General features: G+C 75.2%; 42 protein-coding genes. 27 read left to right on the forward strand and 15 right to left on the reverse strand.

The annotated features are described in order from the left end of the window. Nucleotides 1-372: 372 nt before the first annotated feature. The 4 genes from queC to LG943_RS23895 all read right to left on the reverse strand — a co-directional run bounded on the left by queC (nt 373) and on the right by LG943_RS23895 (nt 3,761). Nucleotides 373-1,062, reverse strand: a complete 690-nt coding sequence (gene queC / locus LG943_RS23880; RefSeq protein ID WP_270074608.1) for a 7-cyano-7-deazaguanine synthase QueC — start codon at nt 1,060-1,062, stop codon at nt 373-375. Between the two features lie 78 nt (nt 1,063-1,140). Further along, complete coding sequence (locus LG943_RS23885) at nt 1,141-2,337, reverse strand: cytochrome P450 (RefSeq protein WP_270074609.1); 1,197 nt, start codon at nt 2,335-2,337, stop codon at nt 1,141-1,143. A gap of 453 nt (nt 2,338-2,790) precedes the next feature. After that, nucleotides 2,791-2,964 (reverse strand): DUF397 domain-containing protein, encoded by a 174-nt coding sequence (locus tag LG943_RS23890; RefSeq protein WP_270074610.1) that lies wholly within the window; start codon nt 2,962-2,964, stop codon nt 2,791-2,793. Further along, on the reverse strand, nt 2,961-3,761 hold the full coding sequence (locus LG943_RS23895; RefSeq protein WP_270074611.1) for a helix-turn-helix domain-containing protein: 801 nt from the start codon (nt 3,759-3,761) through the stop codon (nt 2,961-2,963). Before LG943_RS23895 ends, LG943_RS23890 begins: the two co-directional genes overlap by 4 nt. Nucleotides 3,762-3,889: 128 nt before the next feature. On the opposite strand from LG943_RS23895, the gene LG943_RS23900 reads away from it, so the two are divergent. Both LG943_RS23900 and LG943_RS23905 read left to right on the forward strand, forming a co-directional pair. Then, a complete protein-coding gene (locus tag LG943_RS23900) occupies nt 3,890-4,147 on the forward strand; it encodes a hypothetical protein (protein WP_270074612.1) in 258 nt (85 codons plus the stop codon). Between the two features lie 525 nt (nt 4,148-4,672). Then, entirely contained in the window at nt 4,673-5,119 is a 447-nt protein-coding gene (locus LG943_RS23905; protein WP_270074613.1) for an NUDIX hydrolase, read from the forward strand. 22 nt (nt 5,120-5,141) lie between these two features. Here LG943_RS23905 and LG943_RS23910 read toward each other — a convergent pair whose 3' ends face one another. Together LG943_RS23910 and LG943_RS23915 are read right to left on the reverse strand one after the other, a co-directional pair. Beyond that, nucleotides 5,142-5,564: a hypothetical protein gene (locus tag LG943_RS23910; protein WP_270074614.1), complete on the reverse strand. Its 423-nt coding sequence runs from the start codon at nt 5,562-5,564 to the stop codon at nt 5,142-5,144. 64 nt (nt 5,565-5,628) lie between these two features. After that, nucleotides 5,629-6,723: a hypothetical protein gene (locus LG943_RS23915; RefSeq protein WP_270074615.1), complete on the reverse strand. Its 1,095-nt coding sequence runs from the start codon at nt 6,721-6,723 to the stop codon at nt 5,629-5,631. A 248-nt stretch (nt 6,724-6,971) separates the two neighbouring features. Here LG943_RS23915 and LG943_RS23920 point away from each other — a divergent pair, with 248 nt between their 5' ends. The 4 genes from LG943_RS23920 (at nt 6,972) to LG943_RS23935 (ending at nt 12,975) form a co-directional block, all read left to right on the forward strand. Further along, nucleotides 6,972-7,445, forward strand: coding sequence for a VOC family protein (locus tag LG943_RS23920; RefSeq protein ID WP_270074616.1), 474 nt, complete (start codon nt 6,972-6,974; stop codon nt 7,443-7,445). Nucleotides 7,446-7,616: 171 nt separating this feature from the next. Then, entirely contained in the window at nt 7,617-10,460 is a 2,844-nt protein-coding gene (locus LG943_RS23925; protein ID WP_270074617.1) for a tetratricopeptide repeat protein, read from the forward strand. A gap of 99 nt (nt 10,461-10,559) precedes the next feature. After that, a complete protein-coding gene (locus LG943_RS23930) occupies nt 10,560-11,525 on the forward strand; it encodes an enoyl-CoA hydratase (protein WP_270074618.1) in 966 nt (321 codons plus the stop codon). A gap of 49 nt (nt 11,526-11,574) precedes the next feature. Continuing rightward, nucleotides 11,575-12,975 carry an amidase gene (locus tag LG943_RS23935; RefSeq protein WP_408648643.1) on the forward strand — a complete coding sequence of 467 codons (1,401 nt, stop codon included), beginning with the start codon at nt 11,575-11,577 and terminating at the stop codon, nt 12,973-12,975. On the opposite strand, the gene LG943_RS23940 is transcribed toward LG943_RS23935, so the two are convergent. Further along, nucleotides 12,924-13,970 carry a hypothetical protein gene (locus tag LG943_RS23940; RefSeq protein ID WP_270074619.1) on the reverse strand — a complete coding sequence of 349 codons (1,047 nt, stop codon included), beginning with the start codon at nt 13,968-13,970 and terminating at the stop codon, nt 12,924-12,926. The genes LG943_RS23935 and LG943_RS23940 overlap by 52 nt on opposite strands. A gap of 518 nt (nt 13,971-14,488) precedes the next feature. On the opposite strand from LG943_RS23940, the gene LG943_RS23945 reads away from it, so the two are divergent. The 5 genes from LG943_RS23945 (at nt 14,489) to LG943_RS23965 (ending at nt 19,101) form a co-directional block, all read left to right on the forward strand. Beyond that, complete coding sequence (locus LG943_RS23945) at nt 14,489-15,214, forward strand: GAF and ANTAR domain-containing protein (RefSeq protein WP_270074620.1); 726 nt, start codon at nt 14,489-14,491, stop codon at nt 15,212-15,214. Between the two features lie 69 nt (nt 15,215-15,283). Beyond that, nucleotides 15,284-16,045, forward strand: a complete 762-nt coding sequence (locus LG943_RS23950; RefSeq protein WP_270074621.1) for a GAF and ANTAR domain-containing protein — start codon at nt 15,284-15,286, stop codon at nt 16,043-16,045. Between the two features lie 68 nt (nt 16,046-16,113). Continuing rightward, nucleotides 16,114-16,809, forward strand: coding sequence for a GAF and ANTAR domain-containing protein (locus LG943_RS23955; protein ID WP_270074622.1), 696 nt, complete (start codon nt 16,114-16,116; stop codon nt 16,807-16,809). A gap of 280 nt (nt 16,810-17,089) precedes the next feature. Continuing rightward, nucleotides 17,090-17,605, forward strand: coding sequence for a DUF3592 domain-containing protein (locus LG943_RS23960; RefSeq protein WP_270074623.1), 516 nt, complete (start codon nt 17,090-17,092; stop codon nt 17,603-17,605). A 455-nt stretch (nt 17,606-18,060) separates the two neighbouring features. After that, entirely contained in the window at nt 18,061-19,101 is a 1,041-nt protein-coding gene (locus LG943_RS23965; protein WP_270074624.1) for a hypothetical protein, read from the forward strand. Nucleotides 19,102-19,353: 252 nt separating this feature from the next. On the opposite strand, the gene LG943_RS23970 is transcribed toward LG943_RS23965, so the two are convergent. The 3 genes from LG943_RS23970 to LG943_RS23980 all read right to left on the reverse strand — a co-directional run bounded on the left by LG943_RS23970 (nt 19,354) and on the right by LG943_RS23980 (nt 22,367). Beyond that, the gene (locus tag LG943_RS23970) at nt 19,354-20,205 is read right to left on the reverse strand and encodes a fumarylacetoacetate hydrolase family protein (RefSeq protein WP_270074625.1); all 852 of its coding nucleotides are present in this window, start codon (nt 20,203-20,205) and stop codon (nt 19,354-19,356) included. A 179-nt stretch (nt 20,206-20,384) separates the two neighbouring features. Beyond that, nucleotides 20,385-21,173 (reverse strand): SDR family oxidoreductase, encoded by a 789-nt coding sequence (locus tag LG943_RS23975; protein WP_270074626.1) that lies wholly within the window; start codon nt 21,171-21,173, stop codon nt 20,385-20,387. 45 nt (nt 21,174-21,218) lie between these two features. Continuing rightward, a complete protein-coding gene (locus LG943_RS23980) occupies nt 21,219-22,367 on the reverse strand; it encodes a mandelate racemase/muconate lactonizing enzyme family protein (protein ID WP_270074627.1) in 1,149 nt (382 codons plus the stop codon). 194 nt (nt 22,368-22,561) lie between these two features. Here LG943_RS23980 and LG943_RS23985 point away from each other — a divergent pair, with 194 nt between their 5' ends. The 9 genes from LG943_RS23985 (at nt 22,562) to larC (ending at nt 33,167) form a co-directional block, all read left to right on the forward strand. Beyond that, complete coding sequence (locus LG943_RS23985) at nt 22,562-23,209, forward strand: GntR family transcriptional regulator (protein WP_270074628.1); 648 nt, start codon at nt 22,562-22,564, stop codon at nt 23,207-23,209. A 112-nt stretch (nt 23,210-23,321) separates the two neighbouring features. Continuing rightward, entirely contained in the window at nt 23,322-24,380 is a 1,059-nt protein-coding gene (locus tag LG943_RS23990; protein WP_270074629.1) for a tripartite tricarboxylate transporter substrate binding protein, read from the forward strand. A 135-nt stretch (nt 24,381-24,515) separates the two neighbouring features. Beyond that, entirely contained in the window at nt 24,516-25,109 is a 594-nt protein-coding gene (locus LG943_RS23995) for a tripartite tricarboxylate transporter TctB family protein (RefSeq protein WP_270074630.1), read from the forward strand. Between the two features lie 9 nt (nt 25,110-25,118). Beyond that, the gene (locus LG943_RS24000; RefSeq protein WP_270074631.1) at nt 25,119-26,639 is read left to right on the forward strand and encodes a tripartite tricarboxylate transporter permease; all 1,521 of its coding nucleotides are present in this window, start codon (nt 25,119-25,121) and stop codon (nt 26,637-26,639) included. Further along, nucleotides 26,636-27,892: a nickel pincer cofactor-dependent isomerase, group 22 gene (locus tag LG943_RS24005; RefSeq protein WP_270074632.1), complete on the forward strand. Its 1,257-nt coding sequence runs from the start codon at nt 26,636-26,638 to the stop codon at nt 27,890-27,892. The genes LG943_RS24000 and LG943_RS24005 overlap by 4 nt, the downstream gene beginning before the upstream one ends. Nucleotides 27,893-27,953: 61 nt before the next feature. Further along, on the forward strand, nt 27,954-29,078 hold the full coding sequence (locus LG943_RS24010; protein WP_270074633.1) for an Ldh family oxidoreductase: 1,125 nt from the start codon (nt 27,954-27,956) through the stop codon (nt 29,076-29,078). Next, a complete protein-coding gene (larE, locus tag LG943_RS24015) occupies nt 29,075-30,001 on the forward strand; it encodes an ATP-dependent sacrificial sulfur transferase LarE (protein WP_270074634.1) in 927 nt (308 codons plus the stop codon). Before LG943_RS24010 ends, larE begins: the two co-directional genes overlap by 4 nt. After that, nucleotides 29,998-30,780 (forward strand): nickel pincer cofactor biosynthesis protein LarB, encoded by a 783-nt coding sequence (larB, locus tag LG943_RS24020; RefSeq protein ID WP_270074635.1) that lies wholly within the window; start codon nt 29,998-30,000, stop codon nt 30,778-30,780. Before larE ends, larB begins: the two co-directional genes overlap by 4 nt. After that, nucleotides 30,777-33,167: a nickel pincer cofactor biosynthesis protein LarC gene (larC, locus tag LG943_RS24025; RefSeq protein WP_270074636.1), complete on the forward strand. Its 2,391-nt coding sequence runs from the start codon at nt 30,777-30,779 to the stop codon at nt 33,165-33,167. The genes larB and larC overlap by 4 nt, the downstream gene beginning before the upstream one ends. 151 nt (nt 33,168-33,318) lie before the next feature. Here the strand turns inward: larC and LG943_RS24030 are convergent, their stop codons facing one another. Both LG943_RS24030 and LG943_RS24035 read right to left on the reverse strand, forming a co-directional pair. Continuing rightward, nucleotides 33,319-34,167, reverse strand: coding sequence for an SDR family oxidoreductase (locus LG943_RS24030; protein WP_270074637.1), 849 nt, complete (start codon nt 34,165-34,167; stop codon nt 33,319-33,321). 157 nt (nt 34,168-34,324) lie between these two features. Beyond that, a complete protein-coding gene (locus LG943_RS24035) occupies nt 34,325-34,726 on the reverse strand; it encodes a winged helix-turn-helix transcriptional regulator (RefSeq protein ID WP_270074638.1) in 402 nt (133 codons plus the stop codon). A gap of 145 nt (nt 34,727-34,871) precedes the next feature. Between LG943_RS24035 and LG943_RS24040 the strand changes: the two genes are divergently transcribed. After that, nucleotides 34,872-35,363 carry a hemerythrin domain-containing protein gene (locus LG943_RS24040; protein WP_270074639.1) on the forward strand — a complete coding sequence of 164 codons (492 nt, stop codon included), beginning with the start codon at nt 34,872-34,874 and terminating at the stop codon, nt 35,361-35,363. 46 nt (nt 35,364-35,409) lie between these two features. On the opposite strand, the gene LG943_RS24045 is transcribed toward LG943_RS24040, so the two are convergent. Together LG943_RS24045 and LG943_RS24050 are read right to left on the reverse strand one after the other, a co-directional pair. Beyond that, nucleotides 35,410-36,660, reverse strand: coding sequence for a styrene monooxygenase/indole monooxygenase family protein (locus tag LG943_RS24045; protein ID WP_270074640.1), 1,251 nt, complete (start codon nt 36,658-36,660; stop codon nt 35,410-35,412). Nucleotides 36,661-37,305: 645 nt separating this feature from the next. After that, entirely contained in the window at nt 37,306-39,009 is a 1,704-nt protein-coding gene (locus LG943_RS24050; protein ID WP_270074641.1) for a DEAD/DEAH box helicase, read from the reverse strand. An 812-nt stretch (nt 39,010-39,821) separates the two neighbouring features. Here LG943_RS24050 and LG943_RS24055 point away from each other — a divergent pair. From LG943_RS24055 to LG943_RS24080, 6 genes are all read left to right on the forward strand, one after another. Beyond that, the gene (locus LG943_RS24055; protein WP_270074642.1) at nt 39,822-41,222 is read left to right on the forward strand and encodes a sensor histidine kinase; all 1,401 of its coding nucleotides are present in this window, start codon (nt 39,822-39,824) and stop codon (nt 41,220-41,222) included. 63 nt (nt 41,223-41,285) lie between these two features. Further along, nucleotides 41,286-41,717, forward strand: coding sequence for a roadblock/LC7 domain-containing protein (locus LG943_RS24060; RefSeq protein ID WP_179770047.1), 432 nt, complete (start codon nt 41,286-41,288; stop codon nt 41,715-41,717). 67 nt (nt 41,718-41,784) lie between these two features. After that, nucleotides 41,785-42,144 carry a DUF742 domain-containing protein gene (locus tag LG943_RS24065; protein WP_270074643.1) on the forward strand — a complete coding sequence of 120 codons (360 nt, stop codon included), beginning with the start codon at nt 41,785-41,787 and terminating at the stop codon, nt 42,142-42,144. Further along, a complete protein-coding gene (locus LG943_RS24070) occupies nt 42,119-42,718 on the forward strand; it encodes a GTP-binding protein (protein WP_408648644.1) in 600 nt (199 codons plus the stop codon). Before LG943_RS24065 ends, LG943_RS24070 begins: the two co-directional genes overlap by 26 nt. 195 nt (nt 42,719-42,913) lie before the next feature. Then, nucleotides 42,914-43,834, forward strand: coding sequence for a gamma-glutamyl-gamma-aminobutyrate hydrolase family protein (locus tag LG943_RS24075; RefSeq protein WP_270074644.1), 921 nt, complete (start codon nt 42,914-42,916; stop codon nt 43,832-43,834). 217 nt (nt 43,835-44,051) lie between these two features. Continuing rightward, the gene (locus LG943_RS24080) at nt 44,052-45,815 is read left to right on the forward strand and encodes a hypothetical protein (protein WP_270074645.1); all 1,764 of its coding nucleotides are present in this window, start codon (nt 44,052-44,054) and stop codon (nt 45,813-45,815) included. Nucleotides 45,816-45,819: 4 nt separating this feature from the next. On the opposite strand, the gene LG943_RS24085 is transcribed toward LG943_RS24080, so the two are convergent. Continuing rightward, nucleotides 45,820-47,025: an MFS transporter gene (locus LG943_RS24085; protein WP_270074646.1), complete on the reverse strand. Its 1,206-nt coding sequence runs from the start codon at nt 47,023-47,025 to the stop codon at nt 45,820-45,822. Nucleotides 47,026-47,255 lie beyond the last annotated feature (230 nt).

Raw genomic sequence — 47,255 nt, forward strand, 5'->3', positions numbered from 1 at the left:
CGGCGCCGGCGGCCGGGCGGCGCACCCGGCGGCGCGTCGCCTCCCCGCCCGGCGGGGGCCCCGAACGGGCGCGGGGCCACCGCCGGGGGGTCCCCGCCCCCCGCCCCCGCCCCTCCCCCTCGTCCTCCCTCGTGCCCTCCCTCGGGCGGCGACGCGAGCCGTGTCAGCACTGACCCGCGCCGCCGGTCTCTGTGCCTGCCGCTCAGCACTCGCCGCTGTGTGCCCGCCGGTCAGTGCGCGCCGCTCTGCGCGCGCCGGTCACGGACGCGGGTGGGCCGGGTGGGCTGGCCCGGTGCGGGGGCGGCGGCTGCCCCCGCACCGGGGTCGGTGGGTCCTGTCAGTCCATCCTCAGGTGATCGCGGGTGAGCGGCGTCAGGCCGCGCTCCGGTAGGCGACCGGGTCGGGCACCCCGGCCTCGGCGAATCCCTTGAGCCGCAGTCGGCAGGTGTCGCAGCGCCCGCAGGCCCGGCCGTGAGGGTCGGGGTCGTGGCAACTGGAGGTCAGGGAGTAGTCCACGCCCAGTTCCAGGCCGCGCTTGACGATCTCGCCCTTGGTCAGGCGCACCAGCGGTGAGCGCAGCCGCAGCCGTCGGCCCTCGACCCCGGCGCGGGTGGCGAGGTTGGCCATGGTCTCGAACGCCTCCAGGTACTCTGGGCGGCAGTCGGGGGAGCCGCTGTGGTCGACCGTGTTGACGCCGGTGAAGACGTCGTATGCGCCGACGGTCTCGGCGTAGGCCAGCGCGAGGGACAGGAACACCGTGTTGCGCGCGGGGATGTGGGGCACCGGGGTCCCCGCCGTCGCCTCGGAGGTGCCGTTTCTGGGCACGGGGGTGTCCTCGGTGAGCGCGGAGCCGCCGAACACCCGCAGGTCGATGTCGGCGATCACGTGGCGGGCGACGCCCCGGTGCGCGGCCACCCGCTTGGCGGCCTCCAGTTCGGCGCTGTGGCCTCGGCCGTGGCGGAAGCTCAGCGCGTGGGTCTCGAAGCCCTCGTGCTGGGCGATGGCCAGGGCCGTCGCGGAGTCCAGGCCGCCGCTGAGGAGGACGATCGCGCGTGGTTTCATCGTGCCTGCTTTCGGGTGGACGGGACGGGCGGCTCGGGCGGGGAGGGGCGGGACGGGCTGCTCGGTCGGCTCGCGCGGTCAGGCGGACCAGGTGACGGGTAACCGCAGCGGGGCGCGCAGCTCGGAGTCGTCCCAGGCCAGGGTGTGGGCGGGCACGGCCAGCCGAGCCCCGGGCAGGCGCTCGGCGAGCACGGCCAGGCCGATGCGCAGTTCCATGCGGGCCAGGTGGGCGCCGAGGCAGTGGTGGGGGCCGCGCCCGAAGGCGAGGTGGGGGTTGGGGCGGCGGCGGGGCAGGAGGTCGTCGGGGTCGGCGAACACGGCGCGGTCGCGGTTGGCCGAGGCGAGCACCGGTATCACGGCCTCGCCGCGCGCGATGCGCCGGTCGCCCAGCTCGATGTCCTCGGTGGCCACCAGCAGTACGGACGTGTTCATGAGCGGTACGTGGCGCAGCAGCTCCTCGACGGCGGTGTCGAGGGTGTGCGGGGAGGCGCAGACCTCGGCCAGGCCGTGGGGGCGCTGGAGCAGGGCGGCCAAGGCGCCGCCGAGGTGCTGGGCCACGGTGTGGTAGCCCGCCACCAGCAGGCTCTGGATCACCAGCGTGCGGTCGGCGCGGTCGAGGGTGCCCTCGGCGGCCAGCACCGCCGGGAGGGGTGGGGTGAGGCCGGAGCCGGTGCCGCGCGGTGTCCGGTCGGCGAGAAGGGCGGCGTAGTCCTCCAGTTCCGCCACCGACGCCAGGTACGCCTCGCGCGGGGCGGCGGCGGGGTCGAGCACGGTGCGCACGTGGGGGCCGAACCGCGCCTCCTCTGCGGGGTCCGCGCCCAGCAGGGCGCACAGCACGCGCAGAGGGAACGGGGCGGCGAACCCGGCGCGCAGGTCGGCGGGCGGCCCCTGGCGCACGAGGTCGTCAACGCACTCCTCGGCCAGGGCGCGGATGCGGTCGGACTGGGGCTCCAGGCGGCGCGCCGAGAAGAAGGGGGAGATCGCGCTGCGGATGCGGGTGTGTTCGGCCTCGGGGAGTTCGGCGAGGGTGGGCCGGGGCGGGCGCGCGGGCGGCGGGCCGGGCGGCCAGGTGCCCGCGCGGGGGCGCACCAGGCGGGGGTCGGTCAGCGCGGCGCGGACCTCGGCGTGGCGGGTGACCAGCCAGGCTCCCTCGCCCCGGGGGATCGCGGCCCGGCACACGGGGTCGTGTGCGCGCAGGTGGGCGTAGGCGCACGGGGCGCCGGGGGAGCCGGGCTCGGCCTGGGGGATCGGCCGCGCGGCGGCCTCGGGGGTCACCGGAGGGACCCTTCGCGGGCCGGGGTCTGCTCGGGGGCGTGGGGTGGTGACATCGTCGTCACGGGGGGTCCTTTCTTGGGCGCGGGGGAGGCACTTCTTCTGTTCGTCAGGGGGGCATGGCCGGTTGCATGGTGGTCTCCCTGGGGTGAGTTCTTCACATGACGGCGTGTCGCTGATTGCGGTCGCCTTACGCACTCGGTCTCATTGTTCCCTTCCGTTCCGGGAGCGGAAACAGTGAAAACGAATCTCGCGGCAAACGTCAGCTAATTCGGGTTTGCTGGAGAGCGGTGAGTGGGGTGGGGTTTGGTGCGTCCGTTTCCCGGTTGCGCCGTAACGGGGGATTCCCTGGTGGGCGGGGGTTCGGGGTGCGGGGTTCGGAACGCACAAAAAGAGCCCGACCGGTGTTTCCGGTCGGGCTTGGGGAGAAGCGGTTTCGGGCCTTAACGCAGGTGGCTACAGTTCGTCGTCCTTGACCGCCTGGAGGAAGGCGTCCCACTCGGTGGCGGGGAAGGGGAGTGCACCGAGGTGGCGGTGCTGAGTGTCGCGGACGAGGGTGAGGGACCCTTCGGCGACTTCGACGCAGTTGGGCTCGTTGTTGCCGCTGTAGCTGCTCTTGTGCCAACTCATTGGAATTCGTCCCTCAACTTTCTGATGCAGGTAACCGACTCGGACGGTGGCAGGGCTTCCGCTTGGTAATCCCCGAATCGACTCGCGAATTCGTTGACTTCCGTCGGCAGGGCCTTGACCACGTATCCGCCCTCGTAAGAGGCGTGCACTATCTGCCTTCCATCGGTCAACGTCATGATTCGGAAGGACCCGGTGCTGACAGGGCGCCAGGGCGCATGCATGGGCAAGACCATGAGCAGGACCCTCCCGGTCTCGGCCAGGGCAAGCAAGTGGTCGAGTTGGGACGGCATCACCTCATGTGTGCCGCACACGCGACGGAGTACCACCTCGTCGACCACAGCACGCACCATAGCGCCTGGCCTCAGTTGCGCCAACCGTCCGACGCGGTCGGCCACCGCCCGCTCGGGGTCGTCAACGACGGCGCCCAGTCGTGTGAAGATCCACCGAGCGTACGACTCGCACTGGAGGAGTCCTGGAATCAGCAGTGGCTGCCACTCCCTGATTTCCGTGGCCTCGCGCTCGACCGCTAGGAAGTCTCGCCACTCGGGCGGCCCTTCCACTGTTCCCCGAGTTTCGCGCCATAGTTGGTAGAGCACACCTCCGGTGGACAGAGCCTCATCGAGTATGGTTGCTGAGTTCCGGGTGGGCTTTCGTGTCGCTTTTTCGTACTTACTGATGGCTTGTCGGCTGATTTTGGTTTGCCTGGCGAGTTGCGCCTGGGTCATACCAGACATATCGCGCAGTCGTCGTAGTTCACCGGCCCATCGAAGCCATTGCTTGTGTACCTGTTCTGCCATGACTCCATAGTGCTCCTTCCGAATACCAGGATCCCGACGTTCTCCAGAAGGTTCCAAGAATGTAGCCCTTATGGCAGGTCGCCGAGGGTGCGTGCATGCTGGGTTCCAGGCCAGCGAAGGAGCCCGGCATGATCCTCTGCACGCTCTCCGTCCGTGGTACGCATGCGCACCTCGAACTCCTGAGAGCCCACACGATCGACTACGACCACACTCTGCCTGCGGAAACGCGGTACTCGGCCGCGCGCCTGCGCGATCCCGCTCACCGGATCCAGCGTGTAGACGCCGATGCGTTGTTCGCGTGGCTGGTATCCGAGGGCGTCACGGAGGAATGGGCGCGCCGGGCCGTGCTGTCCGTCCGCGAGAGTCGATTGGGTTATGTCCGATGAACGATCCAAATCCACCGCAACAGTCCAAATGGGACTGTCGCCTCTGCGAGACCGTCAACGACCCCGGAAAGGAGATCTGCGGGTACTGCGGAAACCCGGTAAGCGCCAACGAGACGCTGCCGCCGCTCCCGCGTAAAAGAGTCCTCCGCCGAACCACCCCGAGGGTCCGACCCTACGCGCGGCGGCTAGCTCCCAGCCCGCCGAACCTCCCGCGCGTTCTGGACACGCCCGAAAACTCCCCTCCTACGGTGCCAGCTAAAGGAGGGTTGAGGGAGGGGTCTGCCGGATTCTCCATCCGGCCCCCTCGCACGGGCGGCGACCACGCCTTCTCCCGCGTGGCCGCCGCCCTGGACGGGGTCTGTGCGTACCCCGTCCGGTGGAGCATGCCAGCGCTCCACCTCTAAAGGAAAGGGGCGGCGGCCCCCCATCCACACAAAACCCGCCGCCCCTTTCCCATTATCCATATCAACCGCCGCTCGTGGGGGGATGATGATTCATTCGCCCTCCGCCTTCTAAGGAATTGGCATGCCCGAGCGCTACCGCAGCATTGTCGATGTCCATGTGATCCTGTTTCGCCATGGAAAGATCCTGCTGCTGGAGCGTCAGGGCACGGGCTACTGCGACGGGATGCCGCACCTGCCCTCAGGGCATCTCGAAGAGGGCGAACCGGCGGACCGCGCCGCCGTGCGCGAAGTGCGCGAGGAGACCGGGGTGGAGGTCCACCCCGGTCTGCTGCGTCTGGTCGCCACGGTGCACCACCGCCAGGGGGCCGACCTCGCCCGGCTGGGGCTGTTCTTCCTCGCCGAGGAGTGGTCGGGCGAACCGGTCAACGCCGAGCCGCACAAGTGCGGCAAGCTGCTGTGGGCCGACCCCGACCTGCTGCCCAGCACGACCATCCCCTACCCGGCCGCCGGAATCAGGGCCTGGCGCACCGGCCGAGCCTTCACCGCCCACGCCTGGCCCGATTCCTGACCGCCCCGGCCCCGCCGCCGGTCTACGCTGACCGCGCGATCCCGTGCTTGCGTATGTGCAGGAGGCGGGTGCCGACCATCAGGGGGCAGAACACCCCGGGCAGAAAGCCCTGCGCGATCTCCAGGCCGACGTCCTCTGTGAAGACGAGCCAGGCGGCCAGCAGCGGAAAGAGCGCACTCGTCGCTACCAGGGCGTATCCGACTCCGGCTATGGCTCGTCTCTTGGTATGGCTCGCCTCGGCAGGGGGCGGACGCCGATGCAGGTGCAGGCTGATTCCGTAGTACACCGCCAGCGACAAGCCTCCGACCACGCACGCCGCGAACGATGCCACGACCCCGGGCGAATGGCCGACGCTGTTCCCGTAATAGGCGAGGGCTGCGGTTGCCAGAGCCGCCCCGAGTCCGAAAAGGGCGGCAAGGGCCCGTAGCGGCTGTAAAGAGTCCACTTCATTCCTTATTCCGTTGGCGGCGGGCCGGTGGCGGACGCGCAGAGCGACAGGCCAGGCGTCGTCACTCGATCGGGAAGTACCAGGCGGTGACCACCGACCCCGCGAAGGCCAGGCTCGCGGCCGACGCCATCAGCAGGGCCCACAGCCAGCGCAGGCGGCGGCGGGCGAACGGCCCCGGGGCGACCAGGCCGACCGCCAGGAAAATCCAGGTGAGGAAGCTCAGGCCGAACAGGCGCAGGTCGTGGCCCATCGCGCAGAAGTCGTCCGCGCAGGCGTTCCACCAGGCGTTGGAGCGGGTCGCCCAGCCGTTGAACAGCCACCAGCCCACTCCGCCCGACGCGGCCACCAGCACGGCCGCCGCCATGTCGAGGACCGCCGCCCACGGGATGGGGCCGGGCGGGCGGCGCCGGGGGTGGCCCAGGGGGGTGCCGTCCTCGATCGGGTAGACCTCGGCGGTGCGCAGCGGGTCGGCGCCGGGCTCGGGGGCCTCGTCGGGGAGGACCAGCCGCCACCCCGGAAGAGGGCCGTCGTCGCGGGCGAGGAAACCCCCCGCCGCCTCCGGGCCGAAGATCCGATCCGTCGCGTGCACGCCGAGGGACCGCAGCCGCTCCCCGGCGGCCCGGTCCGCCGCCTCGTCCGCCTCCAGCCGCGCCACCCACGCGGCCACGGCCCCCCGGAGGCGGCCCGCCTGCTCCGCCCCCATCCGGACGTCGACGTAGAGGGCCACGTCGGCGTGGCCGTCCCCGGCGGGAACCCGGTAACCGGTGGGGAACGCGTCGCAGACGACCCCGTTGCGCAGCGCCTGCTCGTACACGTTGCGCCGCACCCGCCGGTGCGCCCGGCGGCCGACCAGCGCCAGCACCGGCGCCCCCGCGGCGCAGACCCCGGCCGCACCCCACGCGACCGCCCCCACCACCTCCGAAGGCAGCACCAGCGGGTCCGGCGAACTCAGCGCGACGGCCGCCATCACCACCGCTGCGACGGTCAGGAGCAGCGCGAAGACGAGGTGCACGCGGACGATGACGACATGCCGCAGGAAGCCCTCATACCGGGCGATGTCCGGAGGCGCGGGCCGGTCCTCGGGCGGACGCGGCGGCGTGCGCGACTCCGCCCACGCGGTCGCGGGCGCCGCCGGCCAGGTGTCGGTCCCCTCCATGCAGGCCATTGTGCGGGGCGCGGGTCGCGTTGCGGTCGCGCGGCGGGGTGGTTCTGCTGCCCGCCCCGGCCGCGCCGCTCCCGCCCTCCCGGCCGGCACCGCCCGTGAGCGGCCGGTCCGCGCCGGGGCACGCAGGCCGAAAGATCTTGGAAATCCGTACCGGGGAGCGATGAGTTCCGGGCAGCGGACCGGTCTACCCGTCGACGGCTCCGCGAGCGCGGCGCCGCGTCCGAACGAGGGAGCGCGTGATGCCGAAGATCAAGACCCACCTGTGGTACGACCAGCAGGCCGAGGAGGCCGCGAACTTCTACACCTCGGTCTTCGATGACGCGCGGGTCACCGACGTCATCACCTACGACAACGCCGGACCCGACGGCCAGACCGTCAAGATCGTCACCTTCGAGATGCTGGGCCACGAGTACATCGCGCTGGACGGCGGCCCGGAGTTCAAGTTCAACGAGTCGTTCTCCCTCTACGTCGAGTGCGACTCGGCCGAGGAGGTCGACCACTACTGGAACAAGCTCATGGAGGGCGGCGGCGAGGAGTCCTACTGCGGGTGGCTCAAGGACCGCTTCGGAATGTCCTGGCAGGTCGTGCCGCGCGTTCTGGACGAACTCCTCCAGGACCCCGACCCCGCCAAGGCCGACCGGGTCATGCAGGCCATGCTCAAGATGCGCAAGATCGAGGTGCAGGACCTGCTCGACGCCGCCAACGCGGCCTGACCGCCCCGGCGCACCCGGCCCGGCGCACCCGGCCCGACGCACCAGCCCGTACGCGCCCGCCCTTGTCCCCGGGCCGCGACCGCCCGCCCGGGGGCGGGGACAAGGGCGGGCGCGGGCGGCGCCGCGATGGGATAATGCCGGTCCCACCGGCACCCTCCCGCTGCGAGCGCCATGGCCCCCTCACTCCAGGACATCATCCGCCAACGCCAAAGCGCCGCCTTCTACGGGCGCGAGGCGCCCCGCGCGGACTTCCGCGCCAACCTCGCCCGCCCGCCCGAGGATCCGCAGCGCCGGTTCGTCTACGTCGTCCACGGCAGCGCGGGCGTGGGCAAGTCGCTGCTGCTGCGGGAGTTCGAGGGCATCGCCCGCGACCACGGCGCCCTCACCGCGCGGCTGGACGAGGACGCCACCACCGACGTCCCCGACGCCCTGAACGCCATCGCGGCGGAGCTGGCCGAGCAGGGCGTGCCCGTCCGGGAGTTCACCCGCCGCCACACCGACTACCAGCGCGCCCGCTCCGACCTCCTCGCGGCGGGCGACGCGCCTGCGGACATCGCCACCTCCCTCACCCACGGCCTGGTGCAGACGGGCGCCATCGGCGCCGGGCTGATCGCCCCCGACCTCGCCGGGGCGCTCCACGACCCCGCCGCCACGGCGCCGGTGGCCACGGCGGTCAACGACGTCCGCGCCTGGATCGCCCGCCGGATCAAGGAGCCGCGCACGCTGCGGCTGCTCACCGACCCCGTGGGCGAGCTGACCGGCGCGCTCACCGTCGAACTGGCGGCGGGCGCGCGCGGCCGGGCGTTCGCCCTGTTCGTGGACACCTTCGAGAACGCCGCCCCGCCGGTGCGCGCCTGGCTGCTCACCCTCCTGAGCGGCGACGACTACGGCGCCCTGCCCGCCGACACCGTGGTCGCCGTCGCCGGGCAGCACCGGCCCGACCCCAACACGTGGTCGCCGCTGTGGCCGGTGACCGCCGACATCGCCCTGGAGCCCTTCACCCGGCAGGAGGCGGCCGGGCTGCTGGCCCGCCACAGCGTCACCAACCCGGCGGTGGTGGAGTCGATCTGGGCGGCCACCCAAGGGCTGCCCGTGCTGGTGGACGCGCTGGCGCGGGCCGCGCCCGCAGGCCCCGAGGCGGTCGCCGACCTCAGCGGCGACGCCGTCGAGCGGTTTCTGCGGCAGGTCACCGACCCCCTCCTGCGCCGGGTCGCCGAGGCGGCGGCGCTGCCCCGCGAGCTGAACCGCGACGTGCTGGAGGCCGTGCTGCCCGAGGAGGAGCGCGCCCGCTCCGCTGAGCTGTACGCGTGGCTGCGCACCCTCCCCTTCGTCCGCGACCAGGCGGGCGGCGCCCACTACCACCAGGTGGTGCGCACCCTGCTGGTGCGGCTGGCCCGCACCACCTCGCCCAGCGCGTTCGCCGCGCGCCAGACCGCGCTGGCCGACCACCGGGCCGCCGCCGGCGAGGGCGACCTGCCGCTGGAGGAGGTCTACCACCGGCTGTGCGCCGACCCCGCCGGGGAGCTGCCGCGCGCCCTGGCCCACGCGCTGTCGGCCGTGCACCAGGGCACGGCGGCGGCGCACCGCTGGGCGGTCATGCTGCACGACGCCGGGCGCGACGGCGCCGACGAGCGCGTCGGCGCGTGGGGCGCGCGGCTGTCGGCGGCGCTGGCGGGCGAGCGGCCGGTGCTGGCCTACCTCACCGAGTTGATCACGGGCGCCGACCTGCCGCCCGCCACGCTCGCCCGCGCGCTGGCCGGGCGGTGGCGCGAGCACTTCCTGGAGCAGGGCGAGACCGAGGCGGCGCTGGCCGACATCACCCGCGCCGTCGAACTGGACCCCGGGTTCGTGCGGGCGGTCGCCACCCGGGGGCTCACCCGCAAGGTGCGCGGCGACCTCGCCGGAGCCCTGGCCGACTACGACCGCGCGCTGGAATTGGACCCCGACTACGGGTGGGCGCTGGGGCAGCGCGGGCAGGTCCGCGCCCTGCTCGGCGACCGCGCGGGCGCGCTGGCCGACTTGGATCGGGCGCTGGCGCTGGACCCGGGGTGGGTGTGGGCGCTGGGCGAGCGCGGACTGGTGCGCGCCGGGGACGGCGACCACGCGGGGGCGCTGGCCGACCTGGGCCGCGCGATCGAGCTGAGCCCCGACCACGCGTGGGCGCTGCTGGAGCGCGGCCGGGTGCACTGCGCGCGGGGCGACTACGGCGCGGCGCTGGCCGACCTCACCCGGGCCGTGGAGCTGGACGGCGGCAGCGCGGCGGCGCTGGACGCGCGTGGGCAGGTCCACCGCAGGCGCGGCGACTACGCGGCGGCGCTGGCCGACTTCGACCGCGCCGCCGCCCTCGACCCCGCGTTCGCCCCCGCCCGCGCCCACCGGGGGCTGACGCGGTACTTCCAGGGCGACGCCGCCGGAGCCGTCGCCGACCTGGAGGCGGCCGTGGCCCTGGCGCCCGAGGACGCCGCCGCCCGCCGCGACCTGGGCGCGGCACTGGTCGCGGCGGGCGACGTCGACCGGGCGGTGCGGGTACTGCTGGACACCGGGGACGGTGACGGGACCCGGGGAAGCGCGGGCGGGGACGGGAGCGGGGGCGGATCCGGGAGCGGATCCGGGAGCGGAAACGCGGGCCGACCGGCGGAGCGCGACCCGTGGATCCTCCTGCTGAGGGGCCTGGCCGGCCTGCGGGCGGGCCGGGGCGAGACCGCCGTCCGCGACCTGCGCGCGGCGGTGGTCGCGGGCGCCCACACCCGGCGGCACGCCCCGCACGAGGAGGACGGCTACCTCGCCCCGGCCGCCGCCCTGGCCGCCCTGGGCAAGCCGGACCGGGCACTGTCCCTGGTCCGCGAGATGCTGCGCACCCCGCCCCCGCCGTCAGCCGTCGCCGAGTGCCTGACCGACCTGTCCACCGCGAGCCGCCTCGCCCCCGAGCCCACCCCGCCCCTGCCCGAGATCACCCGCCTGCTGGCAAGCCACCTGAAGCGCGACGACGGTACCAAGGCTCCGTATCCGCCCTAGGGCACGACAGGCCGCCCCCGTGGGGAAGTGGTGGGGGCGGGGGAAACGGGAACGACCCTCGGGGCAGCGGAGGTACGGGAGACGGGAGAAGGGAGTCCCATGAGTGAGGAGCGGGCGGAGAACGCGGGCAGGGGAGCGGCCGGGGGGCGGGAGCATCCGGTGGTGCCTGCCGAGGAGGCGCCGGAGGGGGTGGCGGCGCTGGCCGCCGACCAGCCCGACGGCGGCACCGGCGCACCGCCGCCCGCCGAGGGTGCTCCCGGCGGCCCGGCTTTCGCCGGTGCGGGCGGCAGCGGCACCGACCAGTTGCACACCGTGCAGGAGGGCCCGGTGCTGACCGTGACGTTCAACCGGCCCGCGCAGCGCAACGCCATGACCTGGGCGATGTACGACGGCCTGGTCGCGGCGTGCGAGCGCGTCGACGGCGACGACTCGGTGCGCGCCATGGTCCTCACCGGCGCCGGGGACGCCGCGTTCGTCGCGGGCACCGACATCGCCCAGTTCGCCGACTTCGCTGACGGCGCCGACGGCGTGGCCTATGAGGAGCGGCTGAGCGGGATCATCGGCAGGCTGGCCGAGGTGCGGGTGCCCACGGTCGCCGCCGTGCGCGGCTACTGCGTGGGCGGCGGGCTGGCCATCGCCGCCGCCTGCGACCTGCGCGTGGCCACCCCCTCGGCGCGGTTCGGCGTGCCGATCGCCCGCACCCTGGGCAACTGCCTGTCGATGGGCACGCACGCGCTGCTGGTCAGCCACTTCGGCGCGGCCCGCACCCTGGACCTGCTGCTGACCGCCCGCCTCCTCGACGCCGAGGAGGCGCGCGCCGCCGGGTTCGTCACCCGCCTGGTCGCCGAGGACGCCCTGGAGGCCGAGGTCGCCGACCTCACCGGCCGCCTGGCCGCCCACGCCCCGCTGAGCATGTGGGCGGCCAAGGAGTCCGTGCGCCGCCTGCGGGCGGCCGACCTCCCCGACGACCGCGACATCGTGGAACGCGTCTACGGCAGCGCGGACTTCCGCAACGCCGTGCGCTCGTTCGCGGCCAAGACCACCGCCACCTGGGAGGGGCGCTGAACCACCGGTACCAGGAGCCCGAGCGGTCCGAGGAGGCTGAGGGGAGATCGTGACGGAGGTGAACGCGGAGGCGAAGGCCGAACCGGAGCCGCATCCGGCGGCGGGGGCCGCCGAGATCGCCGCGCGGGTGCGGGGCGGGGCGAGCAGCGCCGTCGCCGAGGTCCGGGCGGCGCTGCGTGCCGTCGCGCGCGGCGACACCGGGCTCAACGCCTTCGCGGAGGTGTGGCCGCGCGCCGCGCAGGAGCGGGCGGCCCACGTGGACGCGGCGCTGGCGCGCGGCGCGGACCTGCCCCTGGCCGGGGTCCCGATCGGCGTGAAGGCGTGGGAGGGCACCGCGTCCCTCCAGGCGCGGCGGCTGGTGGCGGCGGGCGCGGTGCCGGTGGGCGCCACCTCGGTGCCCGGTCCGGGCACCCCGTGGCGCACCTGGGGGACCACCGACCGGGGGCGCACCGCCAACCCGTGGCGGGCCGACGCCACCCCCGGCGGCTCCTCGGCCGGGTCGGGCGCGGCGGTGGGCGCGGGCCTGGTGCCGCTGGCCACCGCCGGTGACGGCGCGGGATCCACGCGGATCCCCGCCGCCTGGTGCGGGGCGGTGGGCTACAAGCCGACCACCGGCCTGCTGCCCGCCCGCGACCCGGCGGGCCTGGCCGTCGGCGGCCCCATCGCCCGCACGGTGGCCGACGTGCGGCTGTACGCGCGGGTGGTTCTGGGCGCGGCGACGGACGGCCCCGGAGCGGCCGGTGCCCGGACGGGGGCGGGCACCGTGCGGCCGGGGCGGCTGCGCGTGGTGTGGTCTTCCGACCTGGGGTTCGCCGAGGTCGATCCGGAGATCGAGCACGTCGCGCACACCGCCCTGCTGGCGTGGGCGCGCGGCTCGTCCGCCCGGCCCGTCCCCGTTAACCCCGCTGACGCGTCCGCCCGCCCGGGGACCTCCGCGCCGGACGGACGGGACCGCGAGGGTGCGCAGGCGGCTGCGGCGGGTGGCGGTGCCGGTGGGCGGGGCGGCCGATGGGGCGTGGTCGACGTGGTGGCGGCCGGGCTGGACTGCGTGGACCCCGCGGGGGAGTGGTTCGCCCGGCGGGAGGCCCCCGGCCGGGCCGGCGCCGCCGAGGGCGACCCGGATCGGGGCGCCGGATCGGTCGCGGGACACAACCGCGCCCGCCTCGACGCCCTGTTCTCCGGCGCCGACCTGCTCGCCACCCCCACCACGCCGAACCGGCCGCACGGCCACGACGGCCCCGGCGAGGTGATGTCGGTGGCCCTCACCTGGCTGTTCAACATCACCGGCCACCCGGCCATCAGCCTGCCCGCCGGTTTCACCGCCGACGGCCTGCCCGTGGGCCTGCACCTGGTGGCCCCCCACCACCGCGACGGCCTGCTGCTGCGCGCCGCCGCCGACTACCAGGCCGTCTGCCCCTGGCCGCCGACGCCGTGGCCGTCGACGTCCTGACCGGCGTCGCCCCAGCCGATCCAGCCGTCCCAGACACCGGCGTAGCCGGGCACGTTCATCTCCCAGACGTCCTCGACGACCAGTTCGCGCAGTTCGGCGCGCTGGTGCCCGGTGGGCCGGGCCAGCGCGTCGGCGGCGGCGAGCAGCTCGGACTCCCGAGCCGGGGGATCGCTCACCGGCGCCTCGACCACCGCGTAGTCGCCGTCGAACCGGGTGATCAGTTCGACGCCGGTGCCGACGCGGCGCAGGACGTGCCCGTCGCGCTCCACGCAGGCGCTCTCCAACCCCTCCAATCCGCACGGGTCGTCGTAGCCGCCGTAGTCCGGATCCCCGTAGCCGCTGACCTCCAAGCGGCGGGCGGGGTCGGTGCCGCTGCGGTACACCGTGGTCAGCGCGTCCGGCGACGCGTGCGCGGCGACCGGCGTCCACCCCTCCCGGTCCAGCACCACGGCATGCCCGATCACGGCGGCGACGTCGGCGCGGGCCTCGGCGCGCAGCCCGGCGGCGTACTGGGCCGCGCCCGTGCCGGCCAGCGCAATCAGCAGCGCCGCGCTCGCCGCCGCCACCCCGCGCGCCCAGGCCGTGCGCCGCGCCAGCCGCACCACCAGGACGGCCACCCCCGCGCACATCGGCGGGAACCCGAGCCAGGCCAGCGGCCACGGCGCCGTCGCCCACGAGGCGAAGACCACGGCGGAGGTGCCCGCCAGCGGCAGCGCGGTGATGGCGGTCGCCCAGGGCCGGGGGACCGCCGCCCGCCGCAGCAGCGCGCCGAGCACCGCGACCGGCGGTACCGTCGCGACCAGGACGAGCACGGCGGCCAGCGCCACCTCGTCCCGGCCGTAGGCGTAGGGCCGGTAGGAGAGGAAGGTCCACCCCGTCTGCGGCACGGCCAGCACGATCGGCCACAGGGCGCCCGCGACCCCGGCGGCGATCCGTCCGCTCGGGCGGCCCGGCCTGTTCGCCGCCGGATCCCCGCCGTGCTCCCGCTGCGGCATGTGTGCTCCCGCCTGTCGTGCCCTGCCGTGTGCTGGCCCGCTGTCCCGCTGTCTTGCTGTCTCGTCCTGTTCGGCCGCTCCGGCGGCCTCACGTGCGGCGCCTCCGCGCTCCCCGTCGGCCGCGAAGGCGGGCCGGGGCGGGGGCTGCGAGGGGTCGAGGGTAGGACGCGCGCCCCCGCGATCCGGTTCTGTCCCCCTTCGTCCGCACCCGTCCCCGCCGCCCGGGTGGCCCCGGCCCGCCGTGCAGCCCCCGGGCGCGGCAGCCCCGGCGGCGCCGGGGATCCGGTGCGCCCCCCGCGATGTGCGCAGTTGCCGCACAGGCCCGATAATGGGCCGAAGTTCAAGTCGCGCGGCGCAAGGGAAAGGTAGGCGTATGGTGCGGGGGCCCCAACGGCCTGGTCACGCACCCCGAGCCCACCGGCCCTTGTCGCGAGCGGGTGGACCGCCGACCGTCTGGCAGTGGGCGTCGGCGGCGCGGAGCAGGAAACCGGTAGGGCGGGAAGGAGTGTCCTCCACCGGTGGAATCTGAACGCCAGGATCGGATCTGGAACCTCCTTGCCGACGAGGCCCGTCACCTCGGCGGCGGGATATCCATCGACCTGGTTTGCAGCACCACCCGCCGAGTCCTCGCGGTCGACGGGGTCGCAGTGACCCTGATCGGCGCAGACACCGCGCGCGAAGTCGCCTGCGCTACGGATCAGCGGAGCCGGAGGCTGGAGGAATTGCAGTTCATGCTCGGTGAAGGACCATGTCTGGAGTCGTTCGCCCTGGGCGCTCCGGTCCTGGCCTCTGACCTCGCCGCGGAGTCCGCACGGTGGCCGGTCTTCGCGCCGGCCGCCGTCGATGCGGGCGCGCGGTCGGTGTTCTCCTTTCCCCTCCAGTTCGGAGCGGTCGCCATCGGCACCTTCGAGGTGCACCGGCGCGCGGCCGGTCCGCTCAGCGGCGAGGAACTGGGGAACGCGCTGGTGCTGGCCGACACCGTGGCCCTTCTGCTGCTGGACTCCCACGGACGGGACGAGGGCACCGGGCACCTGGCGGACGCGCAGCCATGGCTGGCGCCGGACTACCACACCGAGGTCTACCAGGCGACCGGCATGTTGTCGGTCCAACTGGGGATCGGTCTGGACGACGCCCTGGCGCGGCTCCGCGCCCACGCGTTCGCCAATGAACTGACCGTCTCCGCGGTGGCGCGCGAGATCCTGGCCGGGCGGCTGCGACTCGATGAGGGAGACGCTGATGGATAAGGCGCGAAGCCGTGGCCGCGTCACGACGGCCGTGACCCGGATCACCCCGCCTCCCGCTGGGAGCGCCCGGTGAGGGCCCCCGCCGCGGATCGCGGTATCAGCCTTCTCGCCGAACTGCTGGAGGCCATCGTGGCGGGTGACGGCGCCGCCGACACCCTCGCGATGCTGATGTCCCGGACCGTGGAGCTGATCGACGTCTCCTCGGCCGGGATCATCGTCGCCGACCCCCGCTGGGGGCTGCGGATACTCGCCGCCTCCGACGAACGCGCCGACATGGCCGACCTCTTCCAGGCCCACCACGGCGAAGGCCCCGCGGCCGAGGCCGTGGCGCGGGGCGGCCCGCTGGCGGCCGACCTGCGCGGCGCCGACGACCGCTGGCCGCGCTTCGGCCCGGCCGCCCGCGCCCTGGGCTATACCCACGTGCTGGCCCTGCCGATCCGCCTCGACGGCGAGGCCGTGGGCGCCCTCAGCCTCTTCCGGGGCGCCGGCGGGCGCCCCTGGGGCGAGGCCGAGGAGGTCGCGGGCCAGGTGATGGCCGACCTCGCCGCCATCACCCTGGCCCAGGAGCGGCCCGGCCGCCGGGCCGAGCGGCTGGCCGAGCGCCTGGCCGGCATGCTCAACGACCGGGGCACGATCGAGCAGGCCAAAGGGGCGCTGGCCGCTCACCTGCACTGCTCACCGGAGGACGCCTACATCCTCCTGGCCGAGGTCGCGCGCGAGACGCACTGCTCCGTGGCGGACGTCGCCGTGCGCGTCCTGGCCGGCGAGGACGGCGCCATAGCGGCGGCGCGGCGGTGGCTGGCCGACCGGCGCCGGGCCGCGGAGGGGTGATGGGGCTCCGAAGGACGCACGAGGGGCAGCCCGGCCCCGGTGGGCGCGGATCAGGACAAGGAGAAGCGGTGCGAGGAGAGACCGAGCGCGCCCGTGCGCTGGCGGAGGCCGGCCGGCGGCTGGCGGCCCCGGGGGACACCTCGGCCAAGCTGTGGGAGACCGCCCGCCTGGCGGCGCGGACGGTGCCCGGGTGCGACCACGCCGGTATCACCCTGGTGCGGCGCGGCGCCGGGCTGGCCACGCCCGTCTACACCGGGCCGACGGCGCTGGCGGCCGACCAGCTCCAGTACGACCTGGACGAGGGGCCGTGCGTGGAGGTGGCGCGGGAGGGGGTGCGGTGGCGGCGGCTGGTCGACACCGCCACCGACGACACCTGGCCGCGGTTCGCCCGCGGCGCGCGCGACCTGGGGGTGGGCAGCGTCATCTCCTGCGCGCTGCACGCGCCCAAGGGGGTCATCGGCGCCCTCAACCTCTACGCCGAGGCGCCGGGCTGCTACGGCCCGGGGGCGCGCGAGGTGGCGCTGCTGTTCGCCGCGCAGGCGGGGTCGCTGCTGGCGGCCGCGCGGGCCGCCGACTCCCTGCGCCGGGCCATCGAGACGCGCGAGCGCGTCGGGGTGGCCACGGGGATCCTCATGGAGCGGCACAAGATGCCGGCCGACCGGGCGCTGGAGCGGCTGGCGGAGGTGGCGCGAAACGAGGGCGTGCCGGTGCGCGAGGTCGCCGACCGCGTCATCGAGACGGGCCGCGACCCCGGGAGGGGGTAGCGGGGCGCAGGTGCCTCACGCAGGCGCGGGGCGCGGCGGGCGGTTCGCCCGACCGCGCCCCGCGCGCGTTCGGGCCGGGGTGGCGGGGTGTGGCGGGGTGCGGCGCCCCGCGTCGGTTCCGCGTCAAGGTAGGGGGCGCCCCGGGCCGATTGGCGGTGAGGTGCAGGGGGCGCCCCGGGCCGGTTCGCGCTGAGGTGCGGCGATGGGGAACCGGGCGGGCCTCGGGCGGCGTCCTACCCTGTGCTCCCGCACGCCGGACCGCAGAAGGGCGGACACCGCCATGATCCCTCCCCACCACCCCGGCCGCGCGCCGCGCCGCCGACTCGCGTTCCTCGTGGGCGCACTGGTCTGCGGCGGCTTCGCGCTGATCCTGCTGGTCATCGGCATCATCTTCTTCTTCGTCTCCCGCGCCGACTACTCCGACCACACCGGCCGCGCCGAGGCGGTGGTCAGCGACGTCGTGGTCACCGACGACACCGACACCGGGCCCCGCCGTCCCGGCGAGAGCGGCAGCGGCGGCAGCGACGACATCGACGTCTACGTCGACTACACCGCCGAGGGGCAGCAGTTCACCCGCGCCGAACTGTCCGGCCTCAACCCCTCCGACTACTCCGAGGGCGAGACCCTGACCGTGGCCTACGACCCCGCCGACCCCGGTGACCCGGTCACGGCGGCCAGCACCGAGCCGGGCGCGTTCCGGGTGTTCGGCTACATCGGCATGGGTTTGCTGGCGGGCGGCGCCGTGGCGGCGATCGGCGCCATCGCCTTCATGGTGTCCTTCGTCCGCCGCCGCTAGAGAAGCGCGAGAGCGCCGGGGCGAAAGGTCCCGTGCCACCGCCGGCCGCGCCCCCCTGCGCCTGCCCTCGCTGCCGCCGCCCGACCATGCGCGTGGGGACCCGGCGCGTCGTGCGACACGCGCTGTGACCTCGCGGCTCTTGCGGTGGAGCCGGGGACGCGCCGACTCGCTGACTGATTCCGGGGTGGGCGCGACGGGCTGCTGCGCGCTGAATCCCTTGTGCCACAGGCGTTTCCGGGCGCCGAAGGGGCTGAAGCTCCGCGGTCCGCCCGCTGACCTGGGGATTGATGTGGGAGTACACCTATTGCGTTGCGGTGTGGCGCTCTCTAAGGTGATCACCCCCGCAGCCGCCGTGCCCCCGTGACCTGCGGTAACACAAGGAGGTCCGATCCTCCTATGTTTCCCTGATCCGAGGAGCAGGCATGGTTCCCCCGCCGTTTCCGGCTGTCCACCTTGTGGGCAGCGTTCCGCTCGCCGACGCCGAAGCCGTCTTCCGTGCCGTCAGCTCTGAGCTGGGCGACCTGGTCGCCCGCATCCCCGACGGCGAGACCGGGCCGCGCGACAACTGGGTGGTGTGGCAGCTTCCGCTGCTCCAGGAGCATCCCGACCTGGAGACCGTTTCCTCACTGCCCGAGTACGGCCCGGGCGTGCGGGTCAAGGTCCGCGACGGGGTGGACCCCTCGGGCGTCGAGTTCGGTCCGCTCGGCTACGCCCGGGCCGCGCTGGAGTCGTGGCCGGTCTTCGCCCGCCTCCAGGCCGAGGGCGTGATCCCCGCCCACACGCGCTTCCAGGTCAGCCTGCCCACGCCGATCGCCGTCGTCGCCGCGTTCACCGCCGTGCACCAGACCGAACTGGAGCGCGCCTACGAGGCGCGCCTTCTGGCCGAGCTGGCCGAGATCACCGCCGCCGTCCCCGCCGACCGACTGGCGGTGCAATGGGACTGCGCGGTGGAGTTCGCCCTTCAGGAAGGCGTGTTCCCGGCCTGGTTCGGCGACGGTGCTCCCGACCGCCTGCTGGCCGGAATCGTCGAGCGCATGGTCCGCCTGGGCGAGGCCGTGCCCACCGGCGTGCCGCTGGGCTACCACCTGTGCTACGGCGACTTCGGGCACGCGCACTTCGTGCAGCCCGCCGACACCACCCGCCTGGCGGCCGTCGCCAACGGCGTCGCCGCCGGCCTGAGTCGACCGCTGGACTGGCTGCACCTGCCGGTGCCGCGCGACCGGGACGACACCGCCTACTTCCTGCCGCTCAAGGACCTGTCGCTGCCGGAGGGCACCGCACTCTACCTCGGACTCGTCCACGCCACCGACGGGATCGAGGGCGGCCGGCGGCGCCTGGCCGCCGCCAAGGAGGTGGTCGACGCCTTCGGCGTGGCCACCGAGTGCGGACTGGGCCGCCGTCCCGCCGGGCAGCTCCCGGGCCTGTTCGCGACCCACGCCGCGCTGGCCCGCGAGGCCGCGGCGGGCTCACCGGCCCGCTCCTCCCCGGCGCCGTAGAGACCGGCCAGCTCCCGCGCATGGCGCCGATTCCGCCGAGGTCCGCTGGCAGCGGATGGCAGGGGACCGCCCCTGGGGTCGGCGGCCATGAACGACGCACACACCGACACCGCCACCGACGCCGACATCAACAGCGCGACCCGCGCCGCCGTGGAGGAGTACCTGCGCCGTGGCGGCCGCAGGCGGCGGCCGGCCGTTTCCGGCCGACCGCCGCCCCCGAGGCCACGGCGGGACAGGGCACGTCAGGCCGGGTCAGGGCCCCTGAACCACCGGGTTGGTCAGTTCGCCCACGCCCGGGATGCGGCAGCCGGCGACGTCGCCCGGGCGGATGTGGGCGGCGCCCGGGGTGCCCGTGGAGATGATGTCGCCGGGGAACAGCGGCATCACCTGGCTGTGGAAGGCCACCAGGAACTCCGGCGAGTAGCGCATGTGGGCCACCGTGTTCACCCGGTGGTCGGCGCCGTTGAGCACGGTGGCGACCTCCAGGTCGGCCAGGGCGCCGACCTGGCCCAGGACCTCCGACAGCGGCACGATCGCCGGGCCGAAGGAGAAGAAGCCGGGGAAGTTCTTGCTGCGGGTGAGGAAGCGCGGGTTGCGGGCCAGGATGTCCTCGGCGGTCTGGTCGAGGATCGTGCACACGCCCCACACGTGGTCCAGTGCGGCGTCCTCGCCGACGTCGCGGCACTCGCGGCCGATCACCACGCCCAGTTCGCCCTCGGCGGTGACCCGGTCGCTCTGGCGCGGCAGCGGGATGGGGTCGCCCGGCCCGATGATCGTGTGGTCGCCCTTCATGAAGGAGGCGGGCTCCTCGGGCACCGACTCGGTGAGGTCGGAGGCGTGCTCCACGTAGTTGAGGCCGATGCCCCAGATCTTGCGCGGGCGGGTGTAGGGGGCGGTGAAGGCGGCGTCGCCCACGGGCGCGAACGCCGCGTCGGGCGCCGAGCGCACCGCCGCGACGAAGTCGCGTTCGGGGACGGCGGCGATGACGTCGAGCGCGGTGGCCGGGGCGCCGGGGACCACGTCGGCGACGGCGGCCAGGCCCCGGTCGCCGTCGACGACCACGGCGGTCTCGCCGCTTTCGCTGCGGACGGTCGCAAGGTACATGTGTCTCCTTCGGTGGGGTGGGGCGGGCGGGGGCACGGGGGACGGGCGGGGGGGGGGGCGGCCCCCCCGGGGGGGGGGCGGGGGGCGGGGGGCGCGCCGGGGGGGGGGTGGGGGGGGCCGCCCCGGCCGCCGGGGGGGGCGGCGGCGGACCGGGACGCCGAAGGGGGGCGGATGCGGGGCTAGGGCAGGACCGGGACCAGGCCGCCGTCGACCAGGACGCTCTGCCCGGTGACGTAGGCGGCCTCCTCCCGGGCGAGGAACCCGACCAGCGCCGCCAGCTCCTCGGGGCTGCCGTAGCGGCCGGCGGGGATCTGGGACTCGGCGGCGGCGCGGACCTCCTCGGGGGCGGTGCCCTGCCGCTCGGCGCGGCGGGCGTCCAGGGTGCGCACCCGCTCGGTGTCGATGCGGCCGGGCGAGACCATGTTGACGGTGATGTTGTCGGGGGCCAGGTCCACCGCCAGCGACTTCACGAGCCCGGCCAGCGCCGGCCGGAAGACGTTGGACAGCACCAGCCCCTCCAGCGGGCGGCGCACGCTGGAGGACCCGATGACCACGATGCGCCCGAACCCGCCCGCGCGCATGGCCGGCAGCGCCGCGCGGATCGCGGTGACGGCGCTGCGCAGGGTCAACTGGTAGGCGGTGTCCCAGGCGGCGAGGTCCACGTCGGCGAAGTCACCCGGGGGCGGCCCGCCCGCGTTGACGACCAGCACGTCCAGCCGGCCGTGGCGCGCCACGGCGCCCTCGACCAGCCGCTCGACCTCCTCGCCCACCGCGACGTCGGCGCGCTCGCCGGCGGCCTCGCCCAGCTCGCGCAGGCCGGCCACCGCCTCCTCCAGCCGGTCGGCGTCGCGCCCGCACACGGTCACCGCCGCGCCGTCGCGCAGCAGTTGCGCCGCGCAGGCGCGGCCCAGGCCGGCGGTGCCCGCCATGACCACCGCCGCGCGGCGCGGGGTGCTCGCTTCCACCATCGTGCTCCTCCTCAAGTGTTGTGCTGTGCGGCGCGGGGGCCGCACTCAGTTCGCGCCGACCGTGGCGGCCGTGCCCCGTACGGTGTAGCGCTCCACGGCCTCGGTGTCGAAGGCGAAGCCGAGCCCCGGCGTGTCGGGCAGCACCAGGCGGCCGTCGCGCACGGCGAGCTGGGTGTCGACCAGGCGGCGGAAGTTGAGCACCGCGTCGTCGGGGAAGAACTCCACGAACGTGCAGTCGGGGATGGCCGCCACCAGGTGGACGTGCAGGTCGTGGAACCAGTGCGGGGCCACCGGCACCCCGTGGGAGGCGGCGGTGGCGGCGATCCGGCGGAACTCGGTGATCCCGCCGCACACCGCCGCGTCGGTCTGGAGGACCGCCGCCGCGCCGCGCTCCAGCAGCTCCCGGTGGCGCCAGCGGCCCGCCTCGATCTCGCCGGTGGCCACCGGCACCCGCGTGGCCTGCGCCAGGCGGGCGTGGTTGGCGATGTCGTCGGGGCTGAACGGCTCCTCGATCCAGTAGGGGTCGTAGGGCGCCAGGCGCTCGACGGCGCGCAGGGCGGTGGGCAGGTCGCTCCAGGCGTTGTTGGCGTCGAGCATGAGCAGCACGTCGGGGCCGATCGCGGCGCGGGCGGCGGCGACCCGGGCCTCTTCCTCGGCGGGGGACAGCCGGCCGACCTTCATCTTCACGGCGCCGAAGCCCTGCGCCACGTAGCCGGCCAGCTCCTCGCCCAGCATCTGGGGGGTCTTGCCGTCGAGGTAGTAGCCGCCGCTGGCGTAGGCGGGCACGGACTCGGCGTGGTAGCCGCCCAGCAGGCGGTGCAGCGGCAGCCCCAGCGCGCGGGCGTTGCGGTCCCACAGCGCGATGTCCAGGGCGCTGAGGGCGCGCATCACCGAGCCGGTGCGCCCGTGCAGCAGCGCCTCCTGGTACATGTCCGCCCAGATCCGCTCGACCAGCAGGGGGTCGCGGCCCGCCACCACCGCGCCCAGCAGTTCGGTGACGGCCGCGCGGACCACCTCGCCCCCGCTGCTCCCGGCGTAGCAGAAGCCGTGCCCCCGCACCCCGTCGTCGCCGGTGACGGTGACGAGGACGTAGTCCCGGGCGGTGACCTGGCGGGTGGCGAACGAGGTCGGCCGCTCCAGCGGGACCCGCGCCACGCGCGCCTCGACGGTGGCGACGGTTACCTGGTCCGGCATCTGCACTCTCCCTGTTTCCGCAGGTGGATGGGGTTGCGGCGGGCGGATTCGGCGAGCCGCCCCGGCTGGTGGAGCACTGTATTTGGAATTTGGTATTCCATATGCCCTTGTTGTGATCCAGAACGCAATGTACCTTGCGTCACATGGACGCGCTAGCCCCGATGCGTGCACACGGGCCCCTCAAAAGCTCGCGGATGAGCGAGACCGCCTACGAGGCGATCGAAGGCGCCATCGTGCGCTGCGAACTGCCACCGGGAACCCCGCTGGTGGACCGCCAGCTCTCCGAGGCGCTGGGGGTCAGCCGCACGCCCATCCGCGACGCCATGCAGAGCCTGGAGGCGGCGGGGCTGGCGGTGCGCGTACGCGGCCGCTACTCGGTGGCCGGGTTCGACGTCGAGGACGTCCGCGAGCTGTACCAGGTGCGCCGGCTGGTGGAGCCGGCCGGGCTGGAGCACCTGGCGCGGGACTGGGACGAGGAGGTCGTGGACGAACTCGCCGACTTCTTCGCCTCGGCCGCCCAGCCCGGACCGCCGGGTCCCTACGAGGAGTACCTGGCGCGCGACCACGCCTTCCACAAGCGGATCGTGGACCTGACCGGAAACTCCCGGCTGATCCGCTTCTACGCCATCAACGAGAAGCAGATCAACCGCATCCGCCACTACCTGGCACCCGGCTACGAGGGCCGGATGCGCGAAGTCGTCAACGAGCACAAGGACGTCTGCGAGGCCATCGGCAGGAAGGACCTGGACGCGGCCCGCGACGCACTCATTGGCCACCTGCACGCCGGTGAGGCGACCATGATCAAGTTCCTCGCGCAGCAGCGGGAGCGGTCCCAGGGCTGACCCCCGGGACCGGGACCGGCACCCCGTGCCCGGCCCGCCCCGCCGAACGCGCCGCCTTACGCACACCCGCCTGCCACCGGTGTGTCGTTCCCTTAAGGAGGCGAAATTTGGCATGCCCGAAAACTCGGTAAAGCCGGTGCCGCCGGCGATCGACCGCCGCCGGTTCCTGCGCGTCGGCGGGCTCGGCCTGGGCCTGGTCGGCGCCGCCGGCGCGGGCGGTCTGCTCACCGGCTGCGCCGCCGACGGCGCCGCGAGCGCCGGCTACCCCGACCGCCCCATCCAGGTCATCATCGCCTACGCCCCCGGCGGCGGCACCGACGTGGGCGCCCGCATCCTCCAGCCGTTCCTGGAGGAGGAACTGGGCGCCCAGATCCAGATCGTCAACCGGCCCGGCGGCGGCGGGTGGGCCGGCTGGAACGAGATCGTGCGGGCCGAACCCGACGGCTACACGATCGGGTTCATCAACTCGCCCAACTTCATGACCGGCTACCTGGACCCCCGGCTGGGCCGCTCCGACGTGTCGGTGGAGTCCTTCACCCCCATCGCCAACCAGGTCACCGACTACGGCGCGATCGCCGTGCACCCCGACGACGACCGGTTCTCCGACATCGGGGAGCTGATGGCCTACGCCGAGAAGCACCCGCTGATCGTGACCTCCACCGGTGTGGGCAGCGACGACCACTACGCCTCGCTGGCGCTGAGCGACCGCTACAAGACGCGCTTCAGCGTGCTGCACAACGAGGGCTCCTCCGACGGCATCTCCGACCTGCTCGGCCGCAACGCCGACGTGGTGTTCGCCAACGTCGGCGAGGTGATGTCCCAGCACGAGGACGGCAAGGTCAAGGTGGTCGCGGTGATGCGGGGCGGCACGGAGCGCTCGCCCTACCTGCCCGACGTGCCCACCATGGCCGAGGCCGGGTTCGAGGGCGTGGAGTCGTGGTCCTCGCGCGGGATCGCCGGCCCCGCCGGGCTCGACCCCAAGGTCGTGGAGATCCTCAGCGCCGCCTGCCGCCGGGCCGTCAACAACCCCGACCACATCGAGCAGCTCGGCAGCCAGGGCCTGGAGGTCGACTACAAGGCGCCCGACGCCTACGCCCGCATGCTCAAGCGCGACGACAAGTCCACCCGCCGCCTCGGCGAGAAGTACATCTGGGGCCCCGAAGCGGTCTGACCCCCGCCGCGCCGCGCCGCCCTGCTCCGCGGCCGCCGCGCCCCCGCACCCCAGCGGACGGCCCGCCCCGCGCGGCCCGCCGCCCGCCCGCCTGCGGCCCGCCACCACCGGGGCCGCGTGAGGAGCTGATACCCCGTGCAGACGCCAACCCCGACACGGCCGCCCCGCCGGCGGCCGCTGACACCCGACACGGTCCTGGGCCTGGTCCTGGTCGTGCTCTCCGCCGTCTTCCTCGCCGCGACCTTCGGGCTGTCGGCCGAGGCCGCCGCCTGGCCGCGCGGCGTGCTCCTGGCGCTGGCCGCGCTGGGCGCCGCGATCGCCGTGCGCGGCCGGCGCGCGCCCGCCCGACCCGCGCCCCCGGCCGGCGACGCCGATCCCTCCCGGGCGCCCGGCGCCGCCCCCTCCGCCGAACCCGGCACCGACGCCGACGCGGTGGCCGCCGCGGCCGAGGCGCGCGACCCCGAGGGCGCCGGCGACGGCGACTGGCGCCCGGCGGTGCTGCGCCGCCCCGCCGCCGCCCTGGGGATCATCGTGGCCTACGTGGCCCTGCTGGAGGTGATCGGCTTCCTGGCCGCCACCGGCCTCTACCTGCTGGCGCACCTGTGGTTCAACGGGGTCCGCGACTGGCGGGTGTTCGCCGGGGTGGCCGTGGGCGTGGTCGCCTTCATCCACTTCCTGTTCGCCTACGAGCTGAGCGTGCCGCTGCCCGCCGGCATGCTCTTCGAGTAGGGGGCGGCCATGGACTCCGCACTGTTCCTCGACGCCCTGGCCAACCTGTTCACCGTCGAGGTGCTGCTGGCCATCACCGCCGGCGTCGTCGGCGGCATCGTCATCGGCGCCCTGCCCGGACTCAGCGGCACCATGGGCATCGCCCTGCTGGTGCCCATCACCTTCGGCATGGACCCGGTCGCCGGGATCTCCATGCTCGCCGCCATCTACACCTCGGCCACCTACGGCGGGTCGATATCGGCCATCCTCATCAACACGCCGGGCACCCCGGCGGGCGCGGCCACCGCGCTGGACGGCTACCAGCTCACCCGCCAGGGCAAGGGCGCCAAGGCGCTGGCGGTGTCGGCCATCGCCTCCATGATCGGCGGCGTGGTCAGCGCGTTCGCGCTGCTGTTGCTGGCCCCGCCGCTGGCGCAGGTCTCGCTGGCGTTCTCCGCGCCCGAGTACTTCCTGCTGGCGGTGTTCGGCCTGCTCATCATCGGCAGCCTGTCGGCCGGGTCACTGCTCAAGGGGTTCGCCGCCGGCGTGCTGGGGCTGCTGCTGGCCACCGTGGGCATCGACATCCTCACCGGCTACCCCCGCTTCACCTTCGGCACCACCGCGCTCCAGTCGGGCATCGAGCTGGTGCCCGCGCTGATCGGCCTGTTCTCGCTGTCGCAGGTGCTGATCCTGGCCGAAGGGCGCGACGGTGCCACCGAGGCCATGACGTCGGGCCTGCGGGGCCGGGCCATGCCGACCCTGGCCGAGCTGAAGCGCATCCTGGGCACCATCGTCCGCTCCTCGGGGATCGGCGTGTTCGTCGGCATCCTGCCCGGCGCCGGCGGCGACATCGGCTCCTGGGTCGGCTACAACGAGGCCAAGCGGTTCTCCAAGGGGCCGGAGAAGGAGGAGTTCGGCCGCGGCTCGCTCAAGGGCGTGGCGGCGGCGGAGTCGGCCAACAACGCGGTGACCGGCGGCGCCATGATCCCGCTGCTCACCCTGGGGATCCCCGGCAGCTCGGCCACGGCGGTGATCCTGGGCGGCCTGCTCATCCACGGCATGCAGCCCGGTGGCGCGCTGTTCACCGAGCAGGCCGACACCACCTACGCAATCATGCTCGGGTTCCTGCTGGCCAACATCCTCATGGGGATCATCGCCGTCGCCGGCGCCCGCTACCTGGTCATCGCCACCAAGGTGCCGGTGCGGGTGCTGGTGCCGATCATCGTGGCGCTGTGCGTGGTGGGCACCTACGCGGTCAACAACAGCGTCGCCGACGTGTGGGTCATGCTGGTGGCCGGGCTGGTGGGCTACCTCATGCGCAAGGTGGGGGTGCCGCCCGCGCCGATCGTGCTCGGCCTGATCCTGGGCGCCATCGCCGAGAAGGGCGTGCGCCAGTCCCTGGTCATGGCCCAGGGCGACGTGCTCGGCTACTACCTGTCCCGGCCGCTGTCGCTGGTGCTGCTGGGCCTGATCCTCATGTCCCTGCTGGCGCCGGTGCTGGCCAAGCGGATGCGGCGCGCCGTCCCCCAGAAGGCGGAGGTCGAGACGTGAGGAACGTCCCGCTGGCACGCATCCGCCGCCGCCTGCCCTCGGCCGCGCTCGCCGACCCGGCCGGGCGCGCCTACGACCAGACCGCCGCGCTGCTGGGCGCGGCGGGCGTGGGCGCCGGGGCGACGGTGGCGATCACCGCCGGCAGCCGGGGGATCCACGGCATCGCCGAGGTGCTGGGCGCGGTCGCCCGGGCCGCCGCCGACGCCGGCGCGCGACCGGTGCTGTTCTCGGCCATGGGCAGCCACGGCGGCGGCACCCCCGAGGGCCAGCGGGACGTCCTGGCGGCCCTGGGGGTCACCGAGGAGACGGTCGGCGCGCCGGTGAGCTGCTCGGACCGGGTGGTGCTGCTCGGTGAGACCGGGCCGCCGCTGCCCGGGCTGCCGGTGTACTTCGCCGAGGAGGCCGCCGCCGCCGACGCGATCGTCGCCGTCAACCGGATCAAGCCGCACACCTCCTTCCACGGCCCGCACGAGAGCGGCCTGCTGAAGATGCTGACCGTGGGCGCGGGCCGGGCGCGCGGCGCCGCGATGGTGCACCGGCTGGGCTGGGCGCACATGGTCGGCGCCATCGCGGCCATCAGCGCCGTGGTGCTGGAGCGCCTGCCCGTGGTCGGCGGCATCGGTCTGGTGCAGGACCCCTACGAGCGGCTGTCGGTGGTCGAGGGGGTGGCGGCCGAGGCCATCGCCGAGCGCGAGGCCGCGCTGCTGGAGCGCGCCCGCGCGCTGCTGCCCCGGCTGCCCGTGGACGAGTTGGACGCCCTCATCGTGCGCGAGATGGGCAAGACCTACAGCGGCTGCGGCATGGACACCAACGTCATCGGGCGGCTGCGGCTGGAGGGCATGGCCGAGCCCGACCGGCCGCGCATCCGCTGCCTGGGGGTGCTGGACCTGTCGCCCGACTCCCACGGCAACGCCACCGGGGTGGGGCTGGCCGACTTCACCACCGAGCGGCTGGCCGCCGCGATCGACCGCGAGGCCACCTACCTCAACTGCCTGACCAGTGGCGGGCCCCAGCGCGCGGCGGTGCCGATGACCTTCCCCGACGACGCCGCGCTGCTGGACGCGATGGGGCGGATGCTGCGGCCCGCCGACGAGGCGCGGGTGCGCATGGCCGTCATCGACAACACCCTCGCCCTGGACGAGATGTGGGTGTCGGCGGCGGTGCTGGCCGAGGTGGCGGCGGCCGAGGAGGTCGAGGTGCTGGACCGCCGCCCCGGGCCGGGGTTCGACGACCGGGGGCGGCTGGCCCTGTGACGAGGCGCCGGCCGCGACGGGCCGGCGCGGCGGAAACGACGACGAAAGCGGGGATGTGAGCATGCCGGACACCAGCGGCACCACCGACACACCGGGCGTGGACCCGGCCGGACTGCGAGACCTGGTCGCGCGGATCTTCACCGCCGCCGGGCTCACCGACGACGACGCGGCCACGGTCGCCGACCACCTGGTGCAGGCCGACCTGCGGGGCGTGGACTCCCACGGGGTCAGCCGTACCGCGATCTACGTCGAGCGGCTGGGGCAGGGGCTGATCGCCGCCCGCCCGCAGCCGCGCACCCTCACCCAGACGCCGGTGTCGGCGCTGGTGGACGCGGCCAACGGGCACGGGATCGTCGCCGCCGAGCAGGCGATGCGCACCGCCGTGGCCAAGGCCGAGGAGGCGGGGGTGGGCATGGTCGCCGTGCGCAACTCCAACCACTGCGGCATGCTCGCCCACTACACCGCCGCCGCCGCGCGCTCCGGGCTCATCGGGTTCGCCACCACCAGCGCGCCGCCCGCCATGGCGCCCTGGGGCGCCAAGGACCCGTTCTTCGGCACCAACCCGATCTCGTACGCGGTGCCCACGCCCGCCGGGCGCCCCGACATCGTGTTCGACATGGCCACCAGCCACGTCGCCAAGGGCAAGATCATCCTGGCGCACAAGAACGGCCAGGACATCCCGCTGGGCTGGGCGCTGGACGCCGAGGGCCGGCCCACCACCGACTCCGGCGCGGCGCTGGCGGGCACCGTGCTGCCGCTGGGCGGACCCAAGGGGTCGGGTCTGGCGCTGCTGGTCGACGTGCTGTCGGGGCTGCTGTCGGGCGCGCACTACGGCCCGCACATCCCCCAGCTCTACAACAACCCCGACCGGCCGCAGGGGCTGGGGCACTTCTTCCTGGCGCTGGCGCCGGGCGTGTTCGCGCCGCCGGAGGAGTTCACCGCGCGCGTGGCCGCCCTCGCCGACGAACTGGCGGCGCTGCCCGCCGCCGAGGGGCACCGCCGGGTCTACCTGCCGGGCGAGCCCGAGGCCGAACGCGCCGAGCACCGCCGCGCCAACGGGATCCCGCTCTCGCCCGAGGTCCGCGCCGAACTGCGCGCCACCGCCGGCGCGCTGGGCCTGCCCGCCGAGGCGTGGGCGGTGCTGGAGGGGCGCACCGCGCCGGCCGCCGACGGGGCCGCCCGATGAGCGGCACGACCGGAACGGCCCCCGGCGCACCGGCCGAGACCCCCGCACACGCCGGCTCCACGGCCCCCGCCGAGACCCCCGCCCCCATCGAGGCCGACGTCACCGCGGCCACGGAGCGGCTGCGGGCGGCGCTGGCCGCCCGCGAGCGCGTCGTCGTGGCCTACTCCGGTGGCGTGGACTCCGCACTGCTCGCCTACACCGCCCACGCCGTCCTGGGCGAGGGAGCCCTGGCCGTCACGGCGGTCTCGCCCAGCCTGGCCGCCGCCGAGCGCCGGGCCGCCCGCGCGTTCGCCGCCGAGCACCAGATCGCCCACCTGGAGGTCTGCACCGACGAGGGCGAGCGCCCCGACTACGTCGCCAACGGCGGCGACCGCTGCTTCCACTGCAAGTCGGCGCTGCTGGACGCGCTGGCCCCGCTGGCGGCCCGGCTCGGCGCGGTCGTGGCCACCGGCACCAATCTCGACGACCTCGGCGACCACCGCCCGGGGCTGCGGGCGGCGGCCCTGCGCGGCGCCGTCACCCCGCTGGCCGACGCCGGGTTCACCAAGGCGCTGGTGCGCGCCGCCGCCGCGCGCGCCGGCCTGGCCGTCGCCGCCAAGCCCGCCGCGCCCTGTCTGGCCTCGCGGGTGGCCTACGGCGACCCCGTCACGCCGGAGGTGCTGGCCCGCGTCGAGGCGGCCGAGGCGGCGCTGCGCGGCCACGGGTTCACCCAGGTGCGGGTGCGCGCCCACTCCGGCGGCACCCTGGCCCGGGTGGAGGTGCCGGCCGCCGAGGTCGAGCGGGCCGCCCGGCTGCGCGCGGTGATCGAGCCGGCGGTGCGCGCCTGCGGGTTCACCTTCTGCGCGCTGGACCTCGGCGGGTTCGCCAGCGGCCGGCTCAACGCGCTGCTGCCGCTGGTGGCGGCCACGGGAGGGCGGCGGTGAGCGGCGGCGCCGGCGGCGGGCGCGCCGACGGCCACCCGCGCGACGGATCCCGCGACCCCGGCTACCGGGACCTCGGGTTCGCCCGCGTGGACACCGGCCGGGAGGCCCGCCAGGGGGTCGCCGAGTGCGTCTACACCCCCGGCAAGCGGCCCGAGGAGGTCGCCGACATCGTCGCCGAACTGCTCGCCCACGCCACCGGACCCGTGCTGGCCACCCGCGCCGATGCCGCCACGGCGCAGGCGGTGCTGGCCGCCCACCCCCACGGCCGCTACGACCCCCAGGCGCGGCTGCTGACCTGGCGGCCCGCCGCCCCGCGCGGGTTCCGGCTGGCCGTGCTGACCGCCGGGACCTCCGACTGGCCGGTGGCCGCCGAGGCCGCCGCCGTGGCCCGCGCGGTCGGCCTGGAGGTGGACGTCCACCGCGACGTGGGCGTGGCCGGGCTGCACCGGCTGCTGGACTGCGTGGACGCCGTCACCGACCACGACGCCGTGGTCGTGGTGGCGGGCATGGAGGGCGCGCTGGCCAGCGTGGTCGGCGGGCTGGTGGCCCACCCGGTGATCGCCGTGCCGACCTCCACCGGCTACGGCGCCGGCCTGGAGGGCGTCACCGCGCTGCTGGCCATGCTCAGCTCGTGCGCGGCCGGGCTCACCGTGGTCAACATCGACTCCGGGTTCGGCGCGGCCATGGCCGCCCACCGGCTGGCGACCGCCATGGCCGCCGCCGGGCGGTCCGGCGGCCCGGGACCGGCCGCCGCCGGCGGGACGGGAGGCGGCGCGTGATCCTGTGGCTGCACCCCTTCGCCGGGATCTCCGGCGACATGCTGCTGGGCGCGCTGCTGGACCTGGGCGCGCCCCTGGATGAGGTGCGCGCGGCCGTGGCCGCCACCGGCCTGCCCGGCTGGCGGCTGGAGGCGCGCACCGTGCTCAAGCGCGGTATCACCGCCACCAAGGCCGACGTGACGGTGACCGACACCGCCACCGCCCGCCCGGCCCGCGTCCTGCTCGACCACATCACCCGCGCCCGGCCCGAGCGGGCCGCGCGCATCGCCGCCGCCGCCGTCACCGCCATCGCCGAGGCCGAGGCCCGGCTGCACGGCGCCGACCCCGCCGAGGTCCACCTGCACGAGATCGGCGGGCTGGACACCGTGGTCGACACCGTGGGCGCCGCCGCCGCCCTGGACCTGCTCAATGTGACCGAGGTGGTGTCGGCCCCGCCCACCCTGGGCACCACCACGGTCGCCACCGCGCACGGGCGGCTGCCCGCGCCCGCCCCGGCCACCCTCGCGCTGCTGGCGGGGGTGCCGGTGACCGGCGCCGACATCGCGGCCGAGACCGTCACCCCCACCGGCGCCGCGCTGCTGGCGGCGGTGGCCGACGGTTTCGGCCCGCCCCCGGCGATGGTGCCGGTGCGCACCGGCTACGGCGCGGGCACCCGCGACCTGCCCGACCGGCCCAACGTGCTCCAGGCGGTGCTGGGCGAGCGCGCCGGGGCGCCGGGCGGCCACGGCGAGCACGGCGAGCACAGCGAGGAGGAGCCGCTGGTGGTGCTGGAGACCAACGTCGACGACGCCACCGGCGAGGAGCTGGCGCACGCGCTGGCGGCGGCGCTGGAGGCCGGCGCCGCCGACGCCTGGGCCAGCCCCATCGTCATGAAGAAGGGCCGGCCCGCCCACACCCTGCACGCGCTGTGCCCGCCCGGGCGGGTGCCCGAGGTGGAGGCGGAGCTGCTGCGCCACACCGGCAGCCTGGGGGTGCGGCGGGCGCCCGTGGGGCGGGTGGCGCTGGCGCGCCGCACCTCCACGGTCACCGTCGCCGGGCACCCCGTGCGGGTCAAGCACGGCCCCTGGCACGCCAAGCCCGAGTACGACGACGCGGCGGCGGCCGCCCGCGCGCTGGGGCTGCCGCTGCGCACCGTGGTGCGCCGCGCCCTGGCGCAGGTGTCAACCGAGGGCGGTGGGGGGCCGGCCCCGGGCGGCGCCCCCCCCCCCCGGCCGGGGGGGGGGCTGGCTCGGGGGTTGGGCGGGGGGGGGGGGGCGGCCGGCCCCCCCCCCCCCCCCCCCCCCCCGGCCCGGAGGAGGACCGGCCCTGACCCGCACGGCCGCGCCTCCCATCCGCCCGCCCCCGCACCTTTTGAACGCCGCACCTGTGAACCCCCCGCCCCCCGCATACCCCGCCCCCCGCACCCCCCGTGCCCGAGCCCACCGCCCCTTGAGGAGGCCACGTTGACCAGTCCCGCCATCACGAGTTCCGCGCGCGGCGTGTTCGCCATCGCGCCCACCCCCTTCACGCCCGACGGCGCCGTGGACACCGCGTCGCTGGACCGGCTCGCCGACTTCTACACCGCCTCCGGGGTCACCGGGATCACCGTGCTGGGCCAACTGGGCGAGGCGCCCAAGCTCGCCCACGACGAGGCGGTGGCCATCGCCTCGCGCGTGATCCGGCGGGTGGAGGTGCCGGTGGTGGCGGGGGTGTCGGCCCCCGGGTTCGCCGCGATGCGCTCGCTCACCGCCGCCGTCATGGACGCCGGCGCGGCCGGGGTGATGATCGCGCCGCCCAACACGCTGCGCACCGACGACCAGATCATCGCCTATTACCGCAACGCCGCCCAGGCCATCGGGCCCGACGTCCCCTTCGTCATCCAGGACTACCCGCTGACGTTCTCGGTGGTGATGACGCCCAAGGTCATCCGCGCGATCGTGGAGGAGAACCCCGGCTGCGTCATGCTCAAGCACGAGGACTGGCCGGGGCTGGAGAAGATCTCGGCCCTGCGAGCGTTCGAGCGCGACGGCTCCATGCGGCGGCTGTCGATCCTGTGCGGCAACGGCGGCCTGTTCCTGGACTTCGAGACCGAGCGCGGTGCCGACGGCGCCATGACGGGCTACTGCTTCCCCGACATGCTGGTGGAGCTGGTGGACCTGGCCGCGCGCGGCGAGCGGGAGGCCGCCCACGACCTGTTCGACGCCCACCTGCCCCTGCTGCGCTACGAGCAGCAGCCGGGGGTGGGGCTGGCGGTCCGCAAGTACGTGTTCATGCGCCGGGGGATCCTCGACCACGAGGCGCAGCGGGCCCCGGCCGCCGCGCTGTCGGCGACCGCCCGCGCCGAGGTGGACCTGCTGCTGGAGCGGCTGGCGCGCAGGGACGAGCGCGCGCGGGTGCGCCCGCTCTAGTCCGCTTCGGTCCGCTCTGGTCCGCGCCGGCCGGTTCGCGGCCGCACGCCGTGTCGCTGGTCGGCGGGCGGCGTCGGCGCGCGGCGGGCGGTGACCGGCGGGCGGGGCGGTCCGGCCGCCCCGCCCGGGCGCGGTGCGCGCGGGCGCGCCCTCAGCCGGCCCGCCACTCGGGGTTGTCCAGGGCGCCGCTGGCCTGCGGGCCCATCATCGTCATGCCGCCGTCCACGAACAGCGTGGCGCCGGTGATGTAGGAGGCGGCGGGGTCGGCCAGGAAGGCGATGGCCGCCGCCACCTCGCGGGCGTCGCCGGGCCGGGCCAGCGGGTAGCCCGCGCGGGTGTCGGGCTCGGGGGTCTGCTCGTGCTGGCCGGTCATGGGCGTGGCGATCTCGCCGGGCGCCACGGCGTTGGCGGTGATGCCGTACAGGCTCAGCTCCAGCGCCAGCGTGCGGGTGAGCATGCGCAGGCCGCCCTTTGCCGCGCAGTAGGGGCCGGCGCCGATGCGCGGGTATTCCTCGTGCACGCTGGTGACGTTGATGATCCGCCCGCCGCGCCCGGCGTCGCGCATGTGCCGCGCCGCCGCCTGGGAGCACAGGAACGGGGCGTCGAGGTCGACCGCCAGCGTGGCCCGCCACAGGTCGTAGTCCATGTCGAGCAGGCCCTGGCTGGTGCCCCGGCCGGCGTTGTTGACCAGCACGCCGATGCCGCCCAGCACCTCGGTGAGGTCGTCGACCACGCGCGAGCCCGCCACCGGGTCGGTGAGGTCGTGGCGGCGCACCTCGGCGCGCCGGCCGGCCTTGCGGACCTCCTCGGCGGCGATGCCCGCGCCCTCCTCGTCGGAGTGGTAGGTCAGGCCGACGTCGAACCCGGCCTGGGCCAGCCGCACGGCCGTGGCGCGGCCGATCCCGCTGTCGCCGCCGGTGACCACCGCCGTGCGGGGGTAGTCGCCGAACTGGTCGGGCGGTTGGACGGACGGCGCGGCACCGGTCTGCGTCTCGGACATCTGCTTCCCTTCCCTCGGATCCTCGGCCGCGCCCGTGGGGCGCGGACGGCGTCGGAAAGGCGGCTGCCCGAAACCGCGCGTGTCAAAGCCGCCCCGGGCGCGCGGGCGGCGGGGGAGCGGGGCGGGCGAGAGCGTTTGGAATGAAGGCTGATGGGGGTCAGGCGGAGGCGCGGTCCTCGCCGACGGCGTGGGCGCGGCCCCACGCGATGAGCGGGAGCAGGGCGTCGAGCAGCTCCAGCCCGCGCGGGGTGGGCCGGTAGGTCACCTGGACCGGGGTGGTGGGCACCACGCGGCGTTCGACCAGCCCGAGGGCGGCGAGTTCGCGCAGCCGCTGGGACAGCACGCGGTCGGAGATGCCGTGCACGCCGCGCCGGTACTCGCCGAAGCGGCGGGCGCCCTCGGCCCCGGCCAGCAGGATCAGCGGCAGCCAGCGGCGGCCGACGAGGTCGAGGACCCGCGCGAACACCTCGCAGTCGCCGGGGTCGGCGGGGTCGGCGGGGTGCGCGGATCCGGCGGCGGGCGCGTGGGACGCGGGGTGGGCGGCGGCGGAGGAGGTCACTTACCCAAAGTAAGTACCTAACCCGCCGGTTGGCAACCGCGCCTCCGGCCGGTGAGACTTCAGGAGGCCGCCCCGCGCGGTGCGCGGCCGCCCGCCCCCCTCGCCGTGAGCGCGCGCCCTTTCGTGAAAGGACCCCCGGATCGCCATGTCCGAAACGCCGACCGCCCCCAACCCGCTGCTGGACGAACTCAAGTGGGTGCACGGCATGCTCCGCCGCGACCTGGCCGCCTGCCGGCGGCTCGCCGCCGACGCGGTGCGGGGCGCCCCCGCCGAGGAGGTCCGCGAAGGGCTGGAGCGGTTGCAGAGCCGGGGGCCGCTGTTCCAGTTGCGCACCAACTGCCTGGCCTACTGCCGGTTCGTGCACCACCACCACGGCCTGGAGGACGCCGCGATCTTCCCGCGCGTCCGCCGGAGTGCCCCGCACCTGGCCGAGGCGGTGGACCGCCTGGAGGCCGACCACCGCGTGGTCTCCGACCTGCTGGACGAGGTGGAGGCGGCGGCCGGCGACCTCACGGGCACCGCCGCCGCCCAGGCCCGCACCCGCCTGGCCGCCGCCCTGGACACCCTGGCCGACCACCTCCTGGAGCACCTGGACTACGAGGAGGGCGTCCTGGGCCCGGTGTTCCTCACCTGGTAGTCCGGCCGGTTGGCCACCCGGCGGTCCGGCGGGCGGCCCGGGCGGCTCAGCCGGCCGACGCGGCGGGCGCCCCGCCGAGCGCGGCGTCGTACTCGCCGACCAGGGCGCGGGTGGCCGCCTCGTCGGGGAACCACGCGGCGAGGTCGGCGGGGTTGTCGAAGCCGTTGACGAACCGGTCGGCCAGCCCCTGGTGCCGCCCGGCGGCCACGCAGAACTCGGTGACGTAGGACGGGTGGTAGTGCAGCCGGGCCGCGAGGTCGCCGGTGAAGTGGCGGGCGTGGTCCATGTAGCGGTCGAACGTGGCGGTCATGAAGTCGGTGTCGAAGGGCCGGTCGCCGTGGGCCAGGATCGCCTCCAGGTACACCTTGGCGGCGACGCAGGCGTTGTTGGCGTCCTGCTGGAGCGCCGGAGTGGTCACCACCACGGTGTCGCCCATGCCCAGGACGGCGCCGCCCGAGGGCAGGTGGGCCACGGGGCTGCGGACCATGGGGTTGGCCAGGTCGAGCACTGCGGCGCGGCTGTCGGCGAGGGGGGCGTCGCGGTACTGCTCGTAGCGCTCGGGCAGGAACTCCCGCAGCAGCCCGAGGATGACGTCGAGGTGGGCCTGGGGTTCGATCCGGCGAGGGAACCGCGACATGGGGCCGTCGGCGGGGCCGGTCACGCACAGTTGGCGGCAGCGGCCGCTGACCGAGAACCCCGGCCAGGTGAGCAGGTGGCCCAGGCCGGGGATGATGTCGACCTCGATGAGGTCGCCGCTGTCGCCGGGGTCCGCCACGAACGCGATGGCGGTGGAGACCGGGGGCATGCGCGCCACCGGCCGCCCGGGGTCGACGTCGAAGACCTCGGCCAGCCCCTGGTGGCCGGTGGCCACCACGGTGAGGTCGAACATGCCGACGAGGTGGTCCAGGTCGGTGACGGTGGCGCCGTGCAGGACGACGGTGCCGCCGGCCTCCTCGAACACCTCCTGCCAGACCGCGATCTTGACCCGCTCGTCGACGGCGTGGGCCGGGGCGCGCAGCCGCCCGGTCCAGTCGAAGGCGGCCGCCCCGTCGGGGCCGAAGCCCCGGATGCGCATGCCGCGCAGGGGAGGGGCCTCCTCGGCCCAGAAGTCCAGGCCGTACTCGCGCTCGGCGGCGTGGGCGGTGTCGAAGAGGGTCTGCATCGACACCGCCCGGCCTTCGTACAGTTCGGCCGAACTGCGCACGGTCATGAGCGTGACGTGGTAGCCGTGCTCCTGGAGACAGAGGGCCAGTTGCAGCCCGGACTGCCCGCCGCCGACGATCAGGATCTTGCGCACGTTTTCGCCCCCCAAGTGGAAAAAGCACAGAGCCGCAATTCGGGCGGTCCGCCCGAATGTGGAAAAGGGTGGTCGCTATGTTCCTTGGGTGTAACATCCCATGTCAAATGGGTCACCCTGTGTGATCACAGGCTCCCTGGAATGGGTAGCGGAAAGTGGGGAAATCGGCGGAAAAAGGATGCCCGTGGAATTCATGGGATCATCCGCAGGGGGCGAATTTGAGAATACTGGTGGGTAATTCACATGGGTGGGGGTGGCTGCGGGAGTGGGGGCTGGGGCGGGCGGTCATCGGGTTGCGCCCCAGCGGCCGGGCTTCGCAACGGGGCGCCGACGGCGGCGCGTGGTCCGGGTCGGCGGTCATCGGGGTGCGGGGTGAGTGGCCTGGGGTGGTGCACACGGCATGCCGATTCTGGCCACCCCGCCCCCTCGGAGGGCTGCCCCGAGGCGGGGGCGTGCCGTGGACCTCGTCGTGCCGGGCGGGAGCGCCGCCCCGGCCCGGCCCGGCACCGGCCGCCCGCCGCGCCCGCCGCCATCCGCCCCGGGTGCCGATGGCCGCGAGCCCGGAGCCGCGCCTCACCCCGGTGCCCCGTTGCGGCCCCCGCCATCCGCCCGCTGGCCGATGACCGCCCGCCCGGCCTTGTGCCCTTAGTGGGCGTCGCGGCGGACCACCGGGCGGCGGCCCTTGATGGTGCTGTTGCGCAGGGCGCTGATCACCTCGTCGGCGGCGGAGTCGGGGACCTCCACCAGGGAGAAGCGGTCGGCGATCTCGATGGAGCCGATGTCGCGTCCGCTCAGGTTGGACTCCCCGGTGATCGCGCCGACCAGGTCCTGGGGGCGCATCCGCGCGCCGCGACCGGCGCCGATGAACAGCCGGGTCATGCCCTGGGCGGGCGCGCGCCCCTGGCGGCGGTCGCGGCGGCCGCCCTCGCGTCCGCCGCCCTCGCGGCCGCCCCGGCCGCGCGCGCCGCCTCGCTCGGGCCGCTCGGAGACCCGGACCTCGGGGATCTCCTCCTCGTCGTCCACGGGGCCCGACGCCTCGTGGGCGAGCTTGACCGCCGCCAGGGCGACCTCCATGACGTCGAACTCGTCGGTGAGCGTCTCGACCACCACGCGGAACCGGTCGAGGTCGTCCTCCTCCAGGAGGTTCTCCCGCAGCGAGGCCGCCGTCAGTTCCAGGCGGCGCGCCCGCATGTCGGCGACGGTGGGGATCTTCTCGACGTCGACCGTGTACCCCGTGGCGCGCTGGATGCTCTTGAGCATCCGGTGCTCGCGCGGCTCCACCAGGGTGATGGCCACGCCCTCGCGTCCGGCCCGGCCCACGCGCCCCACCCGGTGCACGTAGGACTCCGGGGCCGAGGGCACCGTGTAGTTGACCACGTGGGTCAACTGCTCGATGTCCAGGCCGCGCGCCGCCACGTCGGTGGCGATGAGGAGGTCGGCGGTGCCCGCGCGCAGCCGCCCCATCGCGCGGTCGCGCTGCTCCTGGCTCATGCCGCCGTGCAGCGCCTCGGCGCGGTGGCCCCGGGCGTTGAGCACCTCGGTGAGCTGGTCGACCTCGTCGCGGGTGCGGCAGAAGACGATGGTGGCGGTGGGCGCCTCGGCGTCCAGCAGGCGGCCCAGTGCGGCGGGCTTGTGCGCGCGCGGCACCACGTAGGCGCTCTGGCGCACCAGCGGCGCCTGGTCCATCTCGCGGGCGGGCCGGGCGATCTGGATGCGCACCGGGTCGCTGAGGGTGCGCCGCGCCATGGTCTCGATGCGCGGCGGCATGGTCGCCGAGAACAGCACCCGCTGGCAGCCCTGGGGGACCTCCTCCATGATGGCGTCGATGTCCTCGGCGAAGCCCATGTCGAACATCTCGTCGGCCTCGTCCAGCACCACCATGGCCAGGCCCTCCAGCGACAGCGTGGAGCGGCCCAGGTGGTCCAGCGCCCGCCCGGGGGTGGCCACGACCACGTCGACGCCGCGCTCCAGGCTGTGGATCTGGCGGCCGATGGGCTGCCCGCCGTAGACGGGCAGGACGCGCACGCCCAGGTCGCGCCCGTAGCGGTGCACCGCCTCGCAGACCTGCATGGCCAGCTCGCGGGTGGGCACCAGCACCAGCGCGGCGGGCGCGCGGCCGTCGCGCTCCTGGGGCAGCCGCTGGAGTATGGGCAGCGCGAACGCGGCGGTCTTGCCGGTGCCGGTGGCGGCCTGGCCCAGCAGGTCGCGGCCCTCCACCAGTGGCGGTATCGCCTCGCGCTGGATGGGCGTGGGCTCCTCGTACCCCAGCCGGGTGAGCGCCGCCAGCAGCTCCGGCCGCAGCGGCAGCTCGGCGAAGCCGCCCGTGGTCTCGGGCGCGGTGTCGGTCATGGCGGAACTCCTCGGAAGAACTCGGGAAAGTACAGGTTGGCGCGGGCGGACGCGCCGGGACGACTCCTCGCATCGTCCCACTCCCGGCGGCTACCCGCCGACCGCGCGATGGGCACACGGGCGCGTTGGCGGCGCCCGCGCGCGCCGGGAGCCCGGGATCCGGGCCCCGGCCCGGGCGGCCTGGGCATGACCTTGATCACGCGCGGGGTCCTTGTCGGCCTCGGGCGGGGTCCGATAGGGGCGCAGGGGGCCGCGGCGCGCCGCCCGGGGCGCCTGCGGCGGCCCGCGCATGCCCGCCGACCTGGGCGGAGTGGGTGCGACCGGCGGAAACACCCCCGCGCCCGCGCCGCCCTCTCGGGGCCGTCCGCCGGGGGGAAACGGTGCCGGTCCGGAAGGGGCGCGGCGTCGTGCGTGAAATGTCGGATTCGGGACTCAAGGTGCTTTCCCGGAGGTATTGCCCGCGATCAGAAAAGTGCGTGATCAGACCGTTCTGCACGGTGAGTCCTGTGCTAGCGTAACCGCCGATTCGTCGTAATCCTGGCGGTTGCTCCGGCGGTATCGTCCGCGGGAGCGCGGTTCCCTATGCGATCGGCACGAAGGTCACGCCTGGCTTCGCCCGCGGCGCGGTATCGGCGCCCGTCTCCGGCGCCTCCGCTGCCGACCCGCCGTCGAAGCTCGGTGAACCGGCCGCCGCTCACCCGTTCCCGCATACGAGGAGGTGTGCCGTGGCGCAGGCGTCGTCATCGGCCGGCCAGGGCTATCCGCCCCAGGCGCAGCCGCCGGTCACGCACGATGGCCGACCCCAACCGCCCATGTGGCCCGCGCCCGAGCCCGAAGGGCGCTGGCAGCGACTGCTCCGGCGCCTGGGCCTGGGCGGGCAGCCCCAGCAGCGGCCCGGCATGACCGCCAACGACCTGCTCAACGCCCAGCAGCAGGCGTTCGCACAGCAACTGCCCCCGCAGCAGCACCCGGGCACCGGCCCCTGGCCCCAGCAGTACCAGCAGCAGCAGCACCCCTACCAGCAGGCGCCCGCCCCCACCGGTGCCGCCTGGCCCCAGCAGCCCCCCTCGCCCGCGATGTCCCCGCCCCAGGCGGCGCCCCAGGCCGCCCCGGCGCACCCCGAGCAGCCGCAGGACACCCCCGCGTCCCACGAACTCCCCGCACAGCCCCAGGCCCAGGACGCGGAGGCGGCCGAGGACCCGGCCACCCCGCCGCTGGAGCTGGTCACCGGCACCCTGGCCGGCCTGGCCATGCGCGACCTCGCCCTGGTGGACTCCCTCATCGAGGTGGTCGAGGACCTGGAGGACAGCAGCGAGGACCCCGAGTTGCTGGAGCGCCTGTTCAAGATCGACAACCTCGCCACCCGGATGCGACGCAACAGCGAGAACCTGCTGGTGCTGGCCGGCCAGGACACCGGCGACCCCTCGGCCGAACCCGTGCCGATGCTCGACGTCGCCCGCGCCGCGATCTCCGAGATCAAGGACTACCAGCGCGTGCAGATCGGGCGCATGCCCGCGGTCTTCGTGTCCGGCTCGGCCGCTGACGACCTCAGCCACCTGCTGGCCGAGCTGATGGACAACGCCACCGGCAAGTCCCCCGAGCACGCCCAGGTCGTCGTCACCGCCCAGTACATGGCCGACGGCGAGCGGCTGCTCATCACCGTCCAGGACGAGGGCATCGGCATCCCCGACTCCCAGTTGGCCCTGCTCAACGAGCGCCTGCACGGCGACCCCGTGCTCGACGAGCAGACGATCCGGCACATGGGCCTCTACGTCGTCAGCAACATCGCCCATCGCCACGGCATCGAGGTGCAGCTGGAGGCGCGCGCCTTCCGCGGCATCAGCGCCCACGTGGTGGTCCCGGGCGGCGTGTTCAACACCACCGGGCCGGTCCCCGCGGCCGAACCCGCGCCGCGGCCGGTGGCGCCGACACCGCTGCCCCGGCGTCCCGCGGCGGACCCGGCCGCGTCGGCTCCCGTTCCGTACCCGAAGGAGGACCGCAGCGCCATGGATTCCTCGTCGGTCACCGCCGCCGGGCTGCCGCGCCGCAGTGCCCACCGGAGCGCCGCGCCGCTGCCCATGCCGGAGCCCGAGGTTCCGGCCGTCGAGCCCGCGGAGACCGTGGACCGGGCCGAGCGCATCCGCGACGACCTCGCCGGCTTCCTGGAGGGCGAGCAGGAGGCCGCCCGCGAGGGCGACGACCAGTCGCGCTGATGCGCCGCCCGGCGCGCCCGGCCCCCATTCCCGACCCCTACTTAACGAAGAAGCTGGACTGACATGGACAACCGCTTGAGTGAGAGCCCCGAAGCGGAGAACTTCACCTGGCTGATCTCCAACTTCGTCGATGATGTCCCCGGTGTCGAGCACGCCATCGTGGTCTCCTCCGACGGCCTGCTGCTCACCGCATCGCGCGACTTCCCCGAGGAGCACGCCGAGCAGCTCGCCGCCATCGCCAGCGGCATGCACAGCCTGGCCGTCGGCGGGGCCAAGCTGTTCCAGAAGGGCGACTGCGAGCAGCTCATCGTCCGCATGCAGCGCGGGCACCTGTTCGTGATGTCGATCAGCGACGGCTCGTGCCTGGCGGTGCTCAGCGCCCCCACGGCCGACATGAAGATCGTCGCCTACCAGATGACCAAGCTCGTGGAGAGCGCCGGGCACGCGCTCACCCCGCAGCTCCGCTCCCAGCTCCGCGGGGTCATGGCGCCGTGAGCCGCACCGCACCGCGACCCACCGGAGCGGGCCGGAGCGCAACCGCCGGCACGGAGAGGGCAACCACATGAGGAATCGCAGGCGAAGGGGCGCCCGCATCCGTCCCTACACCTTCACCGGCGGCCGGACGCGCTCCCGCCACCCGTTGATGGTCCAGACCCTGGTGTCGGCGGCCGACGCCAACGCCGAGGTCCCGTCGAGCCTGCTGCCGGAGTCCCGGCGCATCCACCAGATGTGCCGCGAGACGCGTTCGGTGGCGGAGATCGCGGCGGAGTTGAAGATCCCGCTGGGCGTGACCCAGGTGCTGCTGAGCGACCTGGCCGACCAGGGGCTGGTCTACATCCACCCGACCATCACCGGCCACAGCCCATCGGAAAACCAAGTTCTTGAGAGGGCGCTTCGTGGACTCGAACGTCTCTTCCAATAGCAGCGCGCCGGGCAGGTCGCTGGTCTCCGCCAAGGTGGTGATCGCCGGCGGGTTCGGGGCGGGCAAGACCACGCTCGTCAAGTCCGTCTCGGAGATCCCACCGGTGTCGACCGAGGCCGTCATGACCGAGGCCAGCCGCGAGCACGACGACCTGTCGTCCACCCCGGACAAGGTCACCACCACGGTGGCCATGGACTTCGGCCGGCTCACCCTGGAACACGAGCTGATCATGTACATGTTCGGCACGCCGGGGCAGGCGCGGTTCTGGTTCATGTGGGACGACATCGTCCGGGGGGCCGTGGGAGCGGTCATCGTGGTCGACTGCCGCCGCCTGGCGGAGTGCTTCGACGCGATCGACTACTTCGAGACCAACCAGACGGTCCCCTACATCGTGGCGCTCAACCGCTTCGACGGGGAGCTGCCCTACACCGTCGACCAGATCCGCGAGGCGCTGGAGATCGCGCCGGGCGTGCCGATCGTGGACTTCGACGCGCGCGACCGCAACTCCGCGGGCGGGGTGCTCAAGGAGCTGCTCCGCTACACGCTGTCGCGCAAGGCCGAACCGGTCGGCTGAGTCGTCCGGGAGCCGTGGGCCCCTTCCCGCCGATGCGGGAGGGGGCCTTCGCGCAACCCGGCCACCGGCGCCCGCGCCGCACCGCGCGGCCGCGCGCCGGGCTTCACCCCCCACCCCACCGGGAGTCACAGGCGCCGCCCGGCCCTTGCCGCGCCCCCGGCTTCCCGTGGCAGGAACGGAAAAACGAGGTGCGCAGTGCCGGACAACGTCGTCACCATCGGCATCACCACGAACAACGTGGTGGAACCCTACGGTCCCGGCGGGGCCATGACGTTCGAGCAGCTCAAAGTGCGCAGGGACTACGTCAATGCCCTGGAGGCCTATGACAACGTACGGGTCGTGCTGATCCCCTGCACCTACCGGACCGCCAGGGAGGCGGAGAAGGCGGTGGCGGGGCTGGATGCCGTGCTCATCACCGGAGGCACCGACATCTCCGCGGAGCACTACGGCGCCGAGCCGCACGCCAAGACCAATCCCGAGGACCCCGAGCGCGACAGCGCCGAGTTCGCGCTCGCCAAGGCGGCCACCGCCTCCGGCACCCCCGTCCTGGGCATCTGCCGCGGCATGCAGATGCTCAACATCGCGCTGGGCGGCACCCTGACCCAGCACCTCCCCGACAAGGTCGGCAGCGACATCCACCAGCCGTCCAACACGTCGATCGAACGCCACCCAGTGCGGGCGGTGCGGGGCACGCGGCTGGCGCAGACCCTGGGTACCGAGCCGCTGGAGGTCCCCACTTACCACCACCAGGGGATCGACAAGGTGGCACCCGCGCTAGAGGCCGCGGCGCACGCGGCCGACGGCGTGGTCGAGGCGGTCGAAGGGCGGCGCACCGGTCCCCACGCGCTGCCGGGCCCGGTTCGCGGTGTGCAGTTCCACCCCGAGGTTTACGACCCGCGCCGGGACGGCCCGGTGAACCATTGGAAGGCCATCTTCAGCGACCTTGTCGCCGACGCCCGCGCCTTCCGCGCGCGGCGCACGCGGCCCAAGACCAACGACGTGGCCCGCCGCCTCACCATCCGCGCCGCACGCGCCCGCAGCACCACCCGCACCCGGTCGGTGACGGCGGCGCGCACCTCCCTGGACCAGCGCCGCGGCCGCCAGGCCCGCTCCTGACGCGCGGCCGCATCCGCCGGGGCGCCCACCGCGCCGCCCCGGCGGACCCGGCCCCCGGCCCGGGCGCGATGGAACCCTCCCGGGGCATGGGCTAGATTCGTAGTGCCCGCACCGTGGCGGGCACCGCGGTGATCCGGTCCTCGGCCGCCCCGTCCGCGCGCCCTCGGCGTCCGGCCGTCCGTCTCCGGCGAATCGCACGCGGAGGGGAAGGGCCATCGTGGACGACCAGGGTGAGACCGCCGGCGGAGTGGTCCCGGCGCGCGCGGACCCCGCCGCGCCCCGCCTGGGCGCCCGCGCGCTGCTGCCCGAGCGATTCCACTACCCCATGCCCGGCCTCGGCCCCGACGGCCGCCCGCTGGGCCGCGACGACCTCCCCGAGGCCGCCCGCCGCGCCGCCGCCGCGCGCCGGGCCATCAGCACCAGAACCCTTGAGGAGATCCGCTGGCGCGGCGCCCGCATGCCCGCCGGCTCCCACCCGCGCTTCCCCCTCGCCGTCGGCGCGGGCGCCTCGGTGGCCGCCCGCGACCCCGACGTGCTGGTGGTCGACGCCCGCCAGTGGCAGATCGGCAACTCCGGTGTGCCGCTCCCGGCCGCCGACCGCATCCAGCGCCTCGCCGAGATCGGCATGGGCGACCCCCGCCAGTTCGCCGAACCCCGCCGGCCGGTGCCGCTGGGCGCCCTGCACTTCTGGGAGGACACCCTGGCGGCGCAGGGACCGCTGATCGACGGCATGGCGCGGTTCGCCGCCGACAGCCGGGGCCGGCTGCTCGCCCGGATCCAGCCCAACGACGGCTCGCCGCAGGTCGTCGTGGAGGTCGAGGGCACCCCGATCGTCGCCACCGGAGTGGGGCAGCGGGTGCCCGGCGCCGACCGCGCCGTGGCGTCGGTGCCCGACGCGCTCGGCGCCATCGCCGACCACCTCGCGGCCCACGGCGCCGACCCCCAGGTGATCGAGGCGCTGGCCTGGCTGCCCGACCGCGAGGGCACCGCGCAGAGCGCCCTGGAGACGCTGCGCAGCATCGGCTGGGAGGCGCGCCTGGCCGCCGCGGAGCAGCGCGCGGAGCCCCCGCGCCCCGGCGAGGCCCCGGTGGGTGCGGCGCTGCGGACGCTGCGCGCCGCCCGGAAGTGGGACCACGCCCGCGCGGCGGCGCCCGGGCGGGCGCTGTGGAGCGACGAGGTGGTCGAGGGCCGGTTCGACGCCGCCGTCAGCGACACCTGGCTGGTGGCGGGCAGCGGCCACGGCGCGGGCGCCGCCGCCGAGACGATCCTGGCGGCCAACCGCCGGGCGCGCGTGGTCCACCTCGCCGGCGCGGCGCGCGGCGTGGACGGCGCCGACGAGCGGTACCGGCGGCTGCTGCGCGCCCACGACCGCGCCTGGGACGGCGACGGCCGGCTGGAGGTGGTCCACGAGGCGGCGCCCGAGGACGTCGCGGTCGCGCGCGGCCCCGGCGGGCGGGTGCGGTTCGGCGCCCACGGCCGCGAGGCCGGCGCTTATGTGGCCGCCATGGGGCGGGTGCCGCGCCTGCCCGGCGTCCTGCTGGAGTTCGCCCGCGCCGCGCGCGTGCCCGAGCGCGAGATCACCGGGGAACTGCTGTTCGACCGCGCCGACCAGTACCTCGGCTATCGGGTGTCCGTGCCGGTGAGGGGGAGCCGCCACACCTTCGAGGTCGCGGGTTCGGCCTCGCGCGCGCTGCCGCCCCGCATCTTCGGCGCCCGCGACCGGCGCGCGGTCGAGCGCGGCAGCCGGCACGCGGCGGGCGCCGACGGCGGCGTGGTCGCCGGCTTCGTGGCCACCGCCGTGCAGGCGGTCGACCGGGCGCTGCACCGCCACGACCGGGCGCCCCTGGACGCGGGCGCGCCCGAGCCCCGGCAGGCGGCGCGCGCACCGCGTGCGGCGGCCCCGGGCGCCCCCCAGCGCGGCGCCGCCCCGGCGCGCCGCCACCCCGGCCCCGCCGCCCCCGGGCGGCCCAGGACCGGATAGCCGGCTAACGCCAGGACGTGGCGGCGGCGGCGACCAGGACCGCGCTGGTGAGCCACAGGCCGCCGGAGGTCCCCGCCAGGCTGGAGATCCCGGCGGCGGCGGCCGGGATGGCGACCTGGCCGATGCGGTTGCCCCACAGGCGCAGCGCCAGCGCCGTGGCGCGCGCCGTCTGCGGCGCGGCGGTGGCCACGATGGTCATGGTCAGCGGCTGGCCCAGGCCCAGCAGGAACCCGCCCACGGCCAGCACCGCGCCCAGGGCGGCCGGGGAGTCGATGGGCAGGGCCACCACCGCCAGCGCCGCGCCCGCCCCGGCGGTGCTGGCCGTCAGCAGGGTGCGCCGCCGCCAGCGGACGATCAGCCAGGGCAGGCTCAGCCGCGACAGCAACGACGTCAGCGCGCGCACCGCCAGCAGCACGCCCACGGTGGCGGGGGAGATGCCGCGCGCCTCGGCGATCAGCGGGAGGTAGGCGGTGAGGATGTCGATGGAGGCCAGCAGCGCCAGGCTGGAGAACAGGCCCGACGGCAGGCCGGGGCGGCGCAGCAGGGCCAGCGACGACACCCGCTCGGCTTGGGTCTGCCCGCCCGCGCCCGCGCCCGCGCGGGGCCGGGGGCGCAGCCGGGCCAGCACCACCAGCGGCAGCAGGCCCAGCGCGGCCATCGCGCCCGCGATGAGCAGCGCCGTGGTGGTGGCGCCCACCAGCGCGGCGCCGCTCGCGTCGCCCAGCACCGCGCCCGAGATCAGCGGCCCCACCAGTTGGCCCAGCGACGCGGCGGCGGTGAACCAGCCGAAGGCGCGGTCCAGGCCGGAGTCGGGGGACAGCCGGGCGATCAGCCCCTGCCCGGCGATCATGCACACGAGGTGGCCCACGCCCAGCACGGCGCTGGCGGCGCCGATCAGCGCCAGGCCCTGGGTGGCGGCCAGCAGGAGCGAGGCGGCGGCCAGCAGGCCGGTGCCCGCCGCGATGAGCACCACGCCGTGGCGGGTGCGGTCGATGAACCGGCCCAGTGGCACCGCCATCACCACCGGCAGCAGCGCGTAGGCGGCGGTGATCAGGCCCACGGCGGTGGCGTCGCCGCCCAGCGCGATGGCGCGGTAGGAGATCAGCGGCCGGGCCAGGTTGAGGGTGGTGTGCGTCAGCACGACGCTCACCAGCAGCGGCCACAGCCACACCTGCCCCGTGCCGCCGGGTCTGCCCGTCCGCCCGCCCATCACCGCCGCCCCCCTCGCCGCACCCGTGTGGTGGTCCGCGCGCGTACCGCCGCCGCGCGGAGCCGTCCCGTGCCCCGGGGATCCTATGATCCGCCGTGTCGGGCCCGGTCGGCGGCCCGGCCTTCGCGCCGGTGCGGCGCCCCGCCCGCGCGGGCGGAGCGCCGCACCCCGCTCCCGGCGCCCGCCCGTGCGGGGCGGGGCGCCGGCGCTCACGCCCGGGGGGCCGCCTC

Origin of the sequence: Streptomonospora mangrovi, from assembly GCF_027604915.1 — a bacterium.
GTDB classification, from domain to species: Bacteria; Actinomycetota; Actinomycetes; order Streptosporangiales; family Streptosporangiaceae; genus Streptomonospora; species Streptomonospora mangrovi.

Excerpts from the sequence above, each read along its gene's own strand:
- LG943_RS24085 (WP_270074646.1), bottom strand. The coding sequence starts at position 47,025 with ATGGGCGGGCGGACGGGCAGACCCGGCGGCACGGGGCAGGTGTGGCTG.
- LG943_RS23900 (WP_270074612.1), top strand. The coding sequence starts at position 3,890 with ATGATCCTCTGCACGCTCTCCGTCCGTGGTACGCATGCGCACCTCGAA.
- LG943_RS23960 (WP_270074623.1), top strand. The coding sequence starts at position 17,090 with ATGATCCCTCCCCACCACCCCGGCCGCGCGCCGCGCCGCCGACTCGCG.
- LG943_RS23890 (WP_270074610.1), bottom strand. The coding sequence starts at position 2,964 with ATGAGTTGGCACAAGAGCAGCTACAGCGGCAACAACGAGCCCAACTGC.
- larE (WP_270074634.1), top strand. The coding sequence starts at position 29,075 with ATGAGCGGCACGACCGGAACGGCCCCCGGCGCACCGGCCGAGACCCCC.
- LG943_RS23925 (WP_270074617.1), top strand. The coding sequence starts at position 7,617 with ATGGCCCCCTCACTCCAGGACATCATCCGCCAACGCCAAAGCGCCGCC.
- LG943_RS24030 (WP_270074637.1), bottom strand. The coding sequence starts at position 34,167 with ATGTCCGAGACGCAGACCGGTGCCGCGCCGTCCGTCCAACCGCCCGAC.
- LG943_RS23915 (WP_270074615.1), bottom strand. The coding sequence starts at position 6,723 with ATGGAGGGGACCGACACCTGGCCGGCGGCGCCCGCGACCGCGTGGGCG.
- LG943_RS23895 (WP_270074611.1), bottom strand. The coding sequence starts at position 3,761 with ATGGCAGAACAGGTACACAAGCAATGGCTTCGATGGGCCGGTGAACTA.
- LG943_RS24000 (WP_270074631.1), top strand. The coding sequence starts at position 25,119 with ATGGACTCCGCACTGTTCCTCGACGCCCTGGCCAACCTGTTCACCGTC.
- LG943_RS23970 (WP_270074625.1), bottom strand. The coding sequence starts at position 20,205 with ATGTACCTTGCGACCGTCCGCAGCGAAAGCGGCGAGACCGCCGTGGTC.
- LG943_RS23930 (WP_270074618.1), top strand. The coding sequence starts at position 10,560 with ATGAGTGAGGAGCGGGCGGAGAACGCGGGCAGGGGAGCGGCCGGGGGG.
- LG943_RS23980 (WP_270074627.1), bottom strand. The coding sequence starts at position 22,367 with ATGCCGGACCAGGTAACCGTCGCCACCGTCGAGGCGCGCGTGGCGCGG.
- LG943_RS24050 (WP_270074641.1), bottom strand. The coding sequence starts at position 39,009 with ATGACCGACACCGCGCCCGAGACCACGGGCGGCTTCGCCGAGCTGCCG.
- LG943_RS24060 (WP_179770047.1), top strand. The coding sequence starts at position 41,286 with ATGGACAACCGCTTGAGTGAGAGCCCCGAAGCGGAGAACTTCACCTGG.
- LG943_RS23905 (WP_270074613.1), top strand. The coding sequence starts at position 4,673 with ATGCCCGAGCGCTACCGCAGCATTGTCGATGTCCATGTGATCCTGTTT.
- LG943_RS23975 (WP_270074626.1), bottom strand. The coding sequence starts at position 21,173 with ATGGTGGAAGCGAGCACCCCGCGCCGCGCGGCGGTGGTCATGGCGGGC.
- queC (WP_270074608.1), bottom strand. The coding sequence starts at position 1,062 with ATGAAACCACGCGCGATCGTCCTCCTCAGCGGCGGCCTGGACTCCGCG.
- LG943_RS23990 (WP_270074629.1), top strand. The coding sequence starts at position 23,322 with ATGCCCGAAAACTCGGTAAAGCCGGTGCCGCCGGCGATCGACCGCCGC.
- LG943_RS24010 (WP_270074633.1), top strand. The coding sequence starts at position 27,954 with ATGCCGGACACCAGCGGCACCACCGACACACCGGGCGTGGACCCGGCC.
- LG943_RS24040 (WP_270074639.1), top strand. The coding sequence starts at position 34,872 with ATGTCCGAAACGCCGACCGCCCCCAACCCGCTGCTGGACGAACTCAAG.
- LG943_RS23920 (WP_270074616.1), top strand. The coding sequence starts at position 6,972 with ATGCCGAAGATCAAGACCCACCTGTGGTACGACCAGCAGGCCGAGGAG.
- LG943_RS23985 (WP_270074628.1), top strand. The coding sequence starts at position 22,562 with ATGAGCGAGACCGCCTACGAGGCGATCGAAGGCGCCATCGTGCGCTGC.
- LG943_RS23940 (WP_270074619.1), bottom strand. The coding sequence starts at position 13,970 with ATGCCGCAGCGGGAGCACGGCGGGGATCCGGCGGCGAACAGGCCGGGC.
- LG943_RS24065 (WP_270074643.1), top strand. The coding sequence starts at position 41,785 with ATGAGGAATCGCAGGCGAAGGGGCGCCCGCATCCGTCCCTACACCTTC.
- LG943_RS24055 (WP_270074642.1), top strand. The coding sequence starts at position 39,822 with ATGTGGCCCGCGCCCGAGCCCGAAGGGCGCTGGCAGCGACTGCTCCGG.